The sequence below is a fragment of the Plebeiibacterium sediminum genome, assembly GCF_026013605.1.
In the GTDB taxonomy this organism is placed as follows: Bacteria; Bacteroidota; Bacteroidia; order Bacteroidales; family Marinilabiliaceae; genus Saccharicrinis; species Saccharicrinis sediminus.
This window is the reverse complement of sequence record NZ_JAPDPJ010000048.1, coordinates 1-49,985: the sequence shown is the minus strand read 5'-3', so window position 1 is coordinate 49,985 and position 49,985 is coordinate 1. Positions and strand designations below refer to the sequence as shown.

The 49,985-nt window shown below is 35.1% G+C and carries 22 protein-coding genes; 16 read left to right on the top strand and 6 right to left on the bottom strand.

The features are described from left to right. Nucleotides 1–828 precede the first annotated feature (828 nt). Nucleotides 829–1,464: a DUF6266 family protein gene (locus OM075_RS17515; protein WP_301191834.1), complete on the bottom strand. Its 636-nt coding sequence runs from the start codon at nucleotides 1,462–1,464 to the stop codon at nucleotides 829–831. Between the two features lie 488 nt (nucleotides 1,465–1,952). On the opposite strand from OM075_RS17515, the gene folE reads away from it, so the two are divergent. From folE to OM075_RS17485, 6 genes are all read left to right on the top strand, one after another. Further along, nucleotides 1,953–2,579, top strand: a complete 627-nt coding sequence (folE, locus tag OM075_RS17510) for a GTP cyclohydrolase I FolE (RefSeq protein ID WP_301191833.1) — start codon at nucleotides 1,953–1,955, stop codon at nucleotides 2,577–2,579. A gap of 316 nt (nucleotides 2,580–2,895) precedes the next feature. Next, on the top strand, nucleotides 2,896–4,005 hold the full coding sequence (gene dprA / locus OM075_RS17505; protein ID WP_301191832.1) for a DNA-processing protein DprA: 1,110 nt from the start codon (nucleotides 2,896–2,898) through the stop codon (nucleotides 4,003–4,005). A 288-nt stretch (nucleotides 4,006–4,293) separates the two neighbouring features. Beyond that, on the top strand, nucleotides 4,294–29,364 hold the full coding sequence (locus tag OM075_RS17500; protein WP_301191831.1) for a PKD domain-containing protein: 25,071 nt from the start codon (nucleotides 4,294–4,296) through the stop codon (nucleotides 29,362–29,364). A 75-nt stretch (nucleotides 29,365–29,439) separates the two neighbouring features. Beyond that, nucleotides 29,440–30,510, top strand: coding sequence for a PorP/SprF family type IX secretion system membrane protein (locus OM075_RS17495; protein ID WP_301191830.1), 1,071 nt, complete (start codon nucleotides 29,440–29,442; stop codon nucleotides 30,508–30,510). A gap of 248 nt (nucleotides 30,511–30,758) precedes the next feature. Further along, a complete protein-coding gene (locus OM075_RS17490; protein ID WP_301191829.1) occupies nucleotides 30,759–31,376 on the top strand; it encodes an OmpH/Skp family outer membrane protein in 618 nt (205 codons plus the stop codon). Nucleotides 31,377–31,452: 76 nt separating this feature from the next. Next, entirely contained in the window at nucleotides 31,453–32,718 is a 1,266-nt protein-coding gene (locus OM075_RS17485; RefSeq protein WP_301191828.1) for a glycosyltransferase family 2 protein, read from the top strand. An 11-nt stretch (nucleotides 32,719–32,729) separates the two neighbouring features. Here the strand turns inward: OM075_RS17485 and OM075_RS17480 are convergent, their stop codons facing one another. The 3 genes from OM075_RS17480 to OM075_RS17470 all read right to left on the bottom strand — a co-directional run bounded on the left by OM075_RS17480 (nucleotide 32,730) and on the right by OM075_RS17470 (nucleotide 34,721). Next, entirely contained in the window at nucleotides 32,730–33,050 is a 321-nt protein-coding gene (locus tag OM075_RS17480; RefSeq protein ID WP_301191827.1) for a hypothetical protein, read from the bottom strand. Continuing rightward, nucleotides 33,050–33,358 (bottom strand): FtsB family cell division protein, encoded by a 309-nt coding sequence (locus tag OM075_RS17475; protein WP_301191826.1) that lies wholly within the window; start codon nucleotides 33,356–33,358, stop codon nucleotides 33,050–33,052. Before OM075_RS17475 ends, OM075_RS17480 begins: the two co-directional genes overlap by 1 nt. A gap of 229 nt (nucleotides 33,359–33,587) precedes the next feature. After that, the gene (locus OM075_RS17470; RefSeq protein WP_301191825.1) at nucleotides 33,588–34,721 is read right to left on the bottom strand and encodes a CapA family protein; all 1,134 of its coding nucleotides are present in this window, start codon (nucleotides 34,719–34,721) and stop codon (nucleotides 33,588–33,590) included. 171 nt (nucleotides 34,722–34,892) lie between these two features. Between OM075_RS17470 and OM075_RS17465 the strand changes: the two genes are divergently transcribed. From OM075_RS17465 to OM075_RS17445, 5 genes are all read left to right on the top strand, one after another. Beyond that, complete coding sequence (locus tag OM075_RS17465; protein WP_301191824.1) at nucleotides 34,893–35,252, top strand: MerR family transcriptional regulator; 360 nt, start codon at nucleotides 34,893–34,895, stop codon at nucleotides 35,250–35,252. 50 nt (nucleotides 35,253–35,302) lie between these two features. Next, on the top strand, nucleotides 35,303–36,397 hold the full coding sequence (locus OM075_RS17460; RefSeq protein ID WP_301191823.1) for a Nif3-like dinuclear metal center hexameric protein: 1,095 nt from the start codon (nucleotides 35,303–35,305) through the stop codon (nucleotides 36,395–36,397). 4 nt (nucleotides 36,398–36,401) lie between these two features. Further along, a complete protein-coding gene (locus tag OM075_RS17455) occupies nucleotides 36,402–37,160 on the top strand; it encodes a zinc ribbon domain-containing protein (RefSeq protein WP_301191822.1) in 759 nt (252 codons plus the stop codon). 144 nt (nucleotides 37,161–37,304) lie between these two features. Beyond that, on the top strand, nucleotides 37,305–38,669 hold the full coding sequence (locus tag OM075_RS17450) for a Rossmann-fold NAD(P)-binding domain-containing protein (RefSeq protein WP_301191821.1): 1,365 nt from the start codon (nucleotides 37,305–37,307) through the stop codon (nucleotides 38,667–38,669). Between the two features lie 242 nt (nucleotides 38,670–38,911). Continuing rightward, entirely contained in the window at nucleotides 38,912–39,895 is a 984-nt protein-coding gene (locus tag OM075_RS17445; protein WP_301191820.1) for a T9SS type A sorting domain-containing protein, read from the top strand. A 55-nt stretch (nucleotides 39,896–39,950) separates the two neighbouring features. Here OM075_RS17445 and OM075_RS17440 read toward each other — a convergent pair whose 3' ends face one another. Next, nucleotides 39,951–41,861 (bottom strand): Na+/H+ antiporter NhaC family protein, encoded by a 1,911-nt coding sequence (locus OM075_RS17440; RefSeq protein ID WP_301191819.1) that lies wholly within the window; start codon nucleotides 41,859–41,861, stop codon nucleotides 39,951–39,953. Between the two features lie 146 nt (nucleotides 41,862–42,007). Here OM075_RS17440 and OM075_RS17435 point away from each other — a divergent pair, with 146 nt between their 5' ends. The 4 genes from OM075_RS17435 to OM075_RS17420 all read left to right on the top strand — a co-directional run bounded on the left by OM075_RS17435 (nucleotide 42,008) and on the right by OM075_RS17420 (nucleotide 46,577). Then, nucleotides 42,008–42,601, top strand: coding sequence for a YqgE/AlgH family protein (locus OM075_RS17435; protein WP_301191818.1), 594 nt, complete (start codon nucleotides 42,008–42,010; stop codon nucleotides 42,599–42,601). Between the two features lie 294 nt (nucleotides 42,602–42,895). After that, a complete protein-coding gene (locus OM075_RS17430; protein WP_301191817.1) occupies nucleotides 42,896–44,437 on the top strand; it encodes an acyl-CoA carboxylase subunit beta in 1,542 nt (513 codons plus the stop codon). Between the two features lie 71 nt (nucleotides 44,438–44,508). After that, nucleotides 44,509–45,999: an acetyl-CoA carboxylase biotin carboxylase subunit gene (locus OM075_RS17425; protein ID WP_301191816.1), complete on the top strand. Its 1,491-nt coding sequence runs from the start codon at nucleotides 44,509–44,511 to the stop codon at nucleotides 45,997–45,999. 56 nt (nucleotides 46,000–46,055) lie between these two features. Continuing rightward, the gene (locus OM075_RS17420; RefSeq protein WP_301191815.1) at nucleotides 46,056–46,577 is read left to right on the top strand and encodes an acyl-CoA carboxylase biotin carboxyl carrier protein subunit; all 522 of its coding nucleotides are present in this window, start codon (nucleotides 46,056–46,058) and stop codon (nucleotides 46,575–46,577) included. Nucleotides 46,578–46,629: 52 nt separating this feature from the next. Here the strand turns inward: OM075_RS17420 and OM075_RS17415 are convergent, their stop codons facing one another. Beyond that, nucleotides 46,630–47,730, bottom strand: a complete 1,101-nt coding sequence (locus OM075_RS17415; RefSeq protein ID WP_301191814.1) for a CapA family protein — start codon at nucleotides 47,728–47,730, stop codon at nucleotides 46,630–46,632. Between the two features lie 298 nt (nucleotides 47,731–48,028). On the opposite strand from OM075_RS17415, the gene OM075_RS17410 reads away from it, so the two are divergent. After that, nucleotides 48,029–49,852: an AMP-dependent synthetase/ligase gene (locus OM075_RS17410; protein WP_301191813.1), complete on the top strand. Its 1,824-nt coding sequence runs from the start codon at nucleotides 48,029–48,031 to the stop codon at nucleotides 49,850–49,852. Nucleotides 49,853–49,985 lie beyond the last annotated feature (133 nt).

The following is a 49,985-nucleotide window of genomic DNA, read 5'->3' as shown; positions in this document are numbered from 1 at the left end:
ATGAAAACCAGATATCTCGTTGACTATCTATTATTTCAAATTATTCCAATTAGATAGGCATTGATAATTTCAAACTTGTGTGGCGTAAAAGGAAGCGCCAACGGCGTGTTATCAATAGCCCAGTCAGATAAGACTGGGTAAGTATGTGAAATATCAATATAGCACCAAAGGTGTGACGTGTTATTTAATTCTATTTTTTACCATTATATATATGGTATAATCCAAAGGAATGAAACTTCTCTCTATCTCCTTTTCTTTTCTCTTCTATTGCTTATGTTTTTCATAATCTGCAACATGCAAACCATAGCTAATACTATAGTCGTTTTTTTCTTCAATAGAATGTATAGAAAAACATTATCTATCTATTTCAATTAAAGAGATATTGATAATTTCAAATTTGTATTGTCGTAAAAAGGAAGCGCCAACGGCGAGTTATCAATAGCCCGGCCTGATATGGCTGGGTAAATATATGGCATATCAATAAAGCACCAAAGGTGTGACGTGTTTTTCAATTCTATTTTTTACCATTAATATCTGGTATAAACCAAAGGAATGAAATTTCTCTCTATCTCCTTTTCTTTTCCCTTTTATTGCATATATTTTTTATAATTCTGCAACATGCAGGCAATAGCTGTTGATATAATAGGTTTCTTCATTAGCATGTAAATAATCAATTGATCTATCTATTCCAATTAGAGAGGCATTGATAATTCTATATTTGTTATTGTAAAAGAAGCGCCACCGGCGTGTCATCAATAGCCCAGCCTATTAAGGCTGGGTGTATATGTTGTAATACCAATATAGCACCAAAGGTGTGATGTATTTTTTTTATTTGTCGGCAATATGCAGACAATAACTATTGCTGTAGTCTGTCTCTTCTCTGTTTCTGAATATAAGCCATATCGTATAATCTTTTAATTCCTCTCCTGTAATCTCTGTCCAAAGAAAAGTTCCGTTATACCTCCTGGCACCTACGGTAGTATAATCAATAAAGTCACTTTGTTTGTATTTCCACACTATCATTAAGGTGTCATAATCTTCAGCATTAGGTTCTTTAATACCAGTATTCCAGTTAATGCGAATGCCATCTTTATTTGCCACGTACGTAATTTCTGCCGGTAAAGGAATGTTTCCTTTTGAAATTAAACCTTTTTGCAAATCAATATATTGGTCGGGATATTCCCCGGCTATAGCGTGTTTTAAGTTGTACGATTGTGCCGATTGATAAGGACTGCGTGTGGAGCTGTCGTTGGCAAAAGTTTTTTGAATCAACTCTTTTTCTGGTCGTAAAAATTGATGGATTAATGCCATCTTTTGTCTTTGAGCTAATTGGCCAGGAGTTTTCTTATCTTTTGTAGGTGTAGGTAAACTGCGAACAAATTCGCGACCATATCTTGTGTACATTACAACAGTGCCTACTTTACCACTGCCGCCGCCTAAAATACCATTGTTTAATCGTGCCATAATAAGGAAATTTTGGTTAATATAATAGACTAATGCAATAAATATGCCTAATATTCTATTTGTAGTCTAATATTTACTATGTAGGTGAATAGGTTACGTTTTAACTCAACTTGCTATATGTTAGGTACGTACCTGAAACGTACCAGCTGTATACCAGCTGTGGATATTATTTAAATAAACCATTCGTATTCAACACAAATAGTTCACATGTATTTCACTTAACAGTGAGGGATATGTGAGGGAATAGTGAGCCAATAGTGAGGAAGTAGTGAACTATATCCGCAGTGGTTACGACCATGGTACGTTGCTGGTCCGTAGCAGGTGTAATTGATGTGTAAATGATCTGAATACTTCTTTTGGGGTAATAAATACTATTTTGTATTTATAAAAATGAAGTAATTTCAAATAAAATTTTAAAAAGTCAGTGTTTAGCTGACTTTTTTTTATGAATTTTGTCGAGGAGAGAATTTTAACAAATTGACAGTAAAATGGAATTTACTTTAAATGGTGATAATAGCGGATACAGCAAAATAGAAAAGTATGATGATGATAAAACCAATCAGTTATCGGAGCATTTTAGCAAGGTAATAACTTTACTAGGCGAGGATGTGGAACGTGAAGGATTGGAGAAAACACCATTGAGGGTTGCAAAAGCAATGCAGTTCTTAACTCAGGGATATCAGATGGATCCTGAGGAAATTATCAAATCAGCAATGTTTCGTGAAGATTACCAGCAAATGGTTGTTGTTAAGGATATTGAATTATACTCGATGTGTGAGCACCATATGTTGCCATTTTTTGGTAAAGCGCATATCGCTTATATTCCCAAACATCATATTACCGGGTTGAGTAAAATTGCGCGTGTAGTAGAGGCTTTTGCAAGAAGACTACAAGTACAGGAGCGATTAACAACTCAAATAAAAGAAGCCATTCAAAATACTTTAAATCCACTTGGGGTTGCTGTGGTTATTGAGGCTCAGCATATGTGTATGCAAATGAGAGGGGTTCAAAAACAACACTCAGTTACCACAACTTCTGATTTTACAGGAGCATTTTTAAAGAATCAGGCAACAAGAGAAGAATTCTTTAATATCATTTCAAATAAATTACACTAAATAAGCTTGTAAGTATTTGTTTTCAACCATAAATAATTGAAGCATATGCAATTTATGCAGGTGTTGCTAATTTTTTGTGTACAAAAAGCTATTATTTATAAGTGCATACATCAATGTTTTCTTTGTTTAAAAAAGGGAATTTTGTAACTTATATTTACTGGTAAAATGCCGGTTACATGGGTTGTAATTTAATGCTGCATTCCGTTTTGTGGAATCCATGTTTATAAAAAACAAGCAATGTTTGTATTTGAATTTCGGATAAATGGGTAAATATTGATAAAACATATATATTTAACTATAATAAATATGTTTATTTGTGAACCAAACCGATCTTAAATATAAAATTGCGTTAAGTCTGGTCAAAGGACTAGGTCCTGTTTTGATCCGAAATCTGGTGGCTTACCTTGGAAGTGTGGAAGCTGTGTTTCATGAAAAAGAGCGGGTATTGATGAAAATTCCCGGTATTGGACAAAAACAAGCATCCATTATTTCAAACTCAAATACCATTGACAGGGCAGAGCAGGAAATTGAATTTATTGAGAAAAATAGTCTTAAAGCAAGTTTCTTTTTGGATGATGCTTTTCCTGTGCGTTTAAATCAATGTGAAGATGCACCGGTATTGATTTATCATAAGGGTAATCATTCGCTTGATACAAATAAAATGCTGGCTGTTGTAGGTACTAGAAATGTTACCGAAAATGGAAAGGATAATTGCAGGAATTTAATTAAAGAAATAGCCGATTATTATCCCAATACAACCATTGTTAGCGGACTGGCGTATGGTGTAGATATTTGTGCTCACAGAGCTGCGTTGGAGTTTGGATTGGCTACAATTGCTGTTTTAGCTCACGGACTGGATCGTGTGTATCCCAGATTGCATCATGATACGGCAGTAAAACTGTTGAGTAAAGGTGCTTTGGTTACAGAATTTAATAGTGGTACAAACCCCGACAGGCAAAATTTTGTAAAAAGGAACAGGATTATAGCAGGTCTTTCAGATGCTACATTGGTAGTTGAATCTGCAGTAAAGGGGGGATCTTTGATTACAGCACATATAGCACAATCCTATAATCGTGATGTATTGGCTTTTCCGGGAAGAATAGATGATGAATTTGCTAAAGGTTGTAACAAGTTGATAAAAACCAATGTTGCAGCTATGGTAGAAGGCATTGATGATTTGGAGTATGCTTTGGGTTGGGAGCGAAAAGATAAATCGCCAGCAGCAACCCAATTGTCCATGTTTATACAGCCGGATGGGGACTCCGGAATTGTTTATAATTTGTTGCGACAAGAAAAGGAAGCAACATTGAATTTATTGAGTTTAAAAACCGGTATGCCGGTTAATAAAATATCATCGCTAATGCTTCAATTGGAATTTGATGGTTTAGTGAAAAGTTTGCCGGGAAATGTTTACCGGTGTATATAAAATAAGTTTAAGTAGTACTCAGTCTACAGTACATAGTAGACAGTTCGCAGTTCGCAGTATTCTGTATAACTGAAGACTGTTGACTGAAGACTGAGTATTGTTTACTAAAGACTATTTTATTTGATTTAAGATTAGATGGTTGGATAAAAATGATGGAAATACCCATTGTTTTTTCGAACATTATTTTGATTTGGACGTATACAGTCCCAGGTATTATTTTGGCCAAATGTAATTATTTGAAAATGATAATTGTAGTAATACCTAAAGGGGACTTAAACTATATATAGTATGATACATCTTAACACACACTATCAATACACAAAAGATGTACTCAATCGTTTTATGATGCGGTTGGGTTTTGTTATGTTTGTGATTTTTCTTTCTGGGAATTTATTATCGCAGACATATCAGTATAATACAGATTGTGCAGGTGGTTCAATATCTGCAGCATCAGTTTTAGCTGGAGCTATAACCGGGGGAGGAAATACTATTCCTGTCCAAACCGGAGGTACATTTAGTTGGAATCCATCGTATCCACTAGAGTTTACTTCTCCTTATGATGAGAACAGTATTATAACAAAGACTGCTACAGGAAATAATAATTATCAATTAGATTGGACTGTAGGTGGCATTACTTATAATATTCTTTTAAAAACTAGGGCAGGTTTTACCGCTCCGCTAATTATAGATTTTTATCCGTTATCATCAACAGTATGTGGTACTTATGATGCACAAGCTGGAATAACTATTCAGGGAGGTACAGGTACTTATAATGTTACAATTGTGGATGAGTTAAATGTACAAGTTTACAATGGTACATTGGTTGCTCCCGTAACAGATAGAGTTATCGATTTAGGGACTTTTAATATCGACAAAACCTTTACAATACAAACTGTTGCTGATTCTGATGGAAGTTGTAATGCTGATGTAACCACAGTTTCAGATATTACTTTTACAAGGGCATCTGCATCTACTCCAACTGTTACTTTATTTGATCCTATTGGAGGAGTAACAAGTGTATGTTCACCTTATAATGCAGGTTTTGATATAGAAATTACTGGGGGAACAGCCCCTTACGATATTGAATTTACTTCAGATGCAGGCTTTACAGTCGTAAATAATATTCCTTCCAATTTTACATGGAATAATACACCATATATTAATTTACCCAATACATATTCATTAGTAAGTGTTGTTGATGATAATGGATGTACTGCAGATTTAAGTGGAATAGCTGATTTTACCTACGTTGAAGGTGCTCCATTGGTATTGAATGTTTCTGGTTCTCTAAATCCTGTGTGTTCCACAGATCCTTTAGGATTAACACTTTCTTTGAATGCTAATAATATAAGTGACACACCGGAATTAGGAATTAATTATGTTCTGCAACGTGATACAGATGGAGATGGATTATTTGAAACAGATATTCAAACCCGAACAGGAGATGGTTTTTCATCCATAGCTTTTAATAAACAGACAACTGTAGGTACCTATCGAATCGTTGCTAAGGGATGTGGTGCGGATGTTGATATGAACAATACATATGAGATCGTTAATCCTCCTGCAATAAGGACACTTGTAAATACAGGTAATGCATGCGGTAGTGCAGAAGTTGTTGTGCCAAATACCGAAACAGGAGTTAGATACGACTTATATAGAGATAACGGATATACAGGAGCAAGTATTGATGGCGAAGACGGTGTTTCAAAATCATTTGGATTACAATTGGTTGCAGGTGATTATACTGTTGTTGCAACAAACATATCTTCTCCCGGATGTACTCAATTAATGAATGGTACATTAACTATTATTAGTCCGGATAACAGCTTTACATTATCAGCTGTTGGTGCTACTGCTTATTGTCAGGGAGTATTTCCTACAGGTATTTCATTGCGTTTAAGTGGCTCTGAAGTAGGTAATACTTATACCTTACAAGCTTATAATGAAGTAACTTTTGGATGGGATAATCTTGCTGGTACAGGAAAGTCAGATCCTGCTGGGAATGCTATACAATGGGATAATGTTGTAGCAAACAGATATCGAGTTCAGGTTAGTACACCACAGGGCTGTTCAGCAACAATGGGAGATATTACTATAACAGAACATGCTTTACCAACAGCAACTATAGAAATTGATCCTTCTAATAATTCTAAATGTAATAATGATTCTAAAAACTTTCCACTTAAAGTAACTTTAACTGGTACTGCTCCCTATGATTTTGTTATAAAGGATGATAAGACCCCAACTAGTACACATTCAGTAACGGATTGGGGAACTACTGCTTATAGTTTGTATGAGGTGGATCCTACAAGTACAACAACTTATACTATAATGCATGTTGTTGATGGTAATGGTTGTTCTAATACAGGTGCTGGGTCTGCAACTGTTACAGTGAAGGAGGCACCGGTTGTTGCTATCACTGGTGATACAGAAATTTGTGATGGGGACAATGGTACATTAAATACCTCTGTTTCTAATAATACTTTACCTACTACTTATCAATGGAGTACCACAGAAACGACACCTTCTATTACAGTTAATCCAAGTGCTACAACCCCGTATTTTGTTACGGTTATATCAGGAAATGGTTGCGATGCAACTGCAAATCAGGTATTAACAGTAAAGCCGTTGCCATCACCAACTTTTAATCCTTTGGATTTAAAGTATTGCGAGAATGATCCTTCCGTTAATTTGGGAGGTAGTCCTTCTGGAGGTTCTTATTATATTAAGGAAGGCACAGCTGCATATGTTAAGTATACTGGTATAACCTCTTTTGTTCCTGGTAACTTTTTAACAGGAGCAAGTACTTCTTTAAGTATTTATTACGAGGTGGATAATGGATGTGTAGGTACTTCTGCCACTCAATATACTACTGTATATGCACTACCAAATGTAAGTATTAATAATGTACCACCACAAATATGTTCCAATGGAGGTAATGTAACAGCTTATGGAAGTCCTGCTGGCGGTACCTGGACTGTTCCAGGGGGAGGTTTAAGTACAAGTTTGGATGTAAACGGAAATTTAGTTATTGATCCTACATCCAGTACATTAGGTACGCTATATGAAATTATTTATGAGTTTACTGATGGTAATAGTTGTACACAAACTTCAAGTGTTTTTACTACTATAGTTGATTTTAATCCTGGAAGTTTAGCAATGGATTTTGATGCGAATACTGTTGTAATTGAAGCTCCGGGAACTTATTGTCCTACCGATAATACAGATTATGATATCGTAGGATTAATAAATGGTTCAGCTCCTGCTACGGGAGATGGTGTATCGGGAACATTTAGCGGACCAGGCATAACTGTAGCGGATGCAGATCAAGGTACCGCAACTTTTAATCCGCAGTCAGCAGGTGCAGGTTCTCATACTATTCAGTTTACAATTGATAATGGAGCTTGTAGTGCAAGCATTACACAAACTGTAAATGTTGGAACAATTATAACTTCTACATTAGATGCTTCTTATTGTCAGGATGCTTCATTTATAGAGACTGTACAGTTTGCTCCTGCAGGTGGTACATTAACAATAAAAGATGGTGACGGTGATGATTCCGGTGCTAATCCAGTTTTAACTGACTTACGACCGGGTACCGACGCTTCAGAATATAAGTTTTCACCCGGAGCTTGGGAGGCTTTAGGAGTTCCTGCTGCCGGATCATTTGGTGGAGCAGGAACTTATACCTTTACTTATGCATATGATGATGGAACCGGATGTGTTACTTCTGAAGATTTTGAAGTAATAATTGGAGCTAGTGTTGATGCCTCATTTACAGGATTAAATAATAACTATTGTATTAGTGATGCAAATGCAACATTAACACCTGCTGGAGCAGTGGCTTCAATAACCTATTCTGGTTCGGGCATTATAGCTTCTACAAATCAGTTTTCTCCTGCTCTTGCAGGAGCAGGTACGCATACAATAACTGCTACAGCCACATCTGCTGCAGGGTGTACAGAAACATGGAGTAAGGATGTTACTGTTGTTGGTGTTACTAATTTGGATATTACAAATTTAGAAGATGCATATTGTTCTGACGATGCAGCTGTAACAATATTCGCCTCTAATGCCGGAGATGTAGGAACATACAATTTTATATCGACTACCGGTCCTGCAACAACTAATGCTAATCCATTGACATATACTGCCGGGGCTCAAACAGCTACATTTAATCCTAATGCTGACCCTAATGAATTAGGTTGGACTTATTATATAACCTATGAGTTTACCCCATCAGGTGCACCAGGTTGTAAATCTTCGGTTACTAAACCAGTAGAAATTTATGAAAATCATTCTGTTAACTTTAGCGGACTATTGTCTTCTGAATACTGTCAGGGTGATGATCCTTTTATTATTACAGGGGATCAGGGAGTTGGTGAATTTTATATTGATGGAGTTTTATTTGGTACCGGGTTAACGGATTTAGGTAGTGGTAATGTTGAAGTTGATGTTTCACAATTAGCAGTTGGTAATCACACAATTACTTATACACTGGAAAGACCTTATACTTTAAAAAGTTGTTATTCTTCAGAAACTAAATCTTTTAAGGTAATAGATGGGCCAGTTGGTATATATCAAGTTACAGGAGGAGGTCCTTATTGTCTGGATGATGCAAGCGGAGTCTCAATATATCTTGATGGTTCAACTGAAGATGTGGTTTATGAATTGTATTTGGATGGGACAGCAACAGGAAATACAATTACAGGTCCTTCTGGAGGTGGGCAGATAGAGTTTGCTAATATAACAGATCAAGGAACTTACACCATTGTTGCCAGAGTTACAACAAGTGCGGCATGTGAAAAAATGATGTTAGGTTCTGTTTTTGTTCATACTTATGATTTAAACCTTGGAATAAATAGTGTTTCAAATGTAACTTGTGCAGGAGCTGATGATGGAGTTGTAAGTCTTAGAGCTACAGGAGGTAGTGGAGCATATTCATACTGGAAACTGAATAGCGGAGGAAATCCTGCCACATTAACAGACTGGACAGAAAATACAAATACAGTTCCTAATGAATTTATTGACCTTTCTGTTGGAAAACATTATTTTCAAATTAGAGATCTTGATGTTGATGCTCCTTGTGTATTAGATAATTCCAGAGTTTTGGAAGTTACAATACTTGGGCCAACTGATGCACTAACTGTAACACCTAACGAAATTCAGAAAGTAGGTTATAATTGTGATAGCAATGCAGGTATTGGTTCTATCTCCATTTCAGGAGGCACTCGTTTTACTGATTTGGCCACTTATCCTTCTGGTTATAAGATTACATGGCCTGCTTCAGTAACTACCTTAAGTAACGATTCGCTAACTGCAACAGGTTTGTCACTAGGAAATTATACTGTTGTTGTTACTGATGCTCAGGGATGTAGTAAAACAAAACCAGTTTCAATTACCGAAGAAGCAGAGCTGACCTTAACTTATGCTTCGCAAGTAAACAATAAATGTTATGGTGATGATATTGCGACAGCAACAGTTTTAGCAGGAGGAGGTTCTGGTAATTATGAGTTTTCAATAGATACTGATGAAAATTGGTTAACAAGTTCATTAGCTCCAAGTTATACTACACCAACTTTAACTTCCGGAGCTCATACTATTTGGCTACGTGATGCAGTTCATCCCAATTGTAAAGTTTCAGTTAATGTTAACATAAGCGGACCAAGTAGTGCTTTGGACTTGATAGTTACTCCAACCGGAGAAACTTGTGCCGGATTGAAGGATGGAAAAGTATATCTTAATATTTCTGGAGGAGTAGGTCCATATGAGTATTCTCTAGATGGAAGTCCTTACGCACCAGTACCTTCACCAACACCTGAAGTGACAGGAATTGTCACTGGTCCACATACTTTAGAGATAAGAGATGCTAACTCATGTCCTGTTTCAAAATCTTTTGGTATTGATCCGGCAACACCAATTACTTTATCTGGCATAGCAACATCAGCTTCATGTAATAGTAATGTAGATGGTCAGGTTGTGCTTACAGCCAATCCTGCCAATGTTAATTATGTTTACTACAAGGATGGTGCAAATGAGCAGGCTTCGAATATATTTAAAGATTTAGCACAAGGAACTTATACATTTAAAGTTAAGGATGATGTAAAAGGTTGTGAATCATCAGATATTACTATAACTGTTAATCAACCAAGGTCATACACAACTACTCATGCATCTAAAGATGTTGTATGTGCAGGTGATGCCAATGGAACAATAACATTAACAACGACTTATGATAGTGCACCAACTGCTGGTGCATTTGAATATTCGATTGACGGAGGAACAACATGGCAAACTTCGCCATTAACCGGTTTACCATCAGGTTTTTATACGATAGAAGTTAAAGATCTTTCTAACGACTGTCAGATTACATATGGTTCAACAGTAGAAATTAAAGAACCAACAGGTGGCGAACTTGCTGTAACTCTAGATGCAACTTTGAGCAAACTAGTGTTAGATTGTGTAGATGATACAGATGGAAATATTGCTGTTGACTTAGGAACTCCAAATACCGGTTGGGGTAGTTATTCCTATAGTTGGAGAAGAACTGATAACAATGAAAATTTTGGAACACTACAAAATTTAAACGCCTCTGCAACGTCTGCATCAAAAACAGTAGTTGCTGGAACATATGAACTTACTGTTACTGACGCTGGTGGTTGCGCGTTAACTTTTGAAGAAACCATTACGGAACCAGATCCATGGAATGTAAATGTAGACGTTACTCCTAACACAATTCCTAATGCAGCAACAGAAGTTACAGTTGTTGGAAATGGAACAGCAACATTACAACCTGTATCAGGAGGAAGTGCCTCTGAAAGTTATAACTATGAATGGTTCGACAGTAGTGCCACTTCTTTGGCAAGTGGTGTAACTTCTGTTTCGAATCTAGATCCGGGTAACTATTATGTGGAAATTATAGATCTAACAGATGGTTGTAATACTAGAGTGAATTTTACAATTATAGATTCAACAGTTCCGTTGAATGCCAAATTTAATCCTTTTGATCAAGCTTGTTCAGGAGAAAATGGCAGAATAGAAATTTCAATATTAAGTGGAACACCTGATTTTACTATTAAGTATAAAAGAAACTCTGATCCTCAGGTGATGGTTCCAACTTCTTCTTCTTCGTTTACAATTACCGGAGAGCCAGGAGAATACGATATTGAAATAACCGATGCTGCAGGAGGAAGTATTTCAGCTACACGAACAATAGCAAGTGTCGACCCAATAGAGTTTAATAATGCAAGTGTTGATTATGCAAGTAATTGTGTAATAGATATTTCTGTTGATATTGATGTTCCTGATAACAATTATACAGGAATTTGGACAGTGCCTGTAGGTGCTGATGCTATTGCTGATCAGTCATTTACAACAGGAACAACTACAGTTTCAAAAAATGGATTAACTATAGCTGGAGATTATATTTTAACATTATATCATACAACAGAAAGTTCTTGTACAGAGTCTTATACTTTTAAAGTTCCTGATCCAATCATTTCACTTACAGAAGATTATGATGAACATAAAAATGTTAGTTGTTATGGTGGTGTTGATGGCTACTTAGCTGTTGATGTTACAGGAAGAGACGCTTCTCATGTATTTAATTATGTTTGGTTGAATACTAATACAGGAACCACATATAATACTGGTAGTAAGTCAACACTTGGTGATACAGAAGATGTTGAAGCCGGAGAATGGACTGTTACAGTAACTACTTCTGATGGAACATGCTCAGAGCCTATAAATTTACAGAAAGTTACTCAACCAGATGACTTTAGTATATTAAGCTACACCGTTACTGATGTAGAATCTTGTTCAATTGATAATTCAGGAAAAATTCAGGTAGAAATTGAAGGTGGTACTATGCCTTACGAAGTTTCGTTGTATGATGGAACAACTACAACTATACAAACTTTATCATCTACCTATTTTACTTTTGATCATTTATTAGCTGGAGATTATACCGTAACTGCTAAAGATGCAAGAAATTGTGGATTAGATTCAGAGAGCATTACCATAGAAGCGCCAGCAAGTGTTAAAGTTACAAGCTTTGATGGAACCATTGATTGTAATGGTACTGCCGATGGAGAAATAACTTTTGATATTAGCGGTGGATATCGCGACACCGAAAATCAAAGTAGTTTTGCTATTATTATTGAAGGAGATAATGGTTTTAGTTATAGTGAAGTGCTTGATTTAGATTGGGATACAGACGCCGATCCTTATGCTTATTCATTTAACAATACAACAGGTTTAGAACCTGCAACTTATACTGTTCAGGTTTGGGATGCAAAAAGTTCTGCTGGTGTTAATGTAACTTGTCCTGTACCAGCTTTTGAGCAAAGTGTTACTTTACAATATATCGAGATAGCTGGAGATATTACAAATGTGTCATGTAGTGGAGGTGTTAATGATGGAGCTATTTCTAATGTCACTATTACTGGTACATCTGGAAATTATACTTTTGCATGGACGACAACAGCTGCAATTGATAATTTGAATTATACTGTATTGGATCAGAGTGGTTTGGCTCCAGGTACTTATACTCTTACTATTACTGATGTTACCAGGGGATGCTCTGCCTTTAAAGAGTATAAAGTTGAGGATGGGCACTTACTAAAAGTAAGTTCATATCTAAGTAAGGATGTTTCATGTTTTAATGGAACTGATGGATCTATAGAACTTACAGCATCTCCATCTGGTGGTAATTATGTTTACTCTATCGACAATGGTGCTAATTGGCAGACTAGTAATCTGTTTGAACGTTTATATGCTGATACTTATGAGGTACTTGTTCAGGATCTCGACTATAGTTGTGAATCAACAGTAGAAAATGTTACAGTCGGTCAACCTTCTGATATTACGATTAATACGGTGACTTCAACTACGGATGAAACATGTTATGGTTATGCTGATGGTAAGTTTACAGCTGATGCAACAGATCCAGATGGAGGCTTCTTGCAATATGCCATAGAAACAGATACTTCTGGAGATCCTATTTATCAGGATAGTCCAACATTTACCGGACTGGCTGCTGGTACCTATCCTTTATGGGTAAAGCGTTTAGGTACAGATTGTTATGTGTACGAAGCCACTTATGTTACTATCGTAAATCCAGCAAATGCACTAAGTGTAACAGCAAGTGTTAAAAATATAGATTGTATTGATGATAAAGATGGAGCTATTGATATTGCAGCAACTGGCGGTTGGGATAGTTCATATTCTTATACATGGACAAATACAACAACAGGAACTAGTGTAACTCCTGATGCGAATGGAGATGTTTCTTCCTTAGCTGCAGGAACTTATGAGGTTGTTGTTACAGATGATCAGGGATGTACTGTTGCTTTGGAAAGTACTGTTACTGCACCGGATGCATGGTATGTAAATGTAGAAACTACAAATAACACGATTCCAAATACTGCTTTAGGCGCAACTGGCAATGGTACTGCCACACTCGATCCTGTTTCTGGCGGTAGTTCAGATGCAACTTATTTATATGATTGGTACGATGCTTTTGATGCTGCCGGCTCTCTTCTTTTAGTGGATCAAACGACAACTGCGTTAACTAATTTAGATCCAGGTAATTATTCGGTTAAAGTAAGCGTATCCTCAACTGGATGTTCTCATGTGGTTAACTTTACTATTGCAGATGAATCTGTTCCATTAGCTATTTATGTTGATCCAACAAATGCAGCTTGTTATGGAGAGTATGGCGCCATAAGGGTTACGATGACTTCAGGTACAGCTCCTTATGCTATTGTTATTCAACGCGAATCAGATCCTGCTGTTTCTATCAGTACTTATAATAGTACGTATTTATTCGAAAATCTTTTACCGGGAAATTATTCAATTACGGTTAAAGATGATCTTACAGGTGTAGTAACAAAACCAGCTATAATTACTGAACCTGATGCTTTTTCTGCTGAAGGTACAGTTAGTTATAATAATTGTGCTGCTGAATTAGATGTTACAGTTAGCTTGGCCGGAGATTATACTATTTCATGGGAAGTACCTGTTGGAGAGAATGTGATAACTGGTGAAACTATAGATAATACGACAACTTCATTTTCTACTATAACAGTTACTGAACCAGGGGATTATACTTATACATTGACTAATACAACTACCGGTTGTACTTATTCAGAAACGCTTTCTGTTGATGAACCTACAATTACCATAACTGAGGATGTAGATCAACATGTTGATGTAACTTGTTACGGCGGGGATGATGGTTATTTAAGAGTAAATGTTTCTGGTCGTGAGGTTGGTCATTTGTTTACTTATGTGTGGACTGATCCTACAGGAACAGATTACGATACAGGTACAACACCATCAATTGGTTCTACAGATCCTGTAGTTGCAGGAAGCTGGAGTGTGGAAGTAACTTCCGAAGATGGTTGTACTCAGACTTTACCAGGTATTGCGGTAGATCAGCCAGATGAATTATTGATCAATAATATTGATATTACAAATATTACTACTTGTAGCGAAGATACTCTAGGAGCTGTCGAAATTACTATTACCGGAGGGACAGCGCCATATACAGTTCAGATGAGTAATGGTATTACCAGTCGTTCAGAAGTGGGTTCAAAAACAGTATTCACTTTTACAGGATTGCCTGCAGGAGATACTTATAACCTGACTGTTACTGATGCGAATACTTGTTCTGCAACAAATGAAACAGTTATTATTGAAGCACCAGTTCCAATTGTTGTTGATATGGAAGGATCTATCTCTTGTAGCGGTACTGCTGATGGTATAATTACACTTGATATTTCTGGTGGTGTTGAAGATGCAAGTAGTAATAACTATTACGATGTAGTTATTTATGGGGATAATGGTTTTTACAAAAGCTTTACCATTAATACGACTAATATGCCATATAGTACCGATACTGATTTCGGTAATTTGGATGAAGGTACTTATACTGTTGAAGTTAGAGATGCTTTAGCTTCTAAAGATTTATACGGGTATTGTGATAATCCTGCTTATGAAGGATTAGTTACACTAGAGCAAATAAGAATTGTTGGCGAAGTAAACCATAAATCGTGTAACGGTGGAACTACCAACGATGGAGCTGTAACAAACTTTACTGTTACCGGAACAGAAAATTATAATTGGGAATGGTATGTTGAAGGTGTTCTTGATATTTCTGGTACCGGTGATGTGCCTGATATGGAGAATCTAGATGCAGGTAATTATAGCTTAAAAATAATAGACCTTGATAGAGGAAGCTGTGAAGTTTCAGAACCTTTTGAAGTTCAAAATGGAATAACAATCTCTATTAGTAATTACAGTAAAACTAATGTAACTTGTTTTGGTGGTAGTGATGGAAGTATTGAGTTAACAGCCTATCCTGAAGGTGGAAATTATGTATATTCTATTGATGGAACTAACTGGCAAACTTCAAATACTTTTACTGGTTTAACATCTGATAATACTACGCTTACGAAGACTTATAATGCTTACGTACAGGATTTAGATTATGGATGTATTTCTGCAGCTCAAAATATTGAAATTACGCAGCCAACAGAAATTACAATTACTGCTATTGTAGCAGCCGACATTACGCATGTTACTTGTGAAGGTGATTCTGATGGATCATTTAAAGCAACAGCTGCAGATGGAGTGGGTTCTGTTTTACAATATGCTGTTACAACAGTTACATCAACAACTCCTGTTTATCAGGATAATCCAATCTTTACAGGTCTTTCTGCAGGTAGTTATCATCTGTGGGTAAAACGAGTAAGCGATGGTTGTGAGGTTTATCAAGAAGATTATGTAACGATAACAGAACCAACAGGTGGTAGTATAACAATTACTTTAGATTCAAAAACTGATGTTACTTGTTATGGTAATGCAGAAGGAGCTATCAATATCTCTGTAAGTGGAGGTTGGGGAACTTATACTTATGAATGGAGAAATAAGGAAACCAATGTGTTAGTGAGTAATACAGACGAGGATATTAGTGGATTAGAAGCTGGTACTTATGTGGTTACTGTAGCTGATTCAAAGGGTTGTTCAGCAACATTTGAAACAACAATTACAACTCCTAATGATTGGGATATTAACCTGACGACTACAGATAATACCGTTCCTAATACTGATTCTGGAGCAACCGGAGATGGAACAGCTACACTTGATCCTGTATCAGGAGGTAGTGATCCAGCAAGTTATACTTATGCATGGTATATGGAAGATGCTTTAAGTCCGGGAACATACAACCTATATTCAGGAACAGTAACAACAACCACTGCATATAATGATTTAAACCCAGGAAATTACTATGTTGAGGTAAAAGGAGGAGTATCAGGATGTACACAAAAAGTGTACTTTACCATTGGTGATACTTCAAAGCCATTAGAAATTAAAGCTTCTTCAGAAAACCCTATTTGTTATGGGGAGACTGGTGATATTCGAGTTACGATGACTGCAGGTACACCTCCGTATGAGATTAGTATCCAAAGAGATTCCGATCCTGTTCAGATAGAAACAACCGCAAGTAGCTACTATATATTTGAAGATCAACTGGCAGGAAACTATACAATTAAAGTCACAGATGCTGCTGGGGGAGAGGCTACAGATAACGAGTTTATTGTTGATCCAGATGAAGTTACGATAGTTTTATCTTCTGAATTTGTTTCAGGATGTATGGCAGAAATTACTGCTACAGCAACAATAAGTGATGCTGCTTCTACAGATTATACTGCTTACTGGACTGTTCCTACAGGAGCACCAGTACTTAATGAAGTTACTACTGTAACAAGTGGAACTGATATAACACGAAGTGTTACTGTCGGTGGAGATTATACATATACTGTTGAGCATACAACTAATGGATGTGCAGTATCTGAAACTATAACTGTTCTGGAACCTTCATTTACTGTTGCCGAAGATGAGTCGCAACATAAAGATGTTTCTTGTAATGGAGGTAATGATGCTTATCTGGCTGTTGAAGTAACAGGTCGTGAGGCCGGTCAGGTATTTACTTATTCTTGGACAAACGGAACAGACACTTATGATACCGGTAATATACCAACCCTAGGAGCATCTCAGGCTGTAACAGCTGGAACATGGACGGTTTCTGTAACAGCAGAGGATGGTTTAGGAGCTGATAATTGTACCGTTTCGTTAGATATTGAGGTTACTGAGCCGGATGCTTTGACTATTACAGATTACGAAATAACAGATATTACCACATGTAGCATTGACGTTTTAGGAGCTTATAGCGTATCGCTTACAGGAGGTACTTATCCTTACACTGTTGAGTTGAGCAATGGTTCAACTACTTTAACACAAACAGCTGCACAAACAGTATTTACTTTTACAGGTTTAGAGAGTGGAGATTATGTATTGTCTGTTTCAGATGCCAATGCCTGTACTTTAGCTGATGTTAATGTTTCAATCAATGCTCCTAAACCAATTTATATCACTAATGTAGTTGGAAGTATTACTTGTAGCGGAACGGCCAATGGTTCAATTACTTTTGATATTGAAGGAGGGTATACCTCAACAACTAATACTAATGTTTATGATGTAATTATTGATGCTGAAAATGGTTTCTATTACCACTTCCAGCTTACTAATCCAGATGCATCAACACCTGTATCTTATACTACAACAACAGCATTAGAAGCAGGAACTTATACCATTGAGGTGAGAGATTACCTGGCAGCTGATGATTTGGAAGGTGTTTGCCCTGATCCGGCGGATTCGGAAAATATTACCTTGTCTCAAATTGAAATATCAGCTTTAATTAAAGATAAGACTTGTCCTGGAGGTTCAAATAATGGAGAAATCTATGATGTATTGATCTCGGGTGGTTCTGGCGATTATTCGTGGAAGTGGACTTACCCGGATAATTATAAAGTATTAGGAACTGGCGATGTAGCAAGTATTTATAACCTTGATATTGGTGAATATACTTTTGAAGTAAAAGATAATCAGACAGGTTGTTTAATTACTTCTAATACTGGAGATTATGTGGTAGGTTACGAGCGCGAACTTTTAATTACCGATTATAACCTAAAAGATGTTTCTTGTAATGGAGATGAAGATGGTTATATTATCGACATAGAAACAAATAGCGATGATGCTTCTTCGTTAAGTTATCATTGGGTTGGCGTCGATACAGCTAACGAAAACAATACCGAACAAGTTGATCTTTCGGCAGGTAATTATAAACTGACAATAACTGATACAGATGGTTGTACCGCTGTTCTTGAAGAAAAAATAGAAGAGCCGGATCAACTTACATTTACCCTAAATAATGACCTGACTTGTAGTCCGTTTAACCAACGTATCTATGTTACCGGGTTAATAGGAGGTAATGGAGATACAGATAAATATAGCTACCAATGGGAAGGTCCCGATGGTAATTTATTATCTGTAATTGGTGGTGAAATTGATGTTACTAAAAAAGGAAATTACAGACTTACTGTAACTGACGAAAAAGGATTATGTTCTTTATCAAGAATTATTAATGTATCTGGTGAGATTAACATTACAATTGAGCGTATCGAAGATATCACATGTAATGGAGGTCTTGGATTAATTGAGATAAGTGCCAGTGGAGGAAATGCTGATAATTTGTTTACTTATAATTGGCAAAAGGAAACTGCAGCAGGAGTTTGGACAGATGTAGATGTCTTACCTTCAGCCTTAGTTAACGGAAATACTGTGTTAAACAATGTTCCAGCCGGAGTTTACAGGGTGGAGGTTACCAATGTTACGGATAATTGTGTTACAACATCATCTAACTATCTATTGGCCGACCAGGATGAAGTGTCTTATATAGATGTTATACCAAAACATATTGATCGTTGTAATGGTGATAATACAGGAGAACTTGAAATTCGTGTTACTGGCGGAAGCGGGACTTATTATCTGGATTATAATGAAGATGGAAAAACTGATTTTACATCTACTGATGGAACATTTTTAGTATCTGGATTAACAGCAGGAGAATATCAATTACGTGTAGTAGATAGTAATGGTTGTGATACTGATCCCGCATTATATTCTGTAGAAATAGAGCAGCCTGATCCGCTGGTGCTAACAGTTGATTATACCAAAACCATTATTGACTGTGAAATAGAAGGTACTGGAGAAATTCAGTTTAGTGTTGCAGGAGGTAATCGTGATACAAGTGGTAATCCTTCGTATAAAATTAGCGTTACAGGACAAATAGACCGTGATGTAACAACTGAAGGTGCAACACAAACTTATTCAGGTTTAGAAGCCGGAACATATACCATTTATGTTCAGGATATGTTAGCTAGCGATCCTGCATCGTGTACAACAGCTAGGGAAACTGTTGTATTAGAGCATATTTTAATTTCTGGCGATGAAACCAATAATACTTGTGCAGTAACTTCTAATAATGTTGGAGCGATAAGTAATATCACAGTTACCGGAACTTCTGATAACTGGACATGGGCTTGGGATGAAACAAATGGAGATCCTGTAACCGATAATACTCAACTTGATCAGGAAAGTTTACCTGTAGGTACTTATATTTTAGTAGTTACAGATACAGATAGAGGATGTTCAGTTGAGAAGACTTTCGAGATTGAAGCGGATACAGAATTAACAATAACAGGTGTTGCAGTGCCTATTAGCTGTTATGGAGCTGGAGATGGTAAAATTTCTGGTGTAACTGTTTTAGGTACTTCAAATTATAATTATACTTGGTCTGGTCCGGGAACACTTGATCAAACACGTATTGATGGTCAGGATGATCTTGAGGCTGGTACTTATGTGCTTTATGTAGAAGATATAGATAATGGTTGTCAGGTAAGCGAAAGCTTTGAGATTACTGAGCCAACTGAAATAACTTACGATTTAGAAGAGGTTATTGAATCTTGTTCTCCTTACGAAAGAGGAATTAACCTAACGAACCTTACTGGAGGTAGCGGTTCGTATACTTTCACCTGGACTGGTCCTGCAGGAGAAGTTACCAATTCTCAAAACCTGACTGGTTTAACTGTTGGTGGAGAATATACCGTTGTTGTAAGCGATTATAGTTGTAATATTACCAAGTCTGTTTACATTGAAGAAGAAGTAAATATTACCACTGATGTCACCAATATTAAATGTAAAGGTGATGCCACAGGTATAATAGCAGTTCCTAAAATAACAGGAGGTTCAGGAAACTTTAGTTATGTGTGGACTAAAGATGGTGTCGAATATAAAAAAGGACCGACTATTTCTGATATTGATTTAAGTGGCTTGAGTGCCGGAGTTTATGAACTTACACTTACCGATAATGGAACAAGTGATGCTTCTGGAGCTTGTACTTACACGGTTACTGAGACCTTAACTCAACCAGATGCCATTGTGGTTACCGGAGATGTAACAGATATTACCTGTAATGGTGCCCAAAATGGAACTATTAACATTCAGGTTGCAGGTGGAACAGAACCATATAGTTATAAATGGAGTACCGTAGATGGTTCTGGTTATAATGAAATTGCACAAAATCAAATTGGTTTGTCCGGAGGTACGTATACTGTTCAGGTTACAGATGCCAGAGGGTGTTTATCTGTAGAAACATCTTTTACTATTAAAGAAGTTGATGCTATTGATTTTGAATTAAACAGAACAGATACAAACTGCGATGGCACTACAGGTGTAGTTAAAATCGAAAACCTTTCAGGAGGTTCTGGAAAATATCAGTATTGGTGGAGTACAGATGATGGTGCTGGTATTGTTCAGGGAAGTTTGAATCAAGTAGCACTTGAAGGTGGAACTTATATTGTTAAAGTTTGGGATGAAGATTATCCAACTTGTTTCCTTGAAAAAGAAATTTCTTTAACAAAAGCTTTAACAATAAAATCAACAGTTAAAAATCAAACATGTAATACCGTTGCCAATGGGCAAATAGATATAGCTGTTTCCGGTGGTATTGCTCCTTATACGTATGAGTGGACTCCGGCTGTAGGTATCGATGATGTGAATGTTGCTGGTCAAAGTAACTTGGATGCAGGAGCATATACATTAAAAGTGACAGATTCAAGACCTGCTATTGATGGAGGACCATGCTCTTTAACAACAACAATTGTAGTGGGAATTGATTTTGACCTTCAGGTTGAATACAATGTAAGTGAAGTAAGTTGTAACGGAGGTAATGATGGAGCTATTAACCTCACGAAGATAACTGGTGGTTTAGCAGAAAATTATTCCTTTAAATGGAGTGGTATACCATTGGGTAATGATGCAAACTCACAAAATCAAGCTGGTTTATTAGCCGGGGATTATACCGTAGTCATTACCGACGATGATTCAGGTTGTTTTATTACACAAACAATATCTGTAGATGAACCAGGAGAGCCTGTTCAAATCACAGATATTACGATAGGACATATTGATTGTAAAGGTGGTTCTACAGGTACGATTGATATAACTGTAGAAGGAGGTACTCCATTTAAGGATGCTTCTGGAAATGATTACTATAAATATCAATGGGTAGGTCCAGGAATTGGTTTAGTTCAGAATTCACCAAATCAGAAAAATCTTACAGTAGGAACATATACTGTAACTGTAATGGACTCTTTAGGCAATACAGGAGGATGTATGGCATACAGTGGTGATATCGTAATTACGGAACCCTTGGAAGCTATTAGTGCATCTGTAACAGATATTCATCATGTTTCAACTCAGGGGGGAAATGATGGCTCAATAGAGATCTCTGCATCAGGAGGAACAGGTAGCCTTCACTATGAATGGTCAGGTGTGGAACATGACGGACAAACTCAAATTACAGTAAGTCATATAGGATCAAATCCAACGGAACTAATTGCCGGTGTCTATGAAGTAATCATCACTGATGATAGCGGATGTTCTCTTACATTAGAAGATATTATTGTTACAGAACCAGATTTACCATTAAAGATGTCGGTAAATACTCAGGATATTAAACCTTGTAATGGTGATGCCAATGGAGTTATACAAGTTGATGCATATGGCGGTCAGGCTCCATATACAATCACATTGCTACAGGGTGCTACGATAATTCGTCAGATTTCTGCATATCAATTAAGAGAAGAAGGTTTGAGTAAGGGTAATTATGTTGTTCAGATTGAGGATGATAATGGTACTGTTATAATTAAGAACGATGTCGAAATTAATGAGCCTGATGTTTTGGAATTGTCTGCTACTGTTACTACCCATTCAAGTTGTTATAAAGGTACCAATGGAAGTATATCATATACTATCTCGGGAGGGACATCGAATTACTATGTACTTGTTACAGGCCCAGGATTATATAGAAATGAATCTTCAGGAATTAATACTGGTACGTACTCTTTAAATGGATTATCCGCAGGAGAATATAGAATACTGCTGATTGATGACAATAGTGGTAATGGATCCTTTATGCTTAATGAAAATTGTTATAAAGAGGAATTTATTACCATCACTCAGCCAGAGGCTGTTGTAACGATATTAGATGATTCCGAAATTTGTTTAGGAGAGTCTGCTAATATTCGTTTGTCTGTATCTAACTATACAGGTTCTTATCCGTTAACGGTAGATTTAAGCGATGGAAAATCAGTTTCATTGGCAAGTTCCAACCAGCTATATACAGTCAGTCCTGTTGAAGATACAGAGTATACTATTGTTAATGTATATAATGCTGCCGGTAATTGTTTGCAAGGAACAGGAACCGGGTCAGCAGGTGTAACTGTACATGAATTACCAGCTGCGCATATTGCATTAATAGGTAGTGAGGAACTATGTTTTGGAGATGAAGCCCAATTCAATATTCATTTTGAAGGTGTAGCTCCTTTTAATGTAACTTATTTTGATGGTGCAATTCAAACTGAATTAACTAATATATTGAAAAAGGATACTCTGATTAACGTTATACCTCAAGTTGGCACAACAAATTATACAATAACAAGTATTACAGATGTTAATTGTGTTGGAACTTATTCTGGTATAGCATCTGTAACAGTAAATGAGTTACCATCAGTTACAATGGACGTTGATCCTGCTGATGCTCTTATATGTGCAGGAGATGCTTCAGAGATTATCTTTGAATTCCCATCTGGGAAAGAAGATTATAGAGTTACATTCACAGAAAATGGAGTTTTACGTTCAGTGAATGCTGTACCTTTAGGAGCTGATGGAAGATATTTATTATCAGTGAATCCAGTTGTATCTACAACCTATAAATTAGTTTCTGTAAGGGATGGAAATAATTGCGATGTACTTATTTCTGAGAATAATGAGATTAAAATTGAAGTAAAACAATCTCCAGGTAATGCTGGGGTAATATATGGAAATACGGTTGTTTGTCAGGGAGAGCAAATGGTTGAGTATGTTGTGGATTCTATTCCTTATGCAGAAAACTATTTATGGAATGTTCCTGCATCTGTAGGATCTGTTGTCAGTCAAACTGACACCTCCATTATTATTAACTTCAATTCTGATCTCGTAAATGGAAGTATTACAGTAAGGGGTAGTAATAACTGTGGTGAAGGAGCTCCGTTTAATTTGGCTATTACTGCAAATCCATTACCAGATAAACCAGAACAACCTAAAGGCTTAAAGTCTATTTGTGCGGGAACAAAAAATATTTCATACACAATTAGTGAGGCTGATCATGCAACAAGTTATGAGTGGTTATTACCGGAGGGTTTTGAATTTGTTAATAATGATAGAAGTGGAGTAACAATATTGGTTAATTTAGTAGATGGTTATTCTGACTTTACAGGAGATATTCGAGTTATTGCTGTTAATGATTGTGGAAAGTCTATTGAGTCAGAACCTTTAACTATACAAATAAACCCAATACCAATTCCGAATGCAGGAGTTAAAGAAGATGGTATTTGTTTATCTACCCATAGTTTAAATGCTTTAGATCCGGGAACAGGTTATACAGGAATTTGGAGTGTGGATAGGGAAGTAGGAACAGGTTTAATTGTGCAAGGTGATGAAAATAAAGCTAATGCAGATATCTATAATCTTTCACATGGTGATAATGGTTTTATTTGGACTGTAACAAGTGATGCAGGTTGTAGCTATAGTGATACTGTAGTAATTACTAACGATCAGTTTGATGTTAATGTATCTGCATATAGCGAGACCGTTTGTGATGGAAGTGCTGAATTAACCGGTTCTCCTATTCCTGAAGGCGCAACAGGATCTTGGGAAATTACTTCAGGCATTGGAAATATTGTTGTAGATCCAGCAAATAATGCAAATGCAGTTATTAATGGTTTGGGATTAAACAGTAATACAATTGTTTGGAGTGTTTCAAAAAACAATTGTGTAAGTTCAGCATCTATAGATATTGAAAATAACCAGACAACAACAGCAACTATTGCAGATCAAAATGATATACTAATTAATGAGGTTAATATTTGTGGAACACAACCTATTGTTTTAAAAGGAAGTGTACCAACATTTGAAGAAAAGGGATTTTGGCAAGTAAAATCAGGGTCTGTAATAATTGATAACGTTAATAATCCGATTATAAATGTATCAAATATAGATTATGGAGATCATGAGTTAGTCTGGAATATATTGAAAGGTTCTTGCATGTCACAAACTAGTGTTATTATTAAAAATAATGCATATGATGTCGAAGCTGGTATTGATCGATATACTTGTGATGGAACTACTATGCTTAATGGCACTGAAGTACCAATAGGTACAACTGGACAATGGACCATTATTGAAGGAGAAGGTTATTTTGTTGAAGGAGGAGATAAGTCGTCAACAGAGGTAACTGGACTAGATCAGTCGACTCCTGATGGTAGAAACATATTCAGATGGACATTAACCAGAAATGGCTGTAAATCATACGATGAAGTTACGGTCTATAACGATCAGCCTTCAATAGCAGAAATAGCAGGAGGAAGTAGCTCTATTGCCATATGTGATTATGAATATAATCTTCATGCTGTAGCGCCTCAATATGGTAATGGGATGTGGAGCATAGTTTCAGGAAAAGCTAAATTTGATGATCAAACAGATCCTAATACCAGAGTTTATGATTTAGCTAATGGAGATAACGTTTTCAGATGGACTGTTTTAAATAATACATGTTCATCTTCCGTTGATTTTACTGTTACAAATTTACATGTTGATACTTATGCGGGTGCTGATACAGCAGTGTGTGGTAGAACTGCTAAATTAAATGCAACACCGGTTCCGGATGGAGCTACAGGTCAATGGACATTAGTTAGTGGTTCGGCAGGAGTTATTTTTAACCCGGCAAATACACAAGCAGATGCTTTTGCAACATCATTAGGGCATGGAACCAATGCATTGGTTTGGACAGTTACTAAAGATGGATGTGTTTCTAGAGATACGGTAATTGTTTCAAATAATGCTCCATATGAGGTTGATGCGTCAACTTATATTTATACCGATGGGAATGCCACTACATTGAGGGCTGAGATTCCGGAAATTGGATCAGGAGTTTGGTCATTAGTGGAAGGTAGAGGAGAGATTGTTAATCCATATTTAGCAACAACAGAAGTAACTAATTTATTACCAAATTACAATTATTTCAGGTGGACAGTAACTAATGTAAATTGTGTTGAATATGTGGATGTTGCTGTTCAGAGTGGTGTGTTAGCAGATGCTGATGCAGGTTTGGATCAATTACATTTATGTGAAGATTATACTACTCTTAATGCAAATGAACCAGAAGGAACTTATGGAGAATGGACTATTGTTGAAGGTAGTGCTGATTTTGAATCGTACAACAATGCCAAAACAAGAATCACTAATATTCGTTCCGGACAAAACGTATTTAGATGGACCTTACGATTTGCAGGAGGAAGTGAAAACTTTACTACAGATACGGTTATTATAATTAACAATAAACCTTCAATTGCAGATGCCGGATTAGATATTTTTGAATGTGGCGATGCTACTACACTTAATGCAAGAGAGCCGGTAGAAGGAGCAGCCTCTTGGTCCATTTTATCTGGAGGTGGTATTTTTAGTGATAATACAGATCCTAAAACATTAGTTACAGATCTTGCCAAAGGTGAAAACGTATTTAAATATCAAATACAGCAAGATATTTGTTTCTCTTATGATACAATCAGTGTATTTAATTTTGAGCCTTCAGAAGCGTATGCCGGCGAAGATCAGGTGGTTTGTCAGGATTCAGCAGTGCTAAATCCTGAGATTCCAAAATATGGTGAAGGTACATGGAAAATTATTGAAGGTGCTGGTAAAGGTAAAGACGCAAATGGTAATGAAATAGATCAAATTAAGGGTGCATATGTTTATAGTTTAGCACCGGGTGTTAATAAGTTAGTTTGGGAAGTTAAAGTTCCTGAAGCGGCTTCAAGTTGTGTTAAACGAGATACACTTACCATCGTTAATAATCAACCATCACTTTCCTTTGCAGGTCATGATAGGTCAATCTGTACAGATACGGTTTCGTTATCAGGTAGTGTTCCTGTATACGGAGAGGGAACCTGGACATTATTATCAGGTTCTGGTGTGATTGCCGACTCATCGCAGACTAATACATTAGTAACAGGTCTTGGAGTAGGTAAAAACAGATTCAGATGGACCATTGACAATAATGGATGTACTTCCTATTCTGATGTTGAAATCGCAAATAATCTAATTGAAGCATTTGCAGGTTACGATCAGGTTAACTGTGTTGATACAGCAAGTTTGGAAGGTAATAACCCTCTACCAGGAGTTGGAACCTGGGGAATTGTTGGTGGATCCGGTTCTGCTAACTTTGAAGACAATGAAAGTCCATATACCGAGGTAAGAAATCTTGATAAAGGAGAAAACATACTGACATGGACCATTGACTATAAGGGATGTCGTTCTGTTAGTGAAGTCAAGATAACAAATAATGAACCTTCTAAGGCCTTAGCTGGTGATAACAAAGCTACTTGTGAAAATAGCATATTTCTTGGAGCTGCAAATCCAGAAGTCGGAACTGGTTATTGGACTATTAGAAGTGGTGGTGGAGTTTTTGTAGATGCAAATAACAACTCAACACAAGTTAATAATCTGAAATTCGGATCTAATGTTTTCCGTTGGACTGTAGAGAATAACGGATGTCAATTGTATGATGATGTTGAAATTAGCTTTAACAGAATAGATGCAGTAGTAGGTGGTACTCAGGAAATATGTGCTGATCATACTTTCCTTGATGCAAATAATGCATCACCGGGAGTTGGAACATGGTCCGTTGTTGGAGGATCAAGTCAGGCGAGATTTGTTGATACTCATGATGCCACTACAGAAGTTCTGGATTTAGCTAAAGGCAATAATATTCTAAGATGGACAATTAACAATGAAGGATGTATTACTTCTGCTGAAGTTTCTGTGATTAATCACACTCCAAGTACAGCTTATGCAGGAAATACTCAGGAGATTTGTGAAAGTACTACCGTATTAGATGCAACTGCTGTTAGTATTGGTACAGGATCATGGGAAGTGCTAATCGGAGCTGGAACAATTACTTCAGATCAGATTAATAATCCAAAAGCTGATATTTCTGGTCTTTCTAAAGGTGAAAATGTACTTAGATGGACTGTTACCAGTGATAATGGATTGTGTACTTCAACTGATGATGTTACAGTAATAAACAATGAACCTTCAGAACCATATGCCGGCGCTGATGAAGAATATTGTTCACCAACTGTGGTATTAAAAGCAGCAGTTCCTGATTTTGGAACAGGTAACTGGTCTATTTTTGAAGGAGGAGGTAATTTTGATGATTCAACTTTACCAAATGCAACAATCACTAACCTTACTGAAGGTTTGAATGTACTCAGATGGACCATAACTCAAGGACAGTGTACCAAATATAGTGATATTGAAGTAATGAATAATGCACCAACAACAGCTAATGCTGGTCCGGATATTGAAGATTGTAAAGATTTTGCTGAACTGGATGCAAATATACCAATTCAAGGAGTAGGATTCTGGACATTGATAAGTGGTAATGCTAATTTTATTACTGAAACAGATGCTAAAACACGTGTTGAAGGATTAACTTTTGGTGAAAATATTTTAATGTGGAATATTCAGAAGGGTAGTTGTATTAGTTCCGATCAAATTACAGTTTTCAATCAAATACCAGATCAGGCCCAAGCAGGAACAGATAGAAGCACTTGTGAAGACTATTTAACATTAAATGCAAATGATCCGAATACAGGTATAGGTACATGGATTGTTCTTTCAGGTAATGGTGAATTTGATGATCCAAACAGTCCAACTACTATTGTTCGAGAATTAGGTTTGGGTCAAAATAGGTTCAAATGGTTAGTTTCTTATGGAGAATGTACAACTGAGGATGTTGTTGAAGTGGTAAGTAACAAAGCCAATCCATATGCAGGAGAAGACGCTGTTGTTTATGAGTCAGAATTTGAATTAAAAGCTTCTAATCCTGGAAATTTAGGGGCATTATGGTCAATTGTGGCAGGAAGTGGAGATTTTGAAGATAATACCTACTTTAATACAACAGTAAGGAATCTTTCAGAAGGTGTTAATACATATAGATGGTTGATGAATGTAAACGGTTGTATTACTTATGATGATGTAAGTATCGAATACCGTGTAGTTCCGGATGCAGCATTTATTGTAGATACAATCAGAGGATGTTATCCATTATCTATTCAATTTACTAATTATTCTGATGGAGGCAGCAGCTTTATTTGGGATTTTGGAGATGGATATAGTTCTTCAGACAGGAACCCGGTGCATACATTTGATGATCCTGGAGTTTATACAGTAACATTAACGGCTCCTGGACCAGATGGAGTAAATGGAGTATTTACCAAGGATATCACAGTATATGATCATCCAGTTGCAGAATTCAGTTATGATCCAAGAATAGTATATATTCCAGGAGGTAATGTAATGTACAATAGTATGTCAATGAATGCAATAAACTATTTGTGGGATTTTGGAGATGGACAAACTTCAACATTAGTTAATCCTTCACATGAATATGAGAATGAAGGAGTATATGATATTTCATTAACTGTAGAAAGTGAATATGGATGTAGAGATGAAATTTTAAAACCTAATGCTGTTACAGTCAAACCAGAAGGGTGGATTGTTTTTCCAACAGCTTTTATTCCAAGAGCAGATGGTGGAACAGCAGCTATTATTGATGAAAGTATTAAGAATGTTATCTTTAAACCTGTATCTAAAGATGTAGATCAATATAAACTACAGATTTTTAATCGTTGGGGACAACTGATTTTTGAAAGTACAGACATAAATGAAGGATGGAATGGTTTTTATAATAATACCCTTTCACCTAAGGGAGTATATGTTTGGAAAGTAATTGGAACATTTATCAGTGGTAAACAATTCAGTGAAACAGGAAGTGTTTTATTAGTAAGATAATTTATTAGATTTTAAATAAAATGCCTTGCAAAGTTTTTATTACTTTGCAAGGCATTTGGACAAGCTACAATCATAATGAGAAAATATACTTTGAAATATTTATGCATTACATTTTTGTTAATACTTTTTGCTTCAATAAGTAGAGCTCAAGATGTATCGTTTTCTCAAAATTATGCTTCTCCACTTTATTTAAGTCCTTCTTTTACAGGATTAACAGAGGGGAGTAGATTGGCAATTAACTACAGAGATCAATGGCCAAGTATACCACAAACATACCGATCTATGTCTGTGTCTTTTGATCATTATTTTGCAGACTATAATAGTGGATTAGGTTTTCTATATGTTAGAGATGATCAGCAAAAAGGGGCATTAGTGAATCAAAATATAGGATTGTTATATGCCTATGAAGTATATGTATCCAGAAATATTATGATCCGTCCTGGTATACAATTTAAATTTAACCAGTCTTTTATTGATTTATCAAAAACTTTATTTGAAAGAGGAATTGATGAAAATACAGGGAGACCAGTAGATTATACTGGTATTTCGTTAGCAGATAATCAATTAAATAAATTTGATGCAGCAGCATCTGTAATGATTTACAGTAACTTATATTGGGCAGGTATTTCAGTAGATCATTTAGTGAAAAATAGTAAAAGCTTTAGTGAAATTTTACCTGTAGATGGAACTAAAATTACTTTATTCGGAGGGTATAAATGGGTTTATAAAGAAGGTCGCAGAAAAAGTCCGGATCAAAGTGTAACTTTTGCTTTTAACTATAGACAACAGGATTATTTTAGTCAGTTGGATTTTGGTGCTTATTGGCAATATAATCCATTAGAATTAGGGTTATGGTATAGAGGTATTCCAACCAAAAATAAGGAACAGCTCTCAAATAACGATGCGATAATTGCATTATTCGGAATTCATTTAGGACGAACAAGGGTAGGTTATTCATACGATTTAACACTTTCAGATTTAGCAGGAAATACTGGTGGTGCGCATGAAATATCTATTTTATATACCATCCCATCATCCAATAAACCAAGAATTAACAGGAATGCAATACCTTGTTCACAACCAGGTTATTGGAATGCTGGTCCATCGCGTAGCAAATACAGAGGCAGATCCAGAAGAATATTCTAGCAAAGTCATATTTTTGAACTTTATATGCTAATGTATCACAAAAAACGCAAAAATTATTTTTAAATATTTGTTATTAATTTATATTTGTTGTCCAATTAGGCAAAGACCTTACTTCAATTTGAAGGAGAACTTTGTAGTTTGATTAAAATTATTAGTGTCCCATTAAGTATTAATAATGTATAAATGAATCATTTTGAATAATGTAAAGATGATTCGTATATATGTGGAGAAATGAAAAATTTAAACAGATGAAAAGATTTTTACTGGTAGTTAATTTAGTTTTTTTAGCAGGATTGAGTTCGCTTTTATTAGTTGGGTGCAATGAAAAAGCTGGAACAGGTGCATATGTTGACACTCCCGCGGGTAATGGATCCATAAGTAAAGGAGATGTGTTTCCTATAGCATATATTGACACCGATTCTTTATTACGCCAGTATCAATTCGCCATATATCTTCAAGAAGAGTTATTGAAGAAAGAAGAAAAATCTCGTACTGATTTTAATGAGCAGGCAAAAAAATTACAAACTCAAATGGCTGAATTCCAGAGAAAAGTTCAAAATAATGGGTTTTTATCAAGAGAGAGAGCTGAGCAGGAACAAAAGAATTTGATGGCTAAAGACCAGGAACTACAAGGTTTAAATGCTAAGTTGTCAAATGAATTAATGGTGGAACAGGAAAAGTTAAATCGTCAGTTAAGAGATACTTTATCTTCTTACCTTGAAGAATTTAATAAAGATGGTAAATACAAACTTATCTTAAGTAATACTTTAGGTGATAACGTACTTTACAGTGCTCCTGGAATTAATATCACTCAGGAAATTGCAGATGCTTTAAATGCCAGATATGAGGCAGGAAAAAGCAAATAAGTAGAAAATTTAAGATTATAATATTATATGGGCAGAATCCTTGTGATTTCTGCCTTTTTTTATGAATTTTAAGAACATGAATCCATTATTTTCAAAATATCTAGAAAGACATACTCCTTTTACAAAGTTTGATTCCAAAAGCATTAAAGAATCAGATTTAGTCGTTGTTATTCCCGTATTTCTTGAAAAGGATATTTGTAAGACTTTGGATTCATTGAAGAAATGTAATCCAATACCTAAACATGTTGCAGTGGTTTTGGTAGTAAATGCCGGTGTTAATGCAGCAGAAGATATAATTGTAACACAAGAACAAACCATTGTTGAACTTGATGCTTATAGTACTGCATTTAATAATGAGCATTTGAGCTTTTATACCGTTAAGGCATTTGACTTACCCAGAAAGCATTTTGGAGCAGGATTAGCCCGTAAAATTGGGATGGATTTGGCTATACAGCATTTTTTTGATCATAGCAATGATAATGGTATCATAGTATCGTTAGATGCAGATACTATGGTTGAGGAGAATTATTTTACAGAAATATATCATTGGTTTAATCGTTCGCATAAACGAAAAGCCTGTTCTATTTACTATGAACATCCTATAGAAGGAGATGAGTTTGATGAAGAGATTTACCAAGCAGTGACTCAGTACGAATTGTACTTACGCTACTATGTTTCGGCATTAAAAGTAATAGGATTTCCTTATGCATATCATACTGTTGGTTCTTGTTTTGCCGTTCATGCTAATGCCTATGTTAAAGTAGGAGGAATGAACAGGCGCCAAGGAGGAGAAGAATTTTATTTTATCCAAAAACTAGTTCAGATGGGTGGTTATGGAGAATTAAATTCAACCATAGTTAAACCGTCTTCAAGAATATCAGAACGAGTGCCTTTTGGTACCGGCCCTTCAATAAAAAATATTGTAACAGATGAGGAAGACTATAGCACTTATAATCCAACCTCTTTTTTCGATTTGAAAGTACTTTTTGATTCTGTTGAAGAATACTATGCAATATCAGAAGAAGAATATCAAAGTAAGATACTGGAACTGCCGGGAAGAGTCAGGAGTTTTCTTCTGAATTCCTCGTTTTGGGAAGAAATTAATAACCTTTCTGAGAACTGTTCAAATGTAGAGGCCTTTAAAAAACGATTTTACCATGTTTTTAATGCATTTAAGCTGGTAAAATACCTTAACTATACACATGAACATTTCATCGGAAAAATACCTGTATTTGATGCTGCAATTGAATTATTAGAATATATGCAGTATAATACAGATGATTTTTTCGAAGAACGTGAGCTTTTATTAAAATTCAGGGAAATTCAGAAAGGGGAGAATTAACAAAGGAATTGTTAAACGTATTTTCTGAAACTTACATAAAAATCTAATACAGCAGTAATTACTATTGCAATGATCCAATAGCTTCTGTTGAACAAGATTGCCAGGATTCCTACTCCCAGAAATAATGCACTTACTGTTAATATACCATTTAACCTCTTGTTACTTTGCTTACCTTTTAAAAAGTTAAACAAGCGAATGCCAAGAAAAGGGACATATCCAAGAATTAAAAGCGGAAATGCTATTTCAGAGTTGTTAAGTTTTAAAAATATACCTAAAATAAGACATATCATGCCCAGGTAATAGGCGTAGCTAAGTGATTTATATATATTCATTATTCGTTATCTTCTTCTACAATTACAAAAATATCTTCGTTCTTCTTTTTCATCAAATATTGTTCCCTGGCAAATTTTTCAAGACTTTCGGGGCTTTCGTCAATCTCCTTCAGTTTACGTTGGTTTTGTTCAATCTCAACCTCGTAGTGATTTTTCTGTTTTTCTAATTGTTTGATTCTTGATGAAAGTTTAGCTCTGTCCCATAAATTATTTTGATCAAAAAATCCTACCCAAATACCAAATACAATTAAAGTAAGAATATATTTGTTTCTTAGTATGGGCGGTACGTTTATAGTTGGAAATTTCATCTGTTAATAATTTGATTTTTATGGTTACAAGGAATTCGCCTGATATAATCATTTTCTTCTTTGAGAATCTGTTCTTATGGCTTGTTTCATCTTAATCTTTTTATTATTCAACTATTTTTTGTTTAAATATAGTTGATTCAGATCAGGAGCAAAGGTATAAAAAATCAATGCATCATCAACTTGTATATCTATATTTGACATTCAAAATACCGGTAAATTAAACAACGCGTTAGTTTACGACAAGAGGCAAATTATTTCCATCAATTTTAATATCAGATCTTACAATTCCTCTTGGTGTCATTTTTCTTTCAAAAGGCATACTAAAACATCCGTTGTTTTCAAACATTAATCGATCTTTTAGTTCAGGAAAATCAATAGTTGTAAGGTCTTTGATTTTATATATAACAGCATTACTATGATCGTAGGTTAATGCAACATTTTTTACTTGCTTGAATGGAATGATCTGACCTTTGATAAATTCTCCTTTATGGTTTGTAAAAACTTTAACAATAGGAGTAAGGTTGTTGGGTGCGGCTAAATTAAAGCGCGAATAAGTAGCAAAGTTACCCATACTGTATGCAATAAATCGGTTTTTATATATTTCAATAGCCCTGCATACATGTGGTCCATGACCGAAAATAATATCAGCACCGGCATCAATCATCGTATGCGCAAATTCATATACATTACTTCTGTTTTCTCCATAAAAAACTTCTTTTTCACGTGTTATGTGTTGATGTTTCGCACCTTCAGCTCCTCCGTGGAAAGATACAATTACAATATCACATTGTTTTTTTAGTTCAGTAACAATGCTGATGGCATTGGGAATGTCGTTAATATCTACAGTTCCTGTATTGGGAGAAAAGGCCGCTAAACCAATTTTTACACCTTTTACTGTTAATGTATCTGTAGGTTTTTCAAGTAATCCGGCCCAGTTTAAATCTAACTGGTTTAAATGGTATTTTGTGGATTCCAAACCTGCACTACCAAAATCCCGGATGTGATTATTGGCCAGGTTTAAAAGATCAAATCCCGCTTCCTTAAATATGGGCGCATAAATCTCCGGCATTTTAAAAGCGTAGCATTTGGTGGTGTCTTTGCATTGTTTAACAACGGGTCCTTCATCAAGAAAACATCCCTCAAGATTACCAAAAGTTACATCGGCATCCTGCAGAAATGGAATAGCTTCTGAAATATAAGGACGAGGATCGTTGTTAGGAGGCAAATATTCTTTTTTAGGAAAATCTGTACCTAACATCATATCACCAACACCTATAAATGAAACATATTCATCGTTAGATGTTTGAGCTTTTAATAGGCTGTTTAAACAAATAAGTGCTGCCAAAAATAATAAGTTCTTCATATCGCAAATATAAGAACCGCAGTTGTTTATTTAAAGCAGGCATTTGATATATTTTTAATTATTCATAAGCTAATTTCATTTTAGTTTTGTTGTACTATCTAAAGTTTGCCTTTTTGACTATGGACATTTCAAACAAATATCTTAATATTGTATACTACTAATTATATTACAATGCCATATAAAGAACCGAAAATAGAGAAGTTATACTACACAATTGGAGAAGTAGCAGAGATGTTTAAAGTAAATACTTCTTTAATTAGATTCTGGGAAAAGGAGTTTGATATTATCAAGCCATTTAAAAATAAAAAAGGAAATAGACTATTTACTCCTACCGATGTGGACAATTTTCATTTAATTTTTCATCTGGTAAAAGAAAAAGGCATGACATTGAAGGGAGCTCAGAAAAAACTTCAGGATAATCATGATGATACTGTGAATAATTTTGAAGTGGTTTCTAAGCTAAAAGATATTAAATCAATGCTTCTGGAGATGAAAGAGAGTTTAGGAGCTGATGTTGATAGCGAAGAATAGACTTGGTTGAATTATTTTAACTTGTTCGTAATTTTAAGTAATTTATATTAATGCAAATAAAACAAATAACTCAAATACTTGAGGAGTTTGCTCCACCTGCACTGCAGGAAAGTTATGATAATGCCGGATTAATTATCGGAAATAATAATGATGAAGTTTCTGGTGTTTTAATCACATTGGATGTTACTGAGGAAGTGATTGATGAGGCTATTGAGCTTGGATATAATATGATTGTTTCTCATCACCCGGTTGTGATGGGAGGCATAAAAAGGTTTAATGGAAATAATTATGTAGAGCGATGTGTTATTAAAGCCATCCAAAATAAAATTGCCATTTATTCCAGTCATACCAATGCAGATAGCGTAATAAACGGAGTAAATGGGAAAATATGTGAAAAGCTTGGTTTAACCAACTGCAAAATATTAGACCCTAAAAATGGGAACCTCTTAAAACTTGTCACATTTGTTCCTGATGATCATGCAGAAGTAGTAAGAAATGCAATTTTTAATGCAGGAGCAGGTCATATTGGAAATTATGATTCATGTAGTTTTAATGCAACAGGTGAAGGAACTTTTAGAGCCAATGAAGGTGCCAATCCTTTTGTAGGTGAAGTTGGGGAATTACACATTGAAAAAGAGATCAGAGTTGAAACTATTTTTCCTTCCTATTTAAAAGGTAAAGTGGTTAATGCACTCATCCAATCTCATCCATATGAAGAGGTGGCATACGATATTTATCCTCTGTCGAACCAATGGTTGGAGGCAGGTTCCGGAATGTATGGAGAATTAGAATCTCCCGAAGATGAAATGAGTTTTTTAAAGCGGGTTAAAGAAATATTTGGTTGTGGAAGTTTGAAGTTTACAAATATTTTAAATAAACCAATTAAAAAAGTAGCAGTATGTGGAGGCTCAGGAAGCTTTTTGTTAGGTAAAGCAAAAGCTGTGGGAGCTGACATTTTTATTACCGGAGACTTTAAATATCATCAGTTTTTTGATGCTGAAAATGAAATAATAATTGCAGATATTGGGCATTTTGAAAGTGAACAGTTTACTAAAGAAGTTTTTTTTGAGATACTTACAAAAAAAATACCTAATTTTGCGGTTCGTTTATCGAAAGTAAATACAAATCCTATTAAATATTTGTAGCAGAATGGCAACAACAAATAAAAACGCTGAGATGTCTGTAGAAGAAAAGTTAAAGGCATTATACGACTTACAAAAAGTGGCAACTGAAGTAGACAAGATTAGAACTCTAAGAGGAGAGTTACCACTTGAGGTGCAGGATTTGGAAGACGAAATTGAAGGTCTTGATACTCGTATTTCCAATTATGAAGGCGAAGTTAAAACTTTAAATGATTCTATAGCAGCTAAGAAAAATGAGATTAAAGAATCTGGAGTTTTAATTAAAAAATATGAAGCTCAGCAAATGAATGTTCGCAATAACCGCGAATTTGATTCTTTATCTAAAGAAATTGAATTTCAGAAACTTGAAATTGAATTAAGTGAAAAAAGAATTAAAGAGTTTGCAGCAGAGCTAAGCAATAAGCAAAATGTAATTGAATCATCAAAACAATTGCTTGAAGATAGAAAAGCTGACCTTGTTGCTAAAAAGAAAGAACTTACTGAGATTGTAAACGAAACTCAGGTTGACGAAGAAAAGATGATTGATAAAATTGCTCATATTGAAAGTACTATTGATGAGCGTTTATTAACAGCTTTCAAACGTATCCGTTCAAATGCAATTAATGGTTTAGCAGTGGTAACTGTTGAGCGTGATGCTTGTGGTGGTTGCTTTAATAAAATTCCACCTCAAAGACAATTAGATATTAAATCTCGTAAAAAAGTAATCGTTTGTGAATATTGCGGACGTATTCTTGTTGATGATGAGATGGATCAACCTGCTGAATAGTTAGAGTTATTTTAACGATATATTAAGGCTGCTTCATATGAAGTGGCCTTTTCTTTTATGAAGAAGTTTTCTTTATATATATTTTTATCTATTTCCCTTTTACATTGCACGTTGAGTTTAATGTCTCAACAAAATAGGAGTGCTATGGAAGAGGTGAAACAGTATTTTTTTGATTTGGATTTTGAAAAATCAGATTCATCCCTCCAAAAAATTTCTGATCAATCTCAAAACGCATATTTAAATATATATCAGTCTTTTATACAGAATATTGTAGCGCACAGTATTAGTTTTGATGAGTATGCTTCTGTTTTTAATCATGATATAGATCTATTAAAAGAAAACAATTACAGTAAGCTTTATAATTTATACCTACTGTCGGAGCTATATCTTCAAAGAGGTATCATAGAGTATCAAAATGAACATTCGTTTCGAGCCATATCATACTTTACAAAAGCCTATAGTTATTGGAAAGATTGCGAAGGAGCGGACGTAGGAAATCATTATAATCTTAAGTTGAGTGGAATCTTTAATTTGTTGATAGGAAATCTACCAAACCCTTATTCACAAATGGCCGGTTGGGTTGGATTTAGTGGAGATACAAAAAAAGGTTTTGTCGATTTGGAAAAATATCTACAACTTCAGTCGGATCATCATGGAGACTATATGGAAGCGCTTATTTATTTAGGTTTTTCATATTTAAAATTTGCCAAAGATGAGTCTCAGATTGAGAAATTTATTCAAAACAATTCCTCTACAGATTTACCTGAATTGATACAATCCCTAATGCTGCGTTGTGCAAATAAGATTCATCAGCCCCTATTATGCCTCAATATTTTAAAAAGTAAGTCTGACTTTCCAATTCTTATTTATTTACAGGGAAAATATATGGTTCAATCACTATCCGACACAGCAGAACCTATCCTAAAGCAATTCTTGAAGCTGGAAAAAAGTAATCAATTTAAAGCGGATGCCTTCCGTTATCTATCCTGGCATTATCTTCTAAACGGTGATACGATCAGATATCAACAATACCAGGATTCTATTCTTGTAATGGATGATTATCCAACTTCCGAAGATAAACAGGCAAAGTTTGAAAATGACTTAAATGTTATCCCTGATCTTTCTTTATTAAAAGCCAGATTGTTATTTGATAAAGGAGCATATGAAATTGCAAGTACCGTTCTATTATCTGTAAGAGAAAATATAAATTCCACAGAAAATTTAATAGAATATCATTATCGTTTAGGTCGTTGTTTTCAGTATTTAAATAATGAAAATAAGGCACTATATCACTTTAAAGCATGCGTTGACTTAGGAAAGGATAGTAAAAGATATTTTGCGCCTTATTCTGCTCTATATGCAACAAAGATATTCCTTCATCAGAAATCTATTTCAGATGCAAAACTTTACTTCCAGAAAGCTGAAGAACTTAATAACGGAGAATATAATTATTCTATAAAGCAAGAATTAGCAGAACTCAAGAATTTATGTTGGGGAGAAGGAGAATAGTTTCTTTTTAATGAAGAAACGGAATGTAGTAATCTGGAATATTGTGGGTTAAGTTTTAGGAAAATATTTATTTGTCTTAAGAAATATTTGCATTTAACTGATATGTTCATTATCTTAGTCTAAGAATCTCAGATATAAGAGATTAGTTTTTTAATTAATTAATAACCAAAAACTCTAAACTAGCCTTACTTCCTGTTCAATACCACAAAGTATTTCTAGTTTATTTTTTTAAAATTTTTATCATGAAAAAGCTACTTTTTTTAGTGCCTTTCTTTGTGTGTATTGGTATAAATGCACAATTAAGTATTGTTAGTGTCAATACAAATTACATCATCGACTTTGAGTCAAGTATTGTCGGTGTAAATAATGGAGTTCTCAATGCCTCCGGATTTTCTTCTGATCCCCAAATCGGTCAGTTAGATTCCGATGGAATTATTATTACAGGGTGTTCTGACGGAGAAATGAACTTTGGGGATGAAAAACCAGATGGCGATTTTGCCAGAGGTTCTTCAACTGGCGGAAAAACGACAGGAGGTATATATGCCTGTGAAGTAGAAGAAAATAATTATGCTTTGGGAATGCAGCCTACAGGCGGAGATCTGTCTGAAGGTGCAATCATTCTTAAGGTATCTAATCAAACGGGTAATACAATCGCAGAATTGTCTGTTCTATATGATATATGGATTTATAATGATCAGGGCAGAAGTAACAGTTTTAATTTTTTGTATTCAACGGATAATGTAACCTATGTGCCAATTCCTGAATTGGATTATTCAACTGCAGAGGCCGCTGATGAATCTGTTATCTGGACAAAGAAAACACAAACAACAACATTCACGATTCAAATTTCAGATACAGAAAATGCTTATTTAAAATGGATAAGTGACGATGTGAGTGGTGATGGATCAAGAGATGAAATTGCTATTGATAACATTCAAATTAAAGCAACTTCTGCAGGGAATAATACTGATATTAGGTTTAAGTCAGAACAATTGGTTTCCATTGCCCCTAATCCATGCATTAACCAACTTACAATTCAATGCAAAAATCAAATCAAAGATATTAGCGTTTATGATCTTTCAGGAAAACTCATTTTAAGTAAAAAGGATGTTTTTCAAGATAAAATTGTTTTACCTATAAGTGATATTAATTCAGGTATTTACATGATAAAGATTACGGATCAAAAAGGAAAAACTGAGGTGCGAAAATTTGTTAAGTGCAAATAGCTAATTAAAAAATCATGTACCCTGTGTAATGAGGCATCACAGGGTATATTGACTTTTACACTTCTACTTTCTTTCCTATTTTTACAATAATCAAATAAAGAATTAGGAATCCAACAATAAATAAGCTCCATGTAGGTATACCAAATGCTCCCGGAATCGTACCAATGCAAAGTGATACAACTCCAACCAGTAATGCATATGGCATCTGAGTTTTAACGTGGTTAAGATGATTACAAGAACTTGCCAAAGAACTTAATATAGTTGTGTCGGAAATAGGAGAGCAGTGGTCGCCCAGGACGGATCCAGCTAAAACCGTGGAAACAACATTGTAAAAAATGGGAAATGTTTGATCGGCACTAAAACCATATTCTATACATATTTTCCAACATGCAGGTAAAATTAATGGATAAATAATGGCCATTGTACCCCATGATGAACCTGTGCTAAAAGCAATAAATCCTGAAAATATAAAAGCTAAGGCAGGTATCCAGTATGGGCTTACTTTAACAACTCTCAATATTTCTGTAATAAAAGTCGCGGTATGCATATGTTCAGTAATCAGAGCAATGCTCCATGCTAATATTAAAATAAGTACGGCGTTAAACATGGTTTTAAAACCGTTAACCAGGCCTTCCATTGATTCTTTCAAGGTTAACACCCTTTGAATTGTAGAAAGTGCAATAGATACTAGTACACCAATTAATGAAGACCAAATTAGAGCTTTAAAAGAATCCGCATTACCAATAATTGCAGAGAGTTTTGAGGTAAAGCTAATATGGGTATCACTCCAGGTATCAGCATCCCAACCTGTATAAAATAATCCTATAATTGTTCCAAATACAACAACAATTACCGGAATAAAAGCATTATACCATCTGGCCTTCACATTTTCAGAAGTCTCAAACTCACTTAATATCTGCGCATTTTTTTCAGAAGTGTAAGATTTATGAATCCCGTTTTTTCTGGCTTTTATTTCCATTTTATACATGGGACCAAAATCCCTGTTTTTAATAATTAACATTAATACAAATCCAATGGTAAAAACAGGATAGAATGAATATGTCAGAGAAGAAAGAAAAATCTGGTAAGCAGATTGATCTATACCTAAATGATTAATTCCTTCATTGATGTAACTCAGTTCAGCTCCAATCCATGTTGTAATAAATGCAACAGAAGCAATAGGTGCAGAAGTGGAGTCTACCAGATATGACAATTTTTCTCGTGATATTTTTAGTTTGTCAGTTACCGGACGCATCGTATTTCCTACAACCAGTGTGTTGGCATAATCATCAAAAAAGATTATTAATCCCATTAACCAGGTAATAAATTGACCCGATCTTGGACTCTTTGCATATTTGGCCAGGTGATATACGATTCCTTTCATGCCGCCATTCATTGTAATGAGCGCAACCATTCCTCCAATGAGCATCGAAAAGATGATAATGGATAAATGATCAGGGTTGTTTAATGCTTGAAGTGCATATGTATCTACAACAGCAAAGAGGCCTTTACCCAGACTTACAAAGAAGGAAAAACCCTTGTATTTAAAGATTACCGTGGTTCCAACCAATAATCCAATGAATAAAGCAGAAAACACTTCTTTAGTTATTAATGCCATTATAATGGCGATTAATGGAGGGAGTATGGAGAACCATAAGGGAATAGGGTTTGGTTCTGAAGTGTAAACTGTTTCATTTTGATATTGAATTTCAAGGTGATCTCCCTGTTTAAATGAAGTTTCAATATATTGTTGGTTCTCCTCTTGATTTATGTGAAGTGGAGTGTTATTTTTTAATGCAATTAACTCGGTTGAATTTAAAGATGTATTTGTAGTAAGCTCAATTTTGTATGGAACAGATTCTACCAAAATATCTGGAAAAACAACTTCAATTTTATTGTTTTCAGCATTTGATAAAATAAAACCAAAACATATAGCTATGGTTAAAAGAAGCCTTTTTAGAAGCATAAGTCATTTTTGTGATTGGTTCACTGCAAATATATATGAAAGTTTACTCAAAAACTGTCATAAAATTGGGCATTCGGTAATATTCTGAGTGATTTATTTTTTTTCAAAATAATTAATTATTAATTTGTTTTTATAAACCCAATTTTATGCGGCAATTAGATTTTAACATATTTGATTTTGATATACCAGTTGTTAAACCGGCAAAGGGTAAAATTCTTATTGCTGAGCCTTTCTTAAAAGGACCATATTTTGGACGCTCCATTGTTTTGCTGACAGAATTTGGAAAAGAGGGGGCTGTTGGTTTTGTATTAAATAAGGCCAGTAATGTTTATCCGGATGAGGTTATTGACGATATTCTTTCGTTTAAAGGGGAGCTATTTATTGGCGGCCCGGTTTCTTCAGATACACTTCATTTTATCCATACTTTAGGAGATATACTTCCTGGCTCTGTTAAAGTAACAGAAAACATCTATTGGGGAGGTGATTTTGAGAAATTAAAAGATCTGATTAATAGTGATGTAGTTACCTATAAACAAGTGAAGTTTTTTGCAGGATATTCAGGTTGGTCTCCTGGTCAGCTTGAAGGGGAAATTAAAGATAAATCGTGGATTGTTACAGAAATTGATGATATGGCTATCATGAGTGAGAATATTGATGATATTTGGGAAAATACACTAAATAGCTTAGGTGGTATGTTTAAAACATGGTCAAAGTTCCCTAACGATCCAAACCAAAATTAATTCAAATTATTCTTATTTTCTCAATGGAATTTGCTTTCTGTTAAACTTTTTGCAATGTATATCTGTTAGTATTTGTTGAAGAAAGAAAGTAATGGTAATAAAATGACATTGTTTCTCTTTTATAATTATTGTATATTAATCTAATTGATAGATATACAGTGATATGAGGAGTAAATAGTCAGTCGAATAAATGCGTCGATAGGTTTAATTTGTGTTATAAAACATATTTTTGTGTGGAAAATCACAATAAAATTGCTTTTCTTGCCATGCTTTTTTATGTAAAAAAATGAATACATGAAGGATAATAGAATTCCATTTAAAAGGTTTCATGAAAGAAATGAAAGACTTCTTTCTCAATATGATGATACTTATTTTCAAAGACAACATGCAAAAGGAAAACTAACTGCCAGAGAACGGATAGAGTATTTGATGGATAGTGGTAGTTTTAGAGAAATAGATGCTTTTGTTAAGCCTCTGGGCAAGGAGGATGAAAAAACATATGGTGACGGAGTTATAGTAGGATATGGTACTATAAATGGTAGGCAGGTTTTTATTTTTGCTCAGGATTTTAACTTTATGGGAGGATCTTTGGGTGTTGTTCATGCTCAAAAGATTATTAAAGTACAAAAAATGGCCCTTAAGATGGGGCACCCAATAATTGGTCTGATTGATTCTGGTGGAGCCAGAATTCAGGAAGGTGTGGCTAGTTTAGCAGGTTATGCTGGTATTTTTATGCAAAATGTAAAAAGCTCAGGAGTAATACCTCAAATTTCTGTTATTATGGGGCCAGCTGCTGGTGGTGCAGTATATTCTCCGGCACTAACTGACTTTAGATTTATGACCAGGGATACATCTTATATGTTTGTTACAGGTCCTGAGGTTGTTAAAGAGGTTTTAAATGAAGATACCACTTTTGAAGAGCTGGGAGGTGCAGAAGTACACGCAACAGAGAGTGGTGTTGCAGATATGATATTTAGTGATGAGGAACATACCTTAATGGGTGTAAAAAAATTGTTAAGCTATCTGCCATCCAATAATGTTGAAAACCCTCCGGTGAGAACTCTCGAAGATATTGCTCCTAGTAAAACAGAGAAGCTTTCCATGTTATTGCCGGACGATCCCAATAAACCTTACGATGTTGTTGAGGTTATTAACCTGATCGTTGATAAGGGATCGTTTTTTGAAATTGCAGAAAATCATGCCCAAAATATTGTTATTGGATTAGCTCGTTTAAATAACCAGGTGATTGGTATTGTGGCGAATCAACCAAAAATAATGGCAGGTACATTAGATATTGATGCTTCAAAAAAAGCCGCTCGATTTGTAAGATTTTGCGATTCATTTAATATTCCAATATTAGTTTTAGAGGATGTTCCGGGATTTATGCCAGGAAAAAGTCAGGAGCAAAATGCCATCATTATGCATGGAGCTAAATTGCTTTATGCCTTTGCTGAGGCTTCTGTTCCAAAAATTACTGTAATACTCAGAAAAGCGTATGGTGGAGCCTATATTGTTATGAATAGTAAGAATATGGGTGGTGACTTTAATTTTGCATGGCCTACTGCAGAGGTCGCAGTAATGGGACCAGAAGGAGCTGTTAAGATTTTAAATAGAAAAGAATTACTTGAAGCTGATGATCCTGAAGAACTAAAACGTAAGTTGATTGCTGATTACAAAGAAAATGTAGCCAACCCTTATGTTGCTGATGAAAAAGGATATATCGATGAGGTTATAGATCCTTCAGAAACACGGGAAGTAGTAATCAATGCATTTGCTTTATTGGAAAATAAGGTGGAGCAAAGTCCAACAAGAAAGCACGGAAACATTCCGTTATAACAAGAAATATATCTAAGAGACATAAGGTGAGGGGTTCTTTTTTAAACTTCTCATCTCTAATCTGAAATATTATGAAGATTAATTCAATATTGATTGCCAATAGAGGTGAAATAGCCATTAGAATTGCTCGTACAGCCAGAGAAATGGGCATAAAAACTTACATGTTTTTATCGCATCATGAGCCTAATGCATTACATCTTGATTTTGCCGATGAGGTAATAAATGTATCAGACAATACTTATATTAATGTTTATACCAACATTGATAAATTAATAGAAACAGCTCTTGAATATAAAATTGATGCGATTCATCCTGGTTATGGGTTTTTATCTGAAAATCCTTTTTTACCTAGAGAATGTGAACGCAACAATATCGTATTTATAGGACCTTCGTCTAAGGCTATTGATCAAATGGGTAATAAAGGTATGGCCCGTGATATGGCTTTGAAAAATGGAATTCCTGTTTTGCAGGGTAGCGAAGGTGTTATTACATCGGTTGAGGAAGCCGAGGAAACCGCTAAAGTAATTGGCTATCCTATTATTTTAAAAGCAGTTGCCGGAGGTGGTGGAAAAGGAATGCGCGTGGTACGTAAAAAGAGTGAATTGCCATTAATGTTTAAATTGGCCACAAACGAAGCAAAGTCGCTTTTTGACAATGACTCTATGTTGATTGAAAAGTATGTGGAAAATCCAAGGCACGTAGAGTTTCAGGTATTGGCCGATAAACATGGTAATATTGTTCATCTCTATGAGAGGGAGTGTAGTATTCAGCGAAAGCATCAAAAGCTGTTGGAAGAAGCACCATCTGCAGCTTTAAATGATGAGTTAAGAGCAAAAATTGGAGCTGATGCGGTTAAGATTTGTAAGGCTACAAATTATTATAGTGCAGGTACTGTAGAGTTTTTATTGGATGATGATCTGAATCATTATTTTATGGAAATGAATACTCGTGTACAGGTGGAACATCCGATTACAGAGGAAATTACCGGAGTTGATATTATTGAGCAACAAATTAGAGTAGCTCGTGGAGAAGAGCTTAGTTTAAAGCAGGAAGATATCACTAAAAATGGCTGGGCTATTGAGTTGCGTGTTAATGCAGAAGATGTTCAAGCTGGTTTTGCACCATCAACAGGACTTGTGGAACAGATGGATATTCCTAATAAAAAGTACTTACGCTGCGACTCAGGATACCAGGCTGGAAAGGTTGTTGTTTCTAGTTTTGATTCTCTTGTGGCAAAATTGATTATTACAGGAAAAACCAGGGGTGATGCTATTAAAAACTGTAGAACAGTGCTAAATAGTACAACCATAAAAGGTGTAAAAACTACATTGCCATTCTTTAAGCAGGTAATGCAAACACCATCTTTTGTTAAAGGAAAATATACCACCTCATTTATTGAAACGGATTTAGAGCAGAACTATTTTCAGGAAGATAATGAGCTTATGGCTGCAGCTGTGTTAGCAATGCAAGCGTACTTAACAGAACAGGAAAATATTAATTCTGATGACTTAAGCAGAAAGCAGGTATCGCCTTGGGCCATGAGTAAAAAAATTAAGGGGTAGGTAAACTGAATAGTGTGATTCAGTACCTCGGGTAGTCACTCATAAATTGGATTGAAATGAAACTTTTATCACATATAAAAAAATATACTTTAACAGGTGAAAATAAAGTAAATATTGCTGTTAAGGATAATGAAATTTATAAGGTTAATAACAGGAAAGTCGACATTGATATTGAGGCTTTGGAAAATGATGAGTATGTAGTTCATTGTAATGAGAACTCACATGTTGGAGAAGTGGTTAGTCTTAAGCAAAATGAAGTTTCTGTAATGATAAATGGTAATACCTATCATTTTACTATTGAAACTGAGTATGCAAGTAAAAGAAGGGAGAAACTTTCGAAGAATTCAAGTAAGAAAGTTGAGAAAATAAAAGCTCCCCTTCCAGGCGAAATAGTTGCAGTATTAATGTCTGAAGGACAGGAGGTACATAAAGGTGAACCTATTATGATACTTGAAGCTATGAAGATGCAGAATGAAATCGTTAGTCCGATTAGTGGAAAAGTAAAAAGTATCAGTGTAAAGGCTGAGGAAACAGTAATGAAAGATCAGATTTTATTTGAAGTAGAACCTGGTAAATAGTTAAAATATTTCTTCTCTCTAACTTAATTTTGGGTTAGAGAGAAGTACCACCTTACTTATTCCAACCGGGTAAATTCTCATTAAAAAAGTACTCAGATATATTGACATTGCTTTTGAATATGTCTCTGGCTTCCTTTCCGTATTCAATTAATCGGTTATTTGCTTCTTCGTTCATAAACAAAGCATCTCTTTCAAATGGAGAAACCGGAAGTATATAAAATTCTTTTTTATCGTTTATTTTAGGTGTATAAACCCAGGTTAGGTAGTAACCGGCATCACTTACAAAAGTGCTGTTTTTAGTTTTAGATAATTCAACTTTAACCATTACACCACCATCACGAGGAGCAGTTCTTTGGTTCGATATAAAATTACCAAGTGAATAAACAACGAATTCATCTTCTGTATATTTTATAGGTTGTACTACATGAGGGTGAGATCCAATAACAACATCTACTCCGTTATCTTTAAATAATTTATTGATTTTTATTTGATCCTGGTTAGGAGAAGTTTCGTATTCAAGCCCCCAGTGTACAAAAGCTATAATTTTATCAGGATTAAACGCTTTTGTTTTTTCTATGTCGTTTTTAATCACCTCTTCATCAATATAGTTCACAATATTTGGGATAGTAACAGCAATGCCATTAGTTCCATAAGTATAATTTAAAATAGCCACCTTAATTCCGTTTTTCTCCAGGATTAGAGCTCTTTGATTTTCTTTATCCAAACTATCCTTGAAAGTTCCTGTGTGAGGAATATTTAAGCTGTCTAAAACATCAATCGTTCTTTCTAGTCCTTGCTTTCTTCTGTCGATACAGTGATTATTAGCGGTTACCATAGCATCAATTCCTGCATCTTTCATGGCAACAGCTAATGCATCGGGTGAGCTGAACTGGGGGTAACCCTTAAACGGAGGACCGGCTAAGGTTACTTCAAGGTTGGCTATGGTAAAGTCAGCATCATCAAAAATATTGCTAACATATTTAAAGCAACCGGAATAATCATATTTGCCTGTATTTTCATTGTAGGCACTGTTAATCTGGGTATCATGTCCCATTACATCTCCAACGAATACAAAAGAAACTGTTGTGGTGTCCTGGGCATATATTGAAATGATACAGAAATAAAGTAACGAGATGATTATCAGTTTTTTCATTGTATAAAGATCTTATTTGAGCATAAATATAAATAATTAACTGTTAGTAAAAAGAGAATGTTTTTGGTCAAACTGTTTATTTTAAAAAAAATACTAAATTGCGCACGGTTTGAACAGATTATTAAATTGTTTATGTAGTTTGTTCTAAGGTGTTTGGAGTTGAATATTTCAGGGATTTAATCTTTAACAGTTTTATGTGGCAGTTTGTATTCTTATTACATTATAATGTTGATAAGATAAAAATTTGTGAGTGGAAATGTAAGATTTTTGTGCAGCCTGAATATAAAAAAATAGGATAATGACTTTTGAGAGAACGTTTGATATTTTAAGTCACTTAAAAGAGAATAGCCAAAAGCAAGATATTTTTTGTGCAAAGAAAAATGGAAGTTGGGTAAAGTTTAGTGTGGATGATTATAATCGAAATGCCAGAGATTTTGCCAAGGGACTTATCCAGATGGGATTTAAAAAAGGCGATAAAATTGCAACAGTCTCCAATAATCGTCCGGAGTGGAATTTTGTTGATATGGGAATGAGCATGGTTGGAGTTATTCATGTTCCTATATATCCTACAATCAGTGAAGAAGAATTTTCCTATATTTTCAATCATTCTGAAGTAAAAATGGTTATTGTTTCGGATGTTTCTTTGTATAAAAAGATTAAACCGATTGTTGCTCTAAATAAGAATATAGAGTATTTGTATACTTTCAATGTGATAGAGGATGCTAGCAATTGGAACGAAATATCAAAATTAGGAGAGGAGCATCGGGTTAAACTAAAGAATACACTTGAGCAATATAAACAAGAGGTTAATAGTGATGACGTAGCTTCTATAATTTACACATCCGGGACTACAGGAATGCCTAAGGGAGTAATGCTGACTCATGGTAACTTTTTAAATAATGTGGCCGGAGTTTGGGAGATGTTTCAGATAGATCGCAATTCAAGAGTTTTAAGTTTTTTACCACTATGCCATGTTTACGAACGCATGGTAAACTATCTTTTTCAGGCAAAAGAATGTAGTATTTATTATGCTGAAAGTTTGGGTTCAATTGCTTCTGATATGGCAAGTGCACGAGTAAATGCCTTTGCAACAGTTCCAAGAGTTATAGAACGTATTTATGATAAGATTGTATCTAAAGGTGAGGATCTGAATGGTATTAAAAAGATGATTTTCTTTTGGGCCATGCGTTTAGGTGAAAAGTACAGCGATGCAAATAATAATAGTTTTATTTATAAGCTTCAATTAAAACTGGCTCGTAAATTAGTTTTTAGCAAATGGCAGCGTTCTTTTGGAGGTGAATTAAAGTTTGTAATTTCGGGTGGAGCAGCATTACAACCACGATTAAGTAGATTGTTTTTTGCTGCAGGCATTCATCTGATGGAAGGTTATGGTTTAACAGAAACATCACCTGTAATTGCCACAAATTATTCGATATCTCCAGGCAATTTGAAGATAGGGACAGTTGGTCCTGTTTTAAAAAATATTGAGGTTAAAATTGATCAGGATGGTGAAATTTTAACCAAAGGTCCTTGTGTGATGAAAGGATATTATAAAAATCCTGAATTAACCGCTGAGGTTATTGATGAGGATGGTTGGTTTCATACCGGAGATATTGGTGAATTGGTAGATAGTAAGTTTTTAAAGATTACAGATAGAAAAAAGGAAATGTTTAAAACTTCGAGTGGAAAGTATATTGCACCACAGGCTATTGAAAATATGCTGAAAGAATCCATTTTTATTGAACAGTCAATGGTTGTTGGTGAGAGTGAGAAGTTTGCCAGTGCTTTAATTTCACCAAACTTCGATTATTTGCATATGTGGGCCCACGATCATAAAATTCACTTTAGGGATAATAAGGAGTTAGTAACTGATAAAAATATTCTGAAGATCTTTCAGAAAGAGGTTGGTAAAACCAATAAGTTGTTGGGGCAGCATGAGCAAATTAAAAGGTTTAGGATTGTTTGTGAGCCATGGTCTGCTCCGGGAGGAGAATTGTCGGCTACCTTAAAATTAAAACGACGTGTATTGTATGTAAAATATGCCGATATATTAAGGGATATCTACTCTTATGAATTAGGTCAGGAGAATAAAGGTTCAATTAGTTTTAACAGGGATAATTAAACACTTAAGGTTATCTCTGCTTAGCGTAGCAGCCACATGATTGTATCTTGTGGTTTTTTTTTATCAAATAATTATGGTCTGTGAAATAAGGTCCAAGTTGCAAACATGAACCATGCTTTGGTTTGTCTTTTAT

Excerpts from the sequence above, each read along its gene's own strand:
- OM075_RS17425 (WP_301191816.1), top strand. The coding sequence starts at position 44,509 with ATGAAGATTAATTCAATATTGATTGCCAATAGAGGTGAAATAGCCATT.
- OM075_RS17415 (WP_301191814.1), bottom strand. The coding sequence starts at position 47,730 with ATGAAAAAACTGATAATCATCTCGTTACTTTATTTCTGTATCATTTCA.
- OM075_RS17420 (WP_301191815.1), top strand. The coding sequence starts at position 46,056 with ATGAAACTTTTATCACATATAAAAAAATATACTTTAACAGGTGAAAAT.
- OM075_RS17465 (WP_301191824.1), top strand. The coding sequence starts at position 34,893 with ATGCCATATAAAGAACCGAAAATAGAGAAGTTATACTACACAATTGGA.
- OM075_RS17435 (WP_301191818.1), top strand. The coding sequence starts at position 42,008 with ATGCGGCAATTAGATTTTAACATATTTGATTTTGATATACCAGTTGTT.
- OM075_RS17515 (WP_301191834.1), bottom strand. The coding sequence starts at position 1,464 with ATGGCACGATTAAACAATGGTATTTTAGGCGGCGGCAGTGGTAAAGTA.
- OM075_RS17450 (WP_301191821.1), top strand. The coding sequence starts at position 37,305 with ATGGAAGAGGTGAAACAGTATTTTTTTGATTTGGATTTTGAAAAATCA.
- OM075_RS17495 (WP_301191830.1), top strand. The coding sequence starts at position 29,440 with ATGAGAAAATATACTTTGAAATATTTATGCATTACATTTTTGTTAATA.
- OM075_RS17485 (WP_301191828.1), top strand. The coding sequence starts at position 31,453 with ATGAATCCATTATTTTCAAAATATCTAGAAAGACATACTCCTTTTACA.
- OM075_RS17470 (WP_301191825.1), bottom strand. The coding sequence starts at position 34,721 with ATGAAGAACTTATTATTTTTGGCAGCACTTATTTGTTTAAACAGCCTA.
- OM075_RS17475 (WP_301191826.1), bottom strand. The coding sequence starts at position 33,358 with ATGAAATTTCCAACTATAAACGTACCGCCCATACTAAGAAACAAATAT.
- OM075_RS17410 (WP_301191813.1), top strand. The coding sequence starts at position 48,029 with ATGACTTTTGAGAGAACGTTTGATATTTTAAGTCACTTAAAAGAGAAT.
- OM075_RS17440 (WP_301191819.1), bottom strand. The coding sequence starts at position 41,861 with ATGCTTCTAAAAAGGCTTCTTTTAACCATAGCTATATGTTTTGGTTTT.
- folE (WP_301191833.1), top strand. The coding sequence starts at position 1,953 with ATGGAATTTACTTTAAATGGTGATAATAGCGGATACAGCAAAATAGAA.
- OM075_RS17455 (WP_301191822.1), top strand. The coding sequence starts at position 36,402 with ATGGCAACAACAAATAAAAACGCTGAGATGTCTGTAGAAGAAAAGTTA.
- OM075_RS17445 (WP_301191820.1), top strand. The coding sequence starts at position 38,912 with ATGAAAAAGCTACTTTTTTTAGTGCCTTTCTTTGTGTGTATTGGTATA.
- OM075_RS17460 (WP_301191823.1), top strand. The coding sequence starts at position 35,303 with ATGCAAATAAAACAAATAACTCAAATACTTGAGGAGTTTGCTCCACCT.
- OM075_RS17500 (WP_301191831.1), top strand. The coding sequence starts at position 4,294 with ATGATACATCTTAACACACACTATCAATACACAAAAGATGTACTCAAT.
- OM075_RS17480 (WP_301191827.1), bottom strand. The coding sequence starts at position 33,050 with ATGAATATATATAAATCACTTAGCTACGCCTATTACCTGGGCATGATA.
- OM075_RS17490 (WP_301191829.1), top strand. The coding sequence starts at position 30,759 with ATGAAAAGATTTTTACTGGTAGTTAATTTAGTTTTTTTAGCAGGATTG.
- OM075_RS17430 (WP_301191817.1), top strand. The coding sequence starts at position 42,896 with ATGAAGGATAATAGAATTCCATTTAAAAGGTTTCATGAAAGAAATGAA.